54 protein-coding genes (2 of these 54 only partly in view) are annotated in these 55,078 nt (G+C 68.1%); 21 read left to right on the forward strand and 33 right to left on the reverse strand.

Annotated elements, in window-relative coordinates; all coding sequences use genetic code 11:
• A protein-coding gene (locus tag FO470_RS09515) for a lytic murein transglycosylase (protein WP_144342680.1) crosses the window boundary here: on the forward strand, positions 1 to 886 show its 3' portion. Its footprint begins 368 nt before the window's first position; 886 of the gene's 1,254 nt are visible here — the last part of the coding sequence; its start codon lies beyond the left edge, outside the window; its stop codon occupies positions 884 to 886.
• A gap of 216 nt (positions 887 to 1,102) precedes the next feature.
• The gene (gene rpsD, locus FO470_RS09520; protein ID WP_144342681.1) at positions 1,103 to 1,720 is read left to right on the forward strand and encodes a 30S ribosomal protein S4; all 618 of its coding nucleotides are present in this window, start codon (positions 1,103 to 1,105) and stop codon (positions 1,718 to 1,720) included.
• A gap of 155 nt (positions 1,721 to 1,875) precedes the next feature.
• Here the strand turns inward: rpsD and grxD are convergent, their stop codons facing one another.
• The 6 genes from grxD to purC form a co-directional block, all read right to left on the reverse strand.
• Positions 1,876 to 2,214: a Grx4 family monothiol glutaredoxin gene (gene grxD / locus FO470_RS09525; RefSeq protein ID WP_144342682.1), complete on the reverse strand. Its 339-nt coding sequence runs from the start codon at positions 2,212 to 2,214 to the stop codon at positions 1,876 to 1,878.
• 57 nt (positions 2,215 to 2,271) lie between these two features.
• Positions 2,272 to 2,505 carry a BolA family protein gene (locus FO470_RS09530; protein ID WP_144342683.1) on the reverse strand — a complete coding sequence of 78 codons (234 nt, stop codon included), beginning with the start codon at positions 2,503 to 2,505 and terminating at the stop codon, positions 2,272 to 2,274.
• 18 nt (positions 2,506 to 2,523) lie between these two features.
• Positions 2,524 to 4,734 carry a phosphoribosylformylglycinamidine synthase subunit PurL gene (gene purL, locus FO470_RS09535; protein ID WP_144342684.1) on the reverse strand — a complete coding sequence of 737 codons (2,211 nt, stop codon included), beginning with the start codon at positions 4,732 to 4,734 and terminating at the stop codon, positions 2,524 to 2,526.
• A gap of 55 nt (positions 4,735 to 4,789) precedes the next feature.
• Complete coding sequence (purQ, locus tag FO470_RS09540) at positions 4,790 to 5,488, reverse strand: phosphoribosylformylglycinamidine synthase subunit PurQ (protein WP_144342685.1); 699 nt, start codon at positions 5,486 to 5,488, stop codon at positions 4,790 to 4,792.
• Between the two features lie 5 nt (positions 5,489 to 5,493).
• On the reverse strand, positions 5,494 to 5,736 hold the full coding sequence (gene purS, locus FO470_RS09545) for a phosphoribosylformylglycinamidine synthase subunit PurS (protein ID WP_144342686.1): 243 nt from the start codon (positions 5,734 to 5,736) through the stop codon (positions 5,494 to 5,496).
• 140 nt (positions 5,737 to 5,876) lie between these two features.
• Positions 5,877 to 6,686, reverse strand: a complete 810-nt coding sequence (gene purC, locus FO470_RS09550; RefSeq protein WP_144342687.1) for a phosphoribosylaminoimidazolesuccinocarboxamide synthase — start codon at positions 6,684 to 6,686, stop codon at positions 5,877 to 5,879.
• Between the two features lie 301 nt (positions 6,687 to 6,987).
• Here purC and FO470_RS09555 point away from each other — a divergent pair, with 301 nt between their 5' ends.
• The 3 genes from FO470_RS09555 to FO470_RS09575 all read left to right on the forward strand — a co-directional run bounded on the left by FO470_RS09555 (position 6,988) and on the right by FO470_RS09575 (position 10,376).
• Entirely contained in the window at positions 6,988 to 7,311 is a 324-nt protein-coding gene (locus FO470_RS09555) for a DUF1476 domain-containing protein (RefSeq protein WP_144342688.1), read from the forward strand.
• 181 nt (positions 7,312 to 7,492) lie between these two features.
• A complete protein-coding gene (locus FO470_RS19850; protein ID WP_246659534.1) occupies positions 7,493 to 9,568 on the forward strand; it encodes an SH3 domain-containing protein in 2,076 nt (691 codons plus the stop codon).
• 133 nt (positions 9,569 to 9,701) lie between these two features.
• A complete protein-coding gene (locus FO470_RS09575) occupies positions 9,702 to 10,376 on the forward strand; it encodes an SH3 domain-containing protein (protein WP_144342689.1) in 675 nt (224 codons plus the stop codon).
• A gap of 26 nt (positions 10,377 to 10,402) precedes the next feature.
• Here FO470_RS09575 and purB read toward each other — a convergent pair whose 3' ends face one another.
• Complete coding sequence (purB, locus tag FO470_RS09580) at positions 10,403 to 11,710, reverse strand: adenylosuccinate lyase (RefSeq protein ID WP_144342690.1); 1,308 nt, start codon at positions 11,708 to 11,710, stop codon at positions 10,403 to 10,405.
• Positions 11,711 to 11,855: 145 nt separating this feature from the next.
• Between purB and FO470_RS09585 the strand changes: the two genes are divergently transcribed.
• Entirely contained in the window at positions 11,856 to 12,464 is a 609-nt protein-coding gene (locus FO470_RS09585) for an N-acetylmuramoyl-L-alanine amidase (RefSeq protein ID WP_144342691.1), read from the forward strand.
• Positions 12,465 to 12,476: 12 nt separating this feature from the next.
• Here FO470_RS09585 and rpe read toward each other — a convergent pair whose 3' ends face one another.
• The 6 genes from rpe to FO470_RS09615 all read right to left on the reverse strand — a co-directional run bounded on the left by rpe (position 12,477) and on the right by FO470_RS09615 (position 19,911).
• Positions 12,477 to 13,163 (reverse strand): ribulose-phosphate 3-epimerase, encoded by a 687-nt coding sequence (gene rpe, locus FO470_RS09590; protein ID WP_144342692.1) that lies wholly within the window; start codon positions 13,161 to 13,163, stop codon positions 12,477 to 12,479.
• A gap of 80 nt (positions 13,164 to 13,243) precedes the next feature.
• The gene (locus tag FO470_RS09595) at positions 13,244 to 15,409 is read right to left on the reverse strand and encodes an inverse autotransporter beta domain-containing protein (protein WP_144342693.1); all 2,166 of its coding nucleotides are present in this window, start codon (positions 15,407 to 15,409) and stop codon (positions 13,244 to 13,246) included.
• 396 nt (positions 15,410 to 15,805) lie between these two features.
• On the reverse strand, positions 15,806 to 16,660 hold the full coding sequence (locus FO470_RS09600) for a glycine betaine ABC transporter substrate-binding protein (protein WP_144342694.1): 855 nt from the start codon (positions 16,658 to 16,660) through the stop codon (positions 15,806 to 15,808).
• Positions 16,661 to 16,726: 66 nt separating this feature from the next.
• Positions 16,727 to 17,581 (reverse strand): ABC transporter permease, encoded by an 855-nt coding sequence (locus tag FO470_RS09605; RefSeq protein WP_144342695.1) that lies wholly within the window; start codon positions 17,579 to 17,581, stop codon positions 16,727 to 16,729.
• A gap of 13 nt (positions 17,582 to 17,594) precedes the next feature.
• Positions 17,595 to 18,794, reverse strand: coding sequence for a quaternary amine ABC transporter ATP-binding protein (locus FO470_RS09610; RefSeq protein ID WP_144342696.1), 1,200 nt, complete (start codon positions 18,792 to 18,794; stop codon positions 17,595 to 17,597).
• 127 nt (positions 18,795 to 18,921) lie between these two features.
• Positions 18,922 to 19,911 (reverse strand): P1 family peptidase, encoded by a 990-nt coding sequence (locus FO470_RS09615; RefSeq protein WP_144342844.1) that lies wholly within the window; start codon positions 19,909 to 19,911, stop codon positions 18,922 to 18,924.
• 113 nt (positions 19,912 to 20,024) lie between these two features.
• Between FO470_RS09615 and FO470_RS09620 the strand changes: the two genes are divergently transcribed.
• Complete coding sequence (locus FO470_RS09620; RefSeq protein WP_144342697.1) at positions 20,025 to 20,756, forward strand: cytochrome c biogenesis CcdA family protein; 732 nt, start codon at positions 20,025 to 20,027, stop codon at positions 20,754 to 20,756.
• Between the two features lie 176 nt (positions 20,757 to 20,932).
• On the opposite strand, the gene FO470_RS09625 is transcribed toward FO470_RS09620, so the two are convergent.
• From FO470_RS09625 to FO470_RS09650, 6 genes are all read right to left on the reverse strand, one after another.
• Positions 20,933 to 22,033 (reverse strand): branched-chain amino acid ABC transporter substrate-binding protein, encoded by a 1,101-nt coding sequence (locus FO470_RS09625; protein ID WP_144342698.1) that lies wholly within the window; start codon positions 22,031 to 22,033, stop codon positions 20,933 to 20,935.
• Between the two features lie 130 nt (positions 22,034 to 22,163).
• On the reverse strand, positions 22,164 to 22,526 hold the full coding sequence (locus FO470_RS09630; protein WP_186291912.1) for a DUF6867 family protein: 363 nt from the start codon (positions 22,524 to 22,526) through the stop codon (positions 22,164 to 22,166).
• Between the two features lie 113 nt (positions 22,527 to 22,639).
• On the reverse strand, positions 22,640 to 23,353 hold the full coding sequence (locus tag FO470_RS09635; RefSeq protein ID WP_186291913.1) for an ABC transporter ATP-binding protein: 714 nt from the start codon (positions 23,351 to 23,353) through the stop codon (positions 22,640 to 22,642).
• A 62-nt stretch (positions 23,354 to 23,415) separates the two neighbouring features.
• Positions 23,416 to 24,378: an ABC transporter ATP-binding protein gene (locus FO470_RS09640; protein WP_144342701.1), complete on the reverse strand. Its 963-nt coding sequence runs from the start codon at positions 24,376 to 24,378 to the stop codon at positions 23,416 to 23,418.
• Positions 24,378 to 25,823 carry a high-affinity branched-chain amino acid ABC transporter permease LivM gene (gene livM / locus FO470_RS09645; RefSeq protein ID WP_144342702.1) on the reverse strand — a complete coding sequence of 482 codons (1,446 nt, stop codon included), beginning with the start codon at positions 25,821 to 25,823 and terminating at the stop codon, positions 24,378 to 24,380. Before livM ends, FO470_RS09640 begins: the two co-directional genes overlap by 1 nt.
• A gap of 11 nt (positions 25,824 to 25,834) precedes the next feature.
• Positions 25,835 to 26,752 carry a branched-chain amino acid ABC transporter permease gene (locus FO470_RS09650; protein WP_144342703.1) on the reverse strand — a complete coding sequence of 306 codons (918 nt, stop codon included), beginning with the start codon at positions 26,750 to 26,752 and terminating at the stop codon, positions 25,835 to 25,837.
• A 410-nt stretch (positions 26,753 to 27,162) separates the two neighbouring features.
• Between FO470_RS09650 and FO470_RS09655 the strand changes: the two genes are divergently transcribed.
• Complete coding sequence (locus tag FO470_RS09655; protein ID WP_244616904.1) at positions 27,163 to 27,666, forward strand: flavin reductase; 504 nt, start codon at positions 27,163 to 27,165, stop codon at positions 27,664 to 27,666.
• Positions 27,667 to 27,673: 7 nt separating this feature from the next.
• Here the strand turns inward: FO470_RS09655 and FO470_RS09660 are convergent, their stop codons facing one another.
• The gene (locus tag FO470_RS09660) at positions 27,674 to 28,861 is read right to left on the reverse strand and encodes a BaiN/RdsA family NAD(P)/FAD-dependent oxidoreductase (RefSeq protein WP_144342704.1); all 1,188 of its coding nucleotides are present in this window, start codon (positions 28,859 to 28,861) and stop codon (positions 27,674 to 27,676) included.
• Positions 28,858 to 29,934 carry a lysine-2,3-aminomutase-like protein gene (locus FO470_RS09665; protein ID WP_144342705.1) on the reverse strand — a complete coding sequence of 359 codons (1,077 nt, stop codon included), beginning with the start codon at positions 29,932 to 29,934 and terminating at the stop codon, positions 28,858 to 28,860. Before FO470_RS09665 ends, FO470_RS09660 begins: the two co-directional genes overlap by 4 nt.
• Before the next feature lie 88 nt (positions 29,935 to 30,022).
• Between FO470_RS09665 and FO470_RS09670 the strand changes: the two genes are divergently transcribed.
• From FO470_RS09670 to FO470_RS09680, 3 genes are read left to right on the forward strand one after another with little or no spacing between them, the layout of a single operon-like run.
• A complete protein-coding gene (locus tag FO470_RS09670) occupies positions 30,023 to 30,346 on the forward strand; it encodes an XdhC family protein (protein WP_144342706.1) in 324 nt (107 codons plus the stop codon).
• Positions 30,346 to 31,047, forward strand: a complete 702-nt coding sequence (locus FO470_RS09675) for an XdhC family protein (protein WP_144342707.1) — start codon at positions 30,346 to 30,348, stop codon at positions 31,045 to 31,047. Before FO470_RS09670 ends, FO470_RS09675 begins: the two co-directional genes overlap by 1 nt.
• The gene (locus FO470_RS09680; RefSeq protein ID WP_144342708.1) at positions 31,044 to 32,708 is read left to right on the forward strand and encodes an NTP transferase domain-containing protein; all 1,665 of its coding nucleotides are present in this window, start codon (positions 31,044 to 31,046) and stop codon (positions 32,706 to 32,708) included. Before FO470_RS09675 ends, FO470_RS09680 begins: the two co-directional genes overlap by 4 nt.
• Positions 32,709 to 32,739: 31 nt before the next feature.
• Here FO470_RS09680 and bcsS read toward each other — a convergent pair whose 3' ends face one another.
• Both bcsS and FO470_RS09690 read right to left on the reverse strand, forming a co-directional pair.
• Positions 32,740 to 33,483: a cellulose biosynthesis protein BcsS gene (gene bcsS, locus FO470_RS09685; protein WP_144342709.1), complete on the reverse strand. Its 744-nt coding sequence runs from the start codon at positions 33,481 to 33,483 to the stop codon at positions 32,740 to 32,742.
• A gap of 152 nt (positions 33,484 to 33,635) precedes the next feature.
• Entirely contained in the window at positions 33,636 to 34,097 is a 462-nt protein-coding gene (locus FO470_RS09690; RefSeq protein WP_144342846.1) for a DUF488 domain-containing protein, read from the reverse strand.
• A gap of 152 nt (positions 34,098 to 34,249) precedes the next feature.
• On the opposite strand from FO470_RS09690, the gene FO470_RS09695 reads away from it, so the two are divergent.
• Complete coding sequence (locus FO470_RS09695) at positions 34,250 to 35,725, forward strand: ATP-binding protein (protein ID WP_144342710.1); 1,476 nt, start codon at positions 34,250 to 34,252, stop codon at positions 35,723 to 35,725.
• Positions 35,726 to 35,807: 82 nt separating this feature from the next.
• On the opposite strand, the gene FO470_RS09700 is transcribed toward FO470_RS09695, so the two are convergent.
• The 3 genes from FO470_RS09700 to FO470_RS09710 all read right to left on the reverse strand — a co-directional run bounded on the left by FO470_RS09700 (position 35,808) and on the right by FO470_RS09710 (position 39,084).
• The gene (locus tag FO470_RS09700) at positions 35,808 to 37,136 is read right to left on the reverse strand and encodes a TRAP transporter large permease (protein ID WP_144342847.1); all 1,329 of its coding nucleotides are present in this window, start codon (positions 37,134 to 37,136) and stop codon (positions 35,808 to 35,810) included.
• Positions 37,136 to 37,762 carry a TRAP transporter small permease subunit gene (locus FO470_RS09705; protein ID WP_144342711.1) on the reverse strand — a complete coding sequence of 209 codons (627 nt, stop codon included), beginning with the start codon at positions 37,760 to 37,762 and terminating at the stop codon, positions 37,136 to 37,138. Before FO470_RS09705 ends, FO470_RS09700 begins: the two co-directional genes overlap by 1 nt.
• A 182-nt stretch (positions 37,763 to 37,944) precedes the next feature.
• The gene (locus FO470_RS09710; protein ID WP_144342712.1) at positions 37,945 to 39,084 is read right to left on the reverse strand and encodes a TRAP transporter substrate-binding protein; all 1,140 of its coding nucleotides are present in this window, start codon (positions 39,082 to 39,084) and stop codon (positions 37,945 to 37,947) included.
• A gap of 267 nt (positions 39,085 to 39,351) precedes the next feature.
• Between FO470_RS09710 and FO470_RS09715 the strand changes: the two genes are divergently transcribed.
• Positions 39,352 to 41,568, forward strand: a complete 2,217-nt coding sequence (locus tag FO470_RS09715; protein WP_144342713.1) for an esterase-like activity of phytase family protein — start codon at positions 39,352 to 39,354, stop codon at positions 41,566 to 41,568.
• A gap of 63 nt (positions 41,569 to 41,631) precedes the next feature.
• Here the strand turns inward: FO470_RS09715 and FO470_RS09720 are convergent, their stop codons facing one another.
• A complete protein-coding gene (locus tag FO470_RS09720; protein WP_144342714.1) occupies positions 41,632 to 42,252 on the reverse strand; it encodes a helix-turn-helix domain-containing protein in 621 nt (206 codons plus the stop codon).
• A 145-nt stretch (positions 42,253 to 42,397) separates the two neighbouring features.
• Between FO470_RS09720 and FO470_RS09725 the strand changes: the two genes are divergently transcribed.
• Positions 42,398 to 43,387, forward strand: coding sequence for a threonine ammonia-lyase (locus FO470_RS09725; RefSeq protein WP_144342715.1), 990 nt, complete (start codon positions 42,398 to 42,400; stop codon positions 43,385 to 43,387).
• 22 nt (positions 43,388 to 43,409) lie between these two features.
• On the opposite strand, the gene FO470_RS09730 is transcribed toward FO470_RS09725, so the two are convergent.
• From FO470_RS09730 to FO470_RS09745, 4 genes are all read right to left on the reverse strand, one after another.
• Positions 43,410 to 44,474, reverse strand: coding sequence for a glycosyltransferase family 4 protein (locus tag FO470_RS09730; RefSeq protein WP_144342716.1), 1,065 nt, complete (start codon positions 44,472 to 44,474; stop codon positions 43,410 to 43,412).
• Positions 44,474 to 45,292, reverse strand: coding sequence for a UDP-2,3-diacylglucosamine diphosphatase (locus tag FO470_RS09735; protein ID WP_186291914.1), 819 nt, complete (start codon positions 45,290 to 45,292; stop codon positions 44,474 to 44,476). The genes FO470_RS09730 and FO470_RS09735 overlap by 1 nt, the downstream gene beginning before the upstream one ends.
• Positions 45,293 to 45,414: 122 nt before the next feature.
• Positions 45,415 to 46,011 (reverse strand): LysE family translocator, encoded by a 597-nt coding sequence (locus FO470_RS09740; RefSeq protein WP_144342718.1) that lies wholly within the window; start codon positions 46,009 to 46,011, stop codon positions 45,415 to 45,417.
• Between the two features lie 172 nt (positions 46,012 to 46,183).
• Positions 46,184 to 46,999 (reverse strand): universal stress protein, encoded by an 816-nt coding sequence (locus FO470_RS09745; RefSeq protein ID WP_144342719.1) that lies wholly within the window; start codon positions 46,997 to 46,999, stop codon positions 46,184 to 46,186.
• A 259-nt stretch (positions 47,000 to 47,258) separates the two neighbouring features.
• Between FO470_RS09745 and FO470_RS09750 the strand changes: the two genes are divergently transcribed.
• The 3 genes from FO470_RS09750 to FO470_RS09760 are packed head-to-tail and all read left to right on the forward strand — an operon-like array spanning position 47,259 to position 49,392.
• A complete protein-coding gene (locus FO470_RS09750; protein WP_144342720.1) occupies positions 47,259 to 47,705 on the forward strand; it encodes a cytochrome c in 447 nt (148 codons plus the stop codon).
• A gap of 1 nt (position 47,706) precedes the next feature.
• Positions 47,707 to 48,408, forward strand: coding sequence for a cytochrome b/b6 domain-containing protein (locus FO470_RS09755; RefSeq protein WP_246659535.1), 702 nt, complete (start codon positions 47,707 to 47,709; stop codon positions 48,406 to 48,408).
• 57 nt (positions 48,409 to 48,465) lie between these two features.
• Positions 48,466 to 49,392 (forward strand): DMT family transporter, encoded by a 927-nt coding sequence (locus tag FO470_RS09760; protein WP_144342722.1) that lies wholly within the window; start codon positions 48,466 to 48,468, stop codon positions 49,390 to 49,392.
• 4 nt (positions 49,393 to 49,396) lie between these two features.
• Here FO470_RS09760 and FO470_RS09765 read toward each other — a convergent pair whose 3' ends face one another.
• Positions 49,397 to 49,633, reverse strand: a complete 237-nt coding sequence (locus FO470_RS09765; RefSeq protein ID WP_144342723.1) for an Lrp/AsnC ligand binding domain-containing protein — start codon at positions 49,631 to 49,633, stop codon at positions 49,397 to 49,399.
• 294 nt (positions 49,634 to 49,927) lie between these two features.
• On the opposite strand from FO470_RS09765, the gene thiD reads away from it, so the two are divergent.
• Both thiD and FO470_RS09775 read left to right on the forward strand, forming a co-directional pair.
• Positions 49,928 to 50,734: a bifunctional hydroxymethylpyrimidine kinase/phosphomethylpyrimidine kinase gene (thiD, locus tag FO470_RS09770; RefSeq protein WP_144342724.1), complete on the forward strand. Its 807-nt coding sequence runs from the start codon at positions 49,928 to 49,930 to the stop codon at positions 50,732 to 50,734.
• A gap of 66 nt (positions 50,735 to 50,800) precedes the next feature.
• Positions 50,801 to 51,988, forward strand: a complete 1,188-nt coding sequence (locus tag FO470_RS09775; RefSeq protein ID WP_246659536.1) for an MFS transporter — start codon at positions 50,801 to 50,803, stop codon at positions 51,986 to 51,988.
• Here the strand turns inward: FO470_RS09775 and dgcA are convergent.
• The gene (gene dgcA / locus FO470_RS09780) at positions 51,985 to 52,962 is read right to left on the reverse strand and encodes an N-acetyl-D-Glu racemase DgcA (protein WP_144342726.1); all 978 of its coding nucleotides are present in this window, start codon (positions 52,960 to 52,962) and stop codon (positions 51,985 to 51,987) included. The genes FO470_RS09775 and dgcA overlap by 4 nt on opposite strands.
• A 246-nt stretch (positions 52,963 to 53,208) precedes the next feature.
• On the opposite strand from dgcA, the gene FO470_RS09785 reads away from it, so the two are divergent.
• Together FO470_RS09785 and FO470_RS09790 are read left to right on the forward strand one after the other, a co-directional pair.
• Positions 53,209 to 54,357, forward strand: coding sequence for an ABC transporter permease (locus tag FO470_RS09785; protein WP_144342727.1), 1,149 nt, complete (start codon positions 53,209 to 53,211; stop codon positions 54,355 to 54,357).
• Between the two features lie 59 nt (positions 54,358 to 54,416).
• Positions 54,417 to 55,078 carry the 5' portion of an ABC transporter ATP-binding protein gene (locus FO470_RS09790; RefSeq protein ID WP_144342848.1) on the forward strand. The gene runs 121 nt beyond the window's last position, so 662 of the gene's 783 nt are visible here — the first part of the coding sequence; the start codon lies at positions 54,417 to 54,419; its stop codon lies beyond the right edge, outside the window.

Genomic DNA, 55,078 nt, shown 5'->3' on the forward strand with positions numbered 1-55,078 from the left:
TTTCGGCGTGGAGCTGGACGTCCTGCTCGGCCTTTGGGGCATGGAGAGCGCCTTCGGCGAACTGGTCGAGGACGAGGACCACATGAAGCCGGTGTTCCCTTCGCTGGGCGCGCTGGCCTGGGGCGAGCCGCGCCGCCGCAAATATTGGGAGACCGAGTTCCTCAACGCGCTGGCCGTGGTTCAGCGCGGCTGGGGCGAGCCGGAGGGGATGCGTGGCTCTTGGGCCGGCGCGATGGGGCATACGCAGTGGATGCCGGAGGTCTGGCTGAATCTCGGCGTCGACTATGACGGCGACGGCCATCCCTCGCCCTACAGCGTACCCGACGCATTGGCTGGCAGCGCGCGCTACCTCATCAAGCGCGGCAATTACCAGCGCGGCCTGCCCTGGGGTTTCGAGGTGACGATGGCGGGCGTGCCGGAGAAGTATGCCGACGCTCGGTCCTGGCGCACCGTCGAGGATTGGGCGGGGCTGGGCGTGAAGCCGGCCGGCGGCGGCCGCTTCCAGTTTCCCAAGGCGCGGGCGCGGCTGTGGGCTCCGGTCGGGACGGAGGGGCCGTGCTTTCTGTTGACGCAGAATTTCTATGCGGTGCGCAGCTACAACCCGTCGATGAACTACGCGCTCGCCGTCTGCCATCTGGGCGACCGGGTGCTCGGCGGCGATCCGTTCATCACGCCCTTCCCGGGCGGCGAGCGGGTGCTGACGCTGGCGGAGATCCAGGAAGTGCAGCGCCGGCTGACCAAGGCGGGATTCGACACCGGCGGCGTCGACGGGCGCGTCGGCAACATGACGATGCGCGCCGTCGCGGGCTTCCAGCGTAAGGTCGGGCTGGAGCCGGACGGCTATGCCAGCCTCGACGTGCTGGCGGCGCTGCGTAAGGGGCGATGACCCCGTTCCGCGTGACGATCGGGTGACGGTCGCGCTTGACCTTCCGTGCGTTTCCGCCTATCCACCCACGCACACGCGGGGCCGGCAACGGTCCCGCGTGGTGTTTCACGCACCCGTGGGTCTGTCCGGCGCGTTCGGACTGGTCCTGTCGGCTCCCGCAAGGGAGTAGAGGAGGGGGCGCGATCCAAACCGCAACAATGCGAGAAGGACCTGCGCATGAGCAAGCGCGTTTCGGCCAAGCACAAGCTTGACCGCCGTATGGGCGAGAACATCTGGGGCCGCCCGAAGAGCCCCATCAACAAGCGTGAGTACGGCCCCGGCCAGCACGGCCAGCGCCGCAAGGGCAAGCTCTCCGACTTCGGCGTGCAGCTGCGCGCCAAGCAGAAGCTCAAGGGCTACTACGCCTCGATCGGCGAGAAGCAGTTCTATTCGATCTATGTGGAAGCCGCGCGCCTCAAGGGCGACACCGGCGCCAACCTGATCGGCCTTCTGGAGCGCCGCCTCGACGCCGTCGTCTACCGCGCCAAGTTTGTTCCGACCGTGTTCGCCGCCCGCCAGTTCGTGAGCCATGGCCACATCAAGGTGAACGGCCGCCGCGTCAACGTCCCGTCCTACCAGGTGAAGGTCGGCGACGTGGTCGAGGTGAAGGACGCCTCCAAGCAGCTCGTGCTGGTTCTGGAAGCCGTTGCTTCGGGCGAGCGCGATGTGCCGGACTATCTCGAGGTCGACCACTCCAAGCTCACCGCGAAGTTCGCTCGCGTGCCCGAGCTCAACGAGGTGCCCTATCCGGTCGTGATGGAGCCGAACCTCGTGGTCGAGTTCTATTCGCGCTGATCCATCACCGGATCATCCGCTACGGAAAAGCCGCCCGCGAGGGCGGCTTTTTGTTGGGCTGTGCCGGAGCGGCGAGAGGGGCTGGGCGAGGCCGCGCAAAAGAAAAGCCGCCCGGAGGGCGGCTTTGTCGTCCCGGCCGGTGAACGCGCGTCCGCTCAGGCGGTGGCGCGGCCCATCACTACGACGCCCTTCTCTTCGAGCAGGGTCTGGAGCTCGCCGGACTGGTACATCTCGCGCACGATGTCGCAGCCGCCGACGAACTCGCCCTTCACGAAGACCTGCGGGATGGTCGGCCAGTTCGTGTATTCCTTGATGCCCTGACGGATCTCGTCGGAATCGAGGACGTTGATGCCCTTATAGTCGACGCCGAGCAGGTTGAAGATGTGCGCCACCTGCCCGGAGAAGCCGCACATGGGGAACTGCGGCGTGCCCTTCATGAAGACAACGACGTCGTTGCTCTTCACCTGGCTGTCGATGAAATCGTGAATGCTCATGGCATTGCCTTTCGCCCGTGGGGGCCTCGCGAGAGGTTGTGGCGACGTGAGCCGCCTTCAGTCCGGTACATTGGTCTGAAGCGCCAGGGCATGCAATATGCCGCCCATCTGGCCCTTCAGCGCCGCGTAGACCATCTGATGCTGCTGCACACGGCTCTTGCCGCGGAAGCTCTCGGAAACCACGGTCGCGGCATAGTGATTGCCGTCCCCGGCCAGATCACGAATCTCGACCGTCGCGTCCGGCAGCCCGTCCCTGATCAGCCGTTCGATCTCGGTCGCTTCCATCGCCATCGACTGTGTTCCCTCACATCACAGGCCCGCGCCCATATAGATGGGCAGCCAGGCTTCGTTACGCTCGCGCAGCGCGTCCACCACAATTGGGCGCTCGCCGGGGATATTCAACCGGTCGCCGCCCGTCGTGCCGAGCTTGGCGATCGTCACGCCGGCGAGTTCGGCGCGGCGCAGCAGCAGGGCCTTGGAGCCGCTTTCGACCGTGACGATGTAGCGGGCCTGATCCTCGCCGAACCAGAAGGCGTGCGGGTTGATCTCGGCCGGCGGGGCGACGAGGTTGGCGCCGATGCCGGAGGCCATCGCCATCTCGGAAAGCGCGACAAGCAGGCCGCCATCGGAGACGTCGTGCACCGCGGTGACGAGGCCTTCCTCGATGAGGGCGCGCACGAAGTCGCCGTTCTTGCGCTCCAGCGCGAGGTCGACCGGCGGCGGGGCGCCGTCCTCGCGGTCGAGAATCTCCGACAGGAAGGCGGACTGGCCGAGCCAGCCGCCGGTCTCACCGACGACGAAAACAATCTCGCCGCTCTCCTTGAAGTCGAGCGTCGCCATCTTCTCGATGTCGTCGAGCACGCCGACGCCGCCAATGGTCGGGGTCGGCAGGATGCCGCGGCCGTGGGTCTCGTTGTAGAGGCTGACATTGCCGGAGACGACCGGGAACTCCAGCTCGCGCGCCGCTTCGCCGATGCCGCGCAGGCAGCCGACGAGCTGGCCCATGATCTCGGGCTTCTCGGGATTGCCGAAGTTCAGGTTGTCGGTCAGCGCCAGCGGCTTGCCGCCGACGGCGGTGATGTTGCGCCACACCTCGGCCACCGCCTGCTTGCCGCCCTCGAACGGGTCGGCCTCGCAGTAGCGCGGGGTGACGTCGCAAGCCATGGCCAGCCCCTTGGGGCCGTCCTCGACGCGCACGACCGCCGCGTCGCCGCCGGGGCGCTGCACGGTGTTGTTGAGGATCAGGTGGTCGTACTGCTCCCAGATCCAGCGCTTGGAGGCGAAGTCGGGCGAGCCGATCAGCCGTTCCAGCGCACCGGGAATGGTGGCGGTGATGTCCAGCGAGGCGGGATCGATGCGCTGCTGCTTGGGAGTCTCGACCCACGGCCGGTCATAGAGCGGGGCTTCGTCGCCCAGCTCCTTGATCGGCAGGTCGGCCTTGACCTCGCCCTTGTGCCGCACGACGAAGCGCAGATTGTCGGTGGTGTGGCCGACGATCGCGAAGTCGAGGCCCCATTTGCGGAAGATCGCCTCGGCCTGTTCTTCCTTGCCCGGCGCGATGACCATGAGCATGCGCTCCTGGCTCTCGGAGAGCATCATCTCGTAGGCGCTCATGCCTTCTTCGCGGCAGGGCACATTGTCGAGGTCGAGCTCGATGCCGAGATCGCCCTTGGCGCCCATCTCGACCGCCGAGCAGGTCAGTCCCGCCGCGCCCATGTCCTGGATCGCGACCACGCAGCCCGCTTCCATGATCTCGAGGCAGGCTTCGAGCAGCAGCTTCTCGGCGAAGGGGTCGCCGACCTGCACGGTCGGGCGCTTCTCCTCGGCGCCGTCGCCGAACTCGGCGGAGGCCATGGTGGCGCCGTGGATGCCGTCGCGGCCGGTCTTGGAGCCGAGATAGACCACCGGCAGGCCGACGCCGGTCGCCTTGGCGTAGAAGATCTTGTCGGCGTCGGCGAGGCCGACCGCCATCGCGTTGACGAGGTTGTTGCCGTCATAGCGGGTGTGGAAGCCGACGAGCCCGCCCACCGTCGGCACGCCGAAGGAGTTGCCGTAGGAGCCGATGCCGCTGACCACGCCGGCCACCAGATGGCGGGTGCGCGGGTGCTTGGGATCGCCGAAGCGCAGCGCGTTCAGCGCCGCGATGGGGCGCGCGCCCATGGTGAACACGTCGCGCAGGATGCCGCCCACGCCCGTCGCCGCGCCCTGATGAGGCTCGATGTAGGACGGGTGGTTGTGGCTCTCCATCTTGAACACGGCAGCCTTGCCGTCACCGATGTCGATGACGCCGGCGTTCTCGCCCGGCCCCTGGATGACCCACGGCGCCTTGGTCGGCAGCCCCTTCAGGTGCAGGCGCGAGGACTTGTACGAGCAGTGCTCGTTCCACATGGCGGAAAAGATGCCGAGCTCGGTGAAGCTCGGCTCGCGGCCGATCAGCTTCAGGATGCGCTCATACTCGTCGGGCTTGAGGCCGTGGTCAGCGACGAGTTCCGGGGTGATCTTCGGTTCGGCGGAGGTCATGCGAAGGCCGTCATTCCGTTACGCGGGCGGGCAGGGGCGGGAGCAGGCACGCGGCTCAGGCCCGCTCCAGCGCTCCGACGATGCTCTCGAACAGGGCGCGCCCGTCGGTCGGGCCGACGAGCGGGTCGACATGGTTCTCGGGGTGCGGCATCAGGCCGAGGACGTTGAGCTTCTCGGAGACGATGCCGGCGATGGAGTTGGCGGCGCCGTTGAGCACCTGCGTGTCATCGCGCCGACCATCCGCCATCACGTAGCGGAAGACGACGCGGCCGTCGTCCTCCAGCCGCTTCAGCGTGTCGGCGTCGGCGGTGTAGTTGCCCTCGCCATGCGCCACCGGGTAGCGGACGACGGCACCCTTGGCGTAGCGCCGGGTGAAGGGGGTGTCGTTGCGCTCGACCTTCAGCAGCGCCTCGCGGCAGATGAAGCGCAGGCGGGCGTTGCGCACCAGCACGCCCGGAAGCAGTCCGCTCTCGCAGAGGATCTGGAAGCCGTTGCAGATGCCGAGCACCAGCCCGCCGCGCGCGGCGTGGGCCCGCACGGCGTCCATGATGGCGGCGCGCGCGGCGATGGCGCCGCAGCGCAGATAGTCGCCATAGGAGAAGCCGCCGGGCAGCACCACGAGATCGGTGCCGGCGGGCAGGGACGTATCGGCGTGCCAGACCAGCGTGGGCTTGACGCCCGTCACCAGTTCAAGGGCGCGCGCGACGTCGCCCTCGCGGTTGGAGCCGGGAAAGACGAGGACGGCGGATTTCATGGTCGTCAGCCCACGAACTCGATGCGGTAGGTCTCGATCACCGTATTGGCGAGCAGCTTCTCGCAGGCGTCCTTCAGCGTCGCCTCGGCCTTGGCCGCGTCGGTGGTATCCAGCTCGACGTCGAACACCTTGCCCTGCCGCACGCTGGCGACGCCCGGGACGCCGAGAGAGCGCAGGGCGCCCTCGATGGCCTTGCCCTGCGGATCGAGCACGGCGGACTTCAGGGTGACGAGGACGCGCGCCTTCATGGATTCACTCTCAAGGACGTTCTTGCGGAAAACAGAAACGGGGGCTTTCGGGCCCCCGCCTATCATCTGGCCGCGAACGGCTCAATGCTTGAGTGCGGAATGGCTGACCCGAGGACAACGCATCCACGGGTCTTGCCCCCTCACTCCTCGGGTTCGGATTTCACCAGAACCGGGCCGCCGCTCTGAAGGCGCTCGTTCTCGGACATGATGCCGAGACGGCGGGCGACTTCCGAGTAGGCCTCGACGAGGCCGCCCATGTCGCGGCGGAAACGGTCCTTGTCGAGCTTGTCGTTCGACTTGATGTCCCACAGGCGACAGGAATCCGGGCTGATCTCGTCAGCGACGACGATCCGCATCATGTCGTTTTCCCACAGGCGGCCGCATTCCATCTTGAAGTCGACGAGGCGGATGCCGACGCCGAGGAACAGGCCGGAGAGGAAGTCGTTCACGCGGATGGCCAGCGCGATGATGTCGTCGATTTCCTGCGTGGTCGCCCAGCCGAAGGCCGTGATGTGCTCTTCCGAGACCATCGGGTCGTTGAGCTGGTCGTTCTTGTAATAGAACTCGATGATCGACCGCGGGAGCTGGGTGCCTTCCTCGATACCGAGGCGGCTCGACAGCGAACCGGCGGCGACGTTGCGCACGACGACTTCGAGAGGAATGATCTCGACTTCGCGGATGAGCTGCTCGCGCATGTTCAGCCGCTTGATGAAATGCGTGGGGACGCCGATCTCGTTCAACTTCTGGAAGATGTATTCCGAGATGCGGTTGTTCAGCACGCCCTTGCCGTCGATGACATCGTGCTTCTTGTTGTTGAAGGCGGTGGCGTCGTCCTTGAAGTGCTGGATCAGCGTGCCTGGCTCAGGGCCCTCATAGAGGACCTTCGCCTTACCTTCATAAATGCGGCGGCGGCGGCTCATGGGTGGGTACCGTCGGTTGAGGAAGTCCATTAGGATGCCGGGGCTCCGGTTCCGGGTTCACGGCTAGGGCGCCGCACTTTTGCGCGATCCGCTCGCGCTTGACGATTCGTCTCGCATCGGCACCAGCGCCCACGCGCGGACACTAGCCCATCGGGGGGGCGGATACAAACGTGTCCACGTGCCCTTTACACGCATGGGCGCCATGTTCTCGCGTTATACGAGGGTGAGCGTCACATTGACGTAGGGGCCGTTGAGGCATGTCGACGGCGTTGATTTGGTGGCGGGGGCGCGATAATCAAGCCCGCCATTTACCAGGATACAGGGCGAGCAAATGAGCACGTTCGACGACCGCGAAGACGCGTTCGAAGCCAAATACGCCCACGATCAGAGCCTGCGCTTCAAGGCTCTGGCCCGCCGCAACAAGGCGCTCGGCCTCTGGGCGGCCGAGAAGCTCGGTCTCGCGGGCGCCGAGGCGGAGGCCTATGCCCGCTCGGTGGTCGAGGCCGACCTCGAGGAGGCCGGCGACGAGGACGTCTATCGCAAGCTGAAGACCGACTTCGACGCCAAGGGGCTCGACGTCTCCGAGCACCGCATCCGTCGCACGATGGAAGAGCTGCTCTCTGCGGCCATCGAGACGCTGAAGAAGGAAGGCTGAGCCTTCCGGATTTCGACGCCTCCGCAAGCGACCGAATCGGCTGCTTGCGGGGCCGTCAACCATGACGGTTGCAGCTTAGCAACCATTTTCCTCTTATTTTGTTGCGAACCGACCATAATCGCGGCATCCCTGAGCACCGTCGTACCCTCCGTGAGGGAAGGCGACGTCCGGGGAGGAGCCGATGCGGTTTACCACGTCCTTCGCGTTGGCTTCCGGCCTGATCGTCGGAGGCACGCTGAGCGCCGGCGCCTGGCCGGCGGTGACGACGACCAACACGAATCTGCGCGGCGGCCCGGGCGTTCACTACGGCGTGCTCGGCACGCTTCCCGCCGGTTCTGCCGTCGAGGTCGTGGCCTGCACGGGCAGTTGGTGTCAGACCCAATATGGCTATGTGAGCGCGCGGCTGCTGTCGCAGAGCGGCGGTTATGCGCCGGCGGCCGGCTATGCGGCTTCGAGCGGCTATGCGCCTGCCTACGCCAACAGCGGCACCAATTATCGCCTGCCGTACAATACGATGGCGACCCCTGCGGCGCCCGTCTACGCGCCGCCCGCTTCCAGTGTGACGGCCGGGGCGGCGGTTCTGGGCTATGGCGCGCCACCCGTCTCGACCCCGGCGCCCGTCGCGAACCGCGTCGTGGCCACCAATATGGGAGTGACGGGTGGAACGGCGGCGAACGGCGTCGATCCCGTCCATCCCGGTTCCAACACCACCATGGCCGGCCCCCGCACCACCATCGGCACGACCAATGTGCGCAGCGGTCCCGGTGTCGAGTACGACATCATCAAGACGCTGCCCGACTTCACCAAGGTGGAGGTGACGGGCTGCGCCAATAGCTGGTGCCAGACCAATGAGGGCTACATCAGCATCTATCTGCTGTCGCGTGGGCCGGTTCAGCAGGTGCTGAGCGCGCAGGCGCAGCCGCGCGTGCCGGGCTCGCAGACGCGCGACTCCCTCGCGTGGAATGCTGCCACCCAGGCCGCCATGGGCTATGGAGCGCCCGGCGCCGCGGTGCAGGGCTACGCCGCGCCGGCGGGCGTCGGCACCTACCCGTCGGCCGGTGCCTCCGCTCTCGGTTATGCCCCCGCCCGGACCTATCCGGCGCCGGGCCGTGCCTATGCGCCGTCCAACGTTGCCGGAGCCTATGCGGCGACTGGTACGGCGACGACCCGAACCAATGTCAATGTGCGCAGCGGTCCGGGCGTGCGTTACGCCCTGCTCGGTACGCTGCCGGCCGGCTCGCCCGTGAATGTGGTCGGCTGCACCGGAAGCTGGTGCCAGACGCAATACGGCTATGTCAGCGCTCGCCATATCAACCAGGGCGGCTACGGCTACACGCAGCCGGCGTATCCGGCCGCCTATCGCGCCGCGCCGACGGCGCGCGGCTACTACCCGGTCGGCACCAATATCGGCACCGTTCCCGTCGCCCCCGTGCAGGCACCGCGCTATCTCGGGGCACCCGGCGCCGCGCTGAATCCGGCGCCGACCGCGCCCGGCTTCGCCACCTCGGGTGCCTATACGGCGACCACTTCCACGGACGTCAACGTCCGCAGCGGTCCCGGCACTGGCTATCAGGTGCTTGGCGCCCTGCCGGCCGGCGCGCCGGTCAGCGTGGTCGGGTGCTCGGGAAGCTGGTGCGAGACCCAGTACGGCTATGTCAGCGCGCGCTATCTCTCTTCCGGGCGTACCGATGCGGGAAGCCTTCTGGCGCGCCCGGCCGTGGTCTCGGGCGCCGAATATTCGAGCGCGGATTATGTCGATCCGGCGATGCTCGCCGCGTCGCCGTCCTATGCGCCCGCGTCGTCCTATGACGACCTCGGCTATGTCGAACCGGTCTATCCGCAGGGTGGTTACGTGACGGCGGCGAGCCTGCCGGTGCAGGACACCCTGGGCGGGCTCGACAGCTCATTGGGCGGGTACGGCCGCGGCATCGGCTGGACCAACTGGCGCACGAGCTGGGGCCCCGGCTACTGGGGGCCTGCCCTGTCTGGTCGCAACATGACCTCCAACTGGGGTGCGCGTCCGAGCTATTGGGGCGGCCGCACCAGCTTCTGGAACATTCATCCCGGCTATCCGACGCGGGCACGCTTCGGAGATCGCCGGGGCAATATGTACTGGTCGAAGCGCGGCGAGGGCCGGCTGCCGCAGTCGGCGGCCTGGTATCTCGGCATGGGGCCACGCTGGCAGGGACCTTACGCAGAGGGGCCGGAATACCGCGGACGCCCGGTCGTGTGGCGGCCGCGTGCCGGCATTTGGTGAGGTTGCTCCCTCAGAACCGCATTACATAGGTAATGCAACCAATTCCGTCGGACGGGGTTGCTATCGACGATGACCGGAACTCCGCGCATGCCGCGAGGGGCCGCGCGCGGCGCGTACCTCGAGGGAGGACAAAATGAGTCTTGTGAAGTCGTTGGCGTTGGCGGCCGGTTTGCTGGTCGCGGGCAGCGTCATGAGTGCGGCCTCGGCGGCCGTGGTGACCGGCAATGTGAATGTGCGCAGCGGTCCCGGAACGAACTATCGGGTCATCGGCTCGCTGCCGGCGGGTGCCCGCGTGGATGTGGGCGGCTGCCGCGGCAACTGGTGCCGCGTGGCCGGTGGCTGGGTCAGCGCCAGCTTCCTGTCGGGCGGGGGCACCAGTGTGGTGGTCAGCCCCGATTATTCGGGGGTGGACGATGTGGCCCTCGGCGTCGGAGCCTTCGCTCTCGGCGCGGCGGTCGGCTCGGCCTGGGACGGCGGCTGGGGCTATTACGGCCCGGGCTGGGGCTACGGCGGCCCGTGGTGGGGGCCGCGCTACGGCTATTGGCGTGGCGGTCCCGGCTGGCGCGGCCCAGCCTACTGGCGTGGGCGGCCGGCCTATTGGCGCGGCGCTCCCGGCTGGCGTGGTCGCCCGGCGTATTGGCGCGGCGCTCCGGGCTGGCGCGGCGCGCCGGCGTGGCGCGGCCGTCCGGCCTACTGGGGCGGTCGTCCCGCCTTCCGCGGCGCTCCGGCCTTCCGTGGCCGCCCGGTCTATATGCGGGGCGGTGGGATGGGCTTCGGCCGGGGCTTTGGCGGTCGCGGCTTCCGCTGAGCCCTGACGACGGGCGCGGCCGGAGTTCAGCTCCGGCCGAACACCCGCTTGAAGATCGTATCGACGTGCTTGAGGTGATAGCCGAGGTCGAACTTCTCGGCGATCTCCTCGGCCGTCAGGTACTTGCGGACTTCGGCATCGTTGGTCAGCAGCGTCTGGAAATCGCCCTCGCCACGCCAGACCGGCATGGCGTTGCGCTGCACCAACCGATAGGCGTCCTCGCGGGAGGCGCCCTTCTGGGTGAGGGCCAGCAGCACGCGCTGGGAATGGACCAGACCGCCGAGGCGGTCCAGGTTCTTCTGCATGTTCTCGGGATAGATGACGAGCTTCTCGACGACGCCGGCGAGGCGCGCCAGCGCGAAGTCGAGCGTCACCGTCGCGTCGGGGCCGATCATCCGCTCCACCGAGGAGTGCGAGATGTCTCGCTCGTGCCAGAGCGCGACGTTTTCCAGAGCGGGGGTCACCATGCCGCGCACGAGGCGGGCGAGGCCGGTGATGTTTTCGGTCAGCACCGGGTTGCGCTTGTGCGGCATGGCCGAGGAGCCCTTCTGGCCGGCGGAGAAGAACTCCTCCGCCTCCAGCACCTCGGTACGCTGCAGGTGGCGGATCTCCACCGCGACGCGCTCCATGGAGGAGGCGACCACGCCGAGCGCGGCGAAATAGGCGGCGTGCCGGTCGCGCGGGATGACCTGCGTGGACACCGGCTCCACCGCGAGGCCCATCTTCTCGGCAACGTATTCCTCAACCCGCGGGTCGATCTGCGCGAAGGTGCCGACCGCGCCGGAAATGACGCAGGTCGCCACCTCGTGGCGCGCGGCGACGAGGCGAGCGCGGTTGCGCTGGAACTCGGCATGCGCCTGGGCGAGCTTGAGTCCGAAGGTGGTCGGCTCGGCATGAATGCCGTGCGAGCGTCCGATGGTCGGCGTCAGCTTGTGCTCGAAGGCACGTGCCTCCAGCGCGGCGAGCAGCCGGTCGACATCCTTGATCAGCAGGTCGGCGGCACGCACGAGTTGCACCGACAGACAAGTATCGAGCACATCGGACGACGTCATGCCCTGATGGACGAAGCGCGCCTCGGGACCGACGATCTCCGCGAGATGGGTCAGGAAGGCGATGACGTCGTGCTTCACCTCCGCCTCGATCTCGTCGATGCGGGCGACGTCGAAGGTCGCGTCCTTTGCCTTTTCCCAGACCTTCGCGGCAGCCTCCTTCGGCACGACGCCGAGTTCGGCCAGAGCATCGGTGGCGTGCGCCTCGATCTCGAACCAGATGCGGAAGCGGGTCTGCGGCTCCCAGATGGAAGCCATTTCGGGACGGGTATAGCGCGGGATCACGGGCGGCCCTTCGGGAAAGACGGGGATGGCGTCGTTGCCGGGCGCTCTAGCAGGGCGGGGCCGGCGACGCAACCGACGGCTTTTGCCTCGCTCATACAATCAATGCGTGTATAACTAATCATGAACAACTGGTGGGAATTGGTTCATGTCGTTTTCTGTGCGTAACCACACATTGGAGCTTAACGGGGATGCGGTCGAGTTCGTGCCGACGACCAATCAGGGAGGGGCCTTCCGTCCGCAGTATCTGGTGCTGCATTACACGGCCGGCATGACCGGCGCCGGCGCCGTGGCATGGCTGGCGCAGCCGGCGTCGCAGGCCTCGGCGCATCTCGTGATCGACCGCAACGGCAACGTCACCCAGATGGTCCGCTTCAACCGCATCGCCTGGCATGCCGGCCGTTCGGAATGGGCCGGGCTGGAAGGTATGAACCGCCATTCCATCGGCATCGAGCTGGTGAACGCGGGCAGGCTGATAAAGGTCGGGGACACCTGGCAGAACTGGGCCGGCAACGTCATCCCGGCCGATCAGGTGGTGGAGGCCCCCCACAAGCACGGGAATGTCGTAGCCGGCTGGCACGCCTATCCGGCCGCCCAGATCAAGGTGGCGCTGGAAGTGGCGCTCGCGCTTCACAGCGCCTATGGCTTCTACGACGTCGTCGGCCACGAGGACGTGTCGCGGGGCCGGCGGGTCGATCCCGGTCCGGCCTTTCCGATGCTCAGCTTCGCGGCAAGAGTGCTGGGCCGCGGCGACTAGCCGGCGTTCGGCTCACACCAGCGCGCCGCGTTCACGCAGCGCGGCGTCGCGGATGGCGGCGATGTTGCCGGCATACGCTCCGGCGCCGCCCTTGAACACGGCCGAGCCGGCCACCAGCGCGTTGGCGCCGGCCGCGATGCAGGCGCTCGCGGTGTCCCTGGTCACGCCGCCGTCGATCTCGATATGGATGGGGCGCTCGCCGATCATCGCCGAGAGCTGGTGCACCTTGTCCATCACCGAGGGAATGAAGGCCTGACCGCCGAAGCCGGGGTTCACGGTCATCACGATGATCACGTCGACGAGGTCGAGCACGTGCTCGACGGCGTTGGCGGGGGTCGCCGGGTTGATGGCGATGCCGGCCTTCTTGCCGAGCGCACGGATGGCCTGCAGCGAGCGGTGCAGATGCGGGCCGGCCTCGGCGTGGACGGTGATGTGATCCGCGCCGGCCTTCGCGAAGGCCTCCAGATAGGGATCGGCCGGCGCGATCATCAGATGCACGTCGAACGGCTTGGAGGTCAGCGGGCGGATCGCCTTCACCACGTCCGGACCGAAGGAGATGTTGGGCACGAAATGCCCGTCCATCACGTCGATATGGATCCAGTCCGCCCCGGCCGCGTCGACCGCGCGCACTTCCTCGCCGAAGCGGGCGAAGTCGCAGGCGAGGATGGAGGGGGCGATGATCAGCGGGCGGGTGGTCATGGATCGAGGCTCCGGCTGTTTGCCGGGGGCGTAGCACCAAGGGACCGGGGCGGCAATGCCGTCCCGGCCGTCCATTGGTGTCAAAGCCCGCAGGTGGCGCTCAGCGTGCCGGGCGAAACCGGCGTGCCGCCGATCGAGAAGACCTCGCCGCCGGTCTGGATCAGTTCCGTTCCCGACCACGCACCGGCATCGGCGCTGCATCGCGCCGGCACGTCCGTCACGGCGATGTCGCCCGAGATGTCCTGGATCGGACCCGAGACATAGACCGCCGAGGCGCCGCTGCGCGCGACCGCCACATCGGTGAAGCTGATGCCGGTGACGGGGCCGCCCGAGAAGCCCCAGGCGTCGCCGTAGAAATAGACGCCGTAGCTGCCGGGATCGACAATGGTGACGTTCTCGAAGCGGATGTCGCTCGACGGATTGATGAAGATGCCGGCGCGATAGGTGGATTCGATCCACGCATTCGACACCGAGATGTCGGTCGTCTCACCCGGGAGGTTGAAGGACGAGGCGAACATCAGCCCGTTGATACCGCCCTTCAGCGTCAGATCGTCCAGCATCGCGTGCGCCGTCTTCTGCAGCACGATCAGGTCCATCGAGCGCTCCATGGCGGAGTTGTCGATGGTGACGGAGCGCAACGCCGCGTCCTCGACGCCGACCATGAGGATGCCCTCGCGGCGGCTGTTGGTGATCGACAGGTTGTCGATGACAATGTCGCGGCTCTGGCCGGTGACGACGTTCTCCCAGTCGATCTCCTCGTACTGGCTGCCGACGAAGAGGCCGTAGGTGACGTTTTCCATCGTCACGCCGCTGACCCGCAGGTCTTTGACCGCGAGTGCCGCGATGCCGGCGTTATGGACGACGTTCGGGTCGAAGATCGACCATTCGCAGGCGGTATTGTCCTCGCAGGGCGCGAGGTCGTGAATGCGGGTGGCGCGGATGAGCGCGCCCGAGACGTCCGTCAGCGCAATGCCGTGGCTGCTGGCATCGGCAATGTCGAGATCGCGCATGATGATGTCGTCCACGCCTTCCGCCACGACGCCGGAGCGTCCGCCGCGAACGGCGAGGGAGGCGACGGCGCTCCGGTCGCCGGCCAGCGCCACGACATCGGCGAGCGGATCGCTGCCGGTGATGGTCGCCGCCGGAAGGCTGTTGCGGAAGACTGCCGTGCCGCCGCTCAGCGCGCCGCGAACCGTGAGCGCGCCTCCACCGCCCAGCAGGAACTGGCCGGCGCCGAGCGAGACGACGGAATCGACATCGATGGCGCCGGAGGCCAGCACGAGCGCGCCGTTGCCGGCATTCTCCAGACGCTCGTTGATGGCGGATGCGGTGTCGCCCGATCCGATGTTGACGACCCGGCCCGCCGCCTGTCCGGTTTCCGTGTAGATCGCGGTCTCGGCCTTGCCGGTGGCGCCGGCGAGGGTGCGGATCGCGTCCTGCCGGTCGACGCGGCGGTAGAGCGGGTCGTAGGGAGCCTGGCCGGAAGTGTCGCCCAGCGGAACGCGCAGGCGCGCGAGGAAGATGCCTTGCGTGTCTCGCTGGTCGTCATGGGTCAGGCCGGCGATGAGCGTGAAGCGCGAGCCGTTGCCGAAGGCGGGAAGGCCGGCGCGCGACAGCTCGATGCGGGCGGATACGCCCGGTACGTCTTCGAGATCGTCGCCGGTGTAGTAGTAGCCGCCGGCGAAGAGCTTGATCTGGGTGAGGTCGTCCGGCGAGAGGAAGGGCAGGCGATAGCCGATCTCGGCATCGAACCCGTCCATGGCGGTTTCCTCGCCGGCCCGGAAGACGAGGCGGTTGGCCTCGATCAGCGCGGCATTTGCGATGGCCAGCGAGCTTTCGATGTCGCCCACCGGCAGGTAGGCATTGGCGCGGATCTCCCAATCCTGGCTGAGGGCTTCGAGGCCGACGCCGATCTGGGTGAAGCTGTTGTCATACTGGCTGTTCAGATAGTCAAAATAGCCATTGATCCCGTAGACCCAGCCATTGTCGTGGCGGAAGCGGTAGCCGATGCCGAGCGAGCCCTGCTCGATTTCCTGCTCGCTGCCGAAGCTGGCGCGAGCGTCGAGGAACAGTAGGCGGTTCCCGTCACCCGTCATCGGCAGGAACAGGTCGAAGCTGCCGAAGGCTTCGTCTCCAACCGTGCCCAGCGTGGCTTCCAGCGAGGCGGGGGCGCCTCCCGGCGGTTCGGCCATCGCCGGCAGGCTCACCGCGGTCGCGAGGAGCGCGGGAATAACGGCGCGTCTCATGTGCACTCTCCTGGGGAAGGTTTCGGAGGGTTTCCGAACCTCAATCCCGGCGCACTGCGTTAGCACCGCCATTCACCAAAAAGAACGAAAAATGACTCTAAGTTGTTGATATAAAAGTCATTTTATAATTATTCGTAGACAAATTAAATATCGAACATCGCGTCAAGGAAGCGATGGCAACACGAACGAGCTCCTTGCGGGAACTGCCGTCGCCACGCTGGTCCGGCGTGTCTGGCCGGACTCCCTCCGAGGGAATGAAAAGAAAAAGCGGCCGGAAATGATCCGGCCGCAGGGGAGGTCGCCACCCGAGCCGGCCAGGGCCGGGCGCAGGTGGACGGAGGTTCTGCCGGCGCACATCCGGGCGCGCCCGACGGTCGGCGATTCCGCCGGACCGGTTCACTTGGTCCAGGTGTCGACCTTGTCCTTGTTCGCCGCGACCCACGCCTTGGCGGTGGCTGCCGGATCGGCGCCGGGCTTGTTGTTCTCGACCATCACCTTCTGCTCGTCGTCGAGCGAGAGGCTGAAATTATCGAGGATCTTGTAAGCCTCCGGCGCTTCTTCCTTCAGCTTGGTCGAGACCACGGTGTTGACCGTCTCCTCGCCGCCGAACACGCCCTTGGGGTCGGCGAGATACTTCAGGTCCCACTCGGCGAACATCCAGTGCGGCGTCCAGGTGGTGACGACAATCGGCTCCTTCTTGGCGTAGGCGTCCTTCAGCGCCGCGACCATGGTGGCGTCGGAGCCCTCGACCAGCTTCACCGGCAGGCCGTAGTCCTTGACCGCCTTTTCCGAGGCCTTCATCAGGCCGGCGCCGGGATCGATGCCGATCACCTTGCCGCCGAACTTCGCTGGGTCCTTCTTGATGTCCTCGATCGTGGTGATGTCGACATAGGTCGGCACCGCCCAGCCGATCTTGGCGCCGGTCACATTGGGGCCGAGATCGACCACCTTGTCCTTGAGCTTGGCGTTGTAGGCGGCGTGAGTGGCCGGCAGCCAAGCCGCGACCATCGCGTCCGCCTCGCCGGTCGCCACCGCCTGCCACATGGCGGCGCCGGAAAGCGGCACGATCTTCACCTTGTAGCCCTTGTCCTCCAGCACGGTCTTGATGATGTTGGTGGCGACCACGGCGTCGGACCATTCCACATAGGCGATGGTCAGGTCCTTCTTCTCCGCCTGCGCAGCCCCGACGGCGAGGCCGAGGGCGGTGGCGGCGATGGCGGCCGTCTTCACGTACTTTCCGAATAGCGACATGTCGGTTGCTCCGCGTTGGAAGGTGAGGGGTCGGAAGTCGTTGCGCTGCTTCCGTTGTAGGAATGGTCAGCCGCCCTGGCGGTCGCGCCGCATGTGGCGGGCGACGTACTGGGTGATGCGGTCGAGGATGACGGCGAGCACCACGATGGCGATGCCGGCCTGGAAACCCTGTCCGGCTTCGAGCCGCTGGATCGCCTTCCACACCTCGCCGCCCAGCCCGCCGGCACCGATCATCGCCGCGATCACCACCATGGAGAGCGCGAGCATGATGGTCTGGTTGATGCCGGCCATGATGGTCGGGATGGCGAGGGGGAGCTGCACCTTGAACAGCTTCTGCCAGCGGCTGGAGCCGAAAGCGTCGGCGGCCTCGACCAGTTCCGGCGGTGTCTGGAGGATGCCGAGGGCGGTCAGGCGGATGGTCGGCGGCATGGCGAAGACGATGGTCGCGAAGCAGGCCGACACCGCCCCGAGGCCGAAGAACGGGATGGCGGGGATCAGATAGACGAAGCTCGGCATGGTCTGCATCATGTCGAGCGCCGGAGCGACGACGCGCCAGAAGCGCTTGCTGAGCGCGGCGCCGACGCCGATCGGAATGCCGATGGCGAGCGCGAACAGCGTCGAGACCAGCACCAGCACGAGCGACTGCAGGGTCGCCCGCCAGAGCTCGAGGTTCCACAGGAAGGCGAAGCCGAGCATCGAGAAGATCGCGATGCGCGCGGTGGTCAGCCGCCAGATCAGCAGTCCGAAGAGGATGATGACCAGCCAGGGCGGCAGGCCGACGAGGAAATCGGTAGTGGCTTCGATGCCGGTACCGATGACCGCGCTGAGCGCGCGGGTGACGCCCGAGAAGTGTTCCGTCGCCCAGTCGAGGGCGATGTCGCACCATTCGGCGAGGGGAATGCGGGGGATCTCGAAGGCCATCGTCCGTCCTCCCTCAGTGCGTCGTTTCGGAGCGCCGCCGCGCCAGCGCCGCCACGAGGTCGGCATTGGCGATCACGCCCTTGAGCTCGCGGTCCGGCCCGATGACAGCGATCTCGCCGCGGCCGGAGGCGAGCTTGGCGACGGCGTCGTTCAGCGTCGCCGTGCCGGGCACGCAGGCCTCGCGGTCGCTGAGCAGCAGGCGCAGTTCCGTATCGCCTGCCTGCTTCAGGGTTTCGGCATCGACGGTGCCCTGGAAACGTCCCTCGTGGCAGACGACGGTGACGACCGGCTCACCCGACTGGGTGAGGATCGCCAGCGCCTCGGCGGCGGTGCTCTGCCAGGGCTTCACGGCGGCCGGCTGGCGCATGGCGTCGCCGGCGGTGACGACGCCGAGCACGTCGATATGCTCGACGAAGCGGCGCACATAGTCGTCGGCCGGGTTGGCGAGGAAGTCGGCCGCCGTGCCCTGCTGGACGACACGGCCGTCCTTCATCAGCACGATGCGCCCGCCGAGCGCGATGGCCTCGTCGAGGTCGTGGCTGACGAAGACGATGGTCTTCTTCAGGCGCCTTTGCAGCGCCACGAGTTCCTGCTGCATGTCCCGGCGGATCAGCGGGTCGAGCGCGCTGAAGGCCTCGTCCATCAGCAGCACGTCCGGGTCCAGCGCCAGCGCGCGGGCGAGGCCGGCGCGCTGCTGCATGCCGCCGGAAAGCTGCGAGGGATAGTGCTGGTCCCAGCCTTTCAGCCCGACCGTCTCGATCGCCGTGAGCGCCCGGTCGCGCCGCAGATCGGGCGCGACGCCCTGGACTTCGAGACCGTATTCGACGTTGCGCAGGATGGTACGGTGGGGAAACAGGGCGAATTGCTGGAACACCATGCCGAAGCGGGTGCGGCGGAATTCCATCAGTTCGCGTTCGTTGAGCGCGGTGACGTCGGTGTCATCGACGAGCACCGAGCCGGAGGTCGGCTCGATCAGCCGGTTGATGCAGCGCAGGCAGGTCGACTTGCCCGAGCCCGACAGGCCCATGACGACGAGGATTTCGCCTTCGTCGACGTCGAAGCTTACATCCTGCAGGCCGATGACGGCGCCCGTGGCCTTCTGCACTTCGGCGCGGCTCTGCCCGGCCTTGAGCAGCGGCAACGCCGCGCCGGCCTCGTCGCCGAATATTTTCGTCAGTCCCCGGACCTGAACCCGCGGTCGCTTTGCGTTCATGCGCTCCCCTCATTATTGAGGGAAGTGTCCGGCGCATGGCTGCCATGCCGATTGGACAGATGCGACAAGCCGGGCTGCAAAGACGACAATAGCCCGGTCTTATTGCGTCCCCGTCAATAAGCCGGGCTCAACCCCACAAATCCCGCCAGGCGGGCAGGGTGCCGGGCTGCGGCAGCGCGGTCGCCTCATGGACGGCGCGGGCGCAGGCACGGGCGAGGGTGCGCACCACTGCGTCGCCGATCAGGGCAAGGTCGAATACCGGATCGACGAGCGGCCGCCGGCCGGTGGCGGCGGCGAAGATGGTGTCGCCGTCGAGCGGCGTGTGCACCGGCCAGATGGCATGGGCGTAGCCGTCGTGCGCCATCACCGCGAGGCGCTTGCACTGCGCTTTGGTCAGCACCGCATCGGTGGCGACGAGGGCGATGGTGGTGTTGGCCCCGGGAGGCAGGCCCTTCAACGGCGGACGTTCCGGCAGGACCGGCAGCGGGGAGGGCAGGCCGAGCCCGCCGAATTCGCCGTACTGCTCGAAAGGCGCGGCCCAGAAATGCGGCGCGTCCGGCAGGTTCGTCGCGCCGCAGGCATTGACCGCCACCAGCGCCCCCACCGTATGGCCGGATGCCGCCACCATCGAGGCGGAGCCGAGGCCGCCCTTGAGGTTCACCGTGGTGGCGCCGGTGCCCGCGCCGACCGTACCCAGCGGCATGTCGAGGCCGGCCGCGTTGGCGGCGGCATAGCCGAGGTCGCGATAGGGGGCGAAGCGGCCCCAGTCCTTGTTGCCGCCGTTGATGAGGTCGAACAGCACCGCGCCGGGGACGATAGGCACCAGCGCCGTGCCGACGGGATAGCCGATCCCCTGCTCGGCCAGCGCGGCCATCACCCCGGCGGCAGCGTCGAGACCGAAGGCGGAGCCGCCGGAGAGAGTCACCGCGTGGATGGCGCCCACCGTTTCGTCGGGTGCCAGCAGATCGGTCTCGCGTGTGCCCGGCCCGCCGCCGCGCACGTCGACCGAGGCGACGGCCGGCTCATCGAAGAGGATGGCGGTGACACCGGAAGCGAGGTCGAGGTCGGTGGCATGGCCGACCTTCAGGCCGGCGACGTCGGTGATCAGGTTACGCATCGGTTCCTCGCTCACGCGCATCACATCCCGGCGAGAGGCCAAGCCGCCGCATTGCGTAAGCCGGTGCGGGCGTGCATTGGGAAGCTCTCGGAACGGCTAAGGTTGCCTATTTCATGGCCGACGTCACTCTTCCGGCCGCCTTCGTGGCCGGTATCGCCAGCTTCGCCTCGCCCTGCGTCCTGCCGCTGGTGCCGCCCTATCTGTGCTACCTCGCCGGGACGAGCCTCGACCAGATCACGCACAAGGCCCCGACCGACGTTGCCGCCTGGCGCACGCTCGGCGCGGCGATGGTGTTCGTCGCCGGCTTTTCCACGGTCTTCGTGGCGCTCGGGGCGGGCGCGTCGGTCGCCGGCAGCTATCTGCGGCTCTATTCGCAGGAACTGGCTATCGTCGCGGGTGTCGCCATCCTGCTGATGGGGCTGCACTTTCTCGGTGTGCTTCGGCTCGGCTGGCTGACGCGCAGCAAGCGCGTGCATGTCGATGCGCCGTCGACGCTGGCGGGCGCCTATGTGATGGGGCTCGCCTTCGCCTTCGGCTGGACGCCCTGCATCGGCCCGGTGCTGGCGGCCATCCTCGCCGTGGCGGCGAGCGAGCAGACGCTGACGCGCGGGGCGGGGCTGCTCGCCACCTATTCCGCCGGCCTCGGCGTGCCCTTCCTCGCGGTGGCCGCCATGGCGCGGCCGGCGCTCGGCCTGCTCGGCCACGCCCGGCGCTACCTGCCGGTGGTCGAGAAGGTGATGGGTGGGCTGCTGGTGCTCACCGGCATCGGCTTCCTCTCCGGCTGGATGGCGCAGATGAGCTTCTGGCTGCTGGAAACCTTCCCGGCGCTGTCGAGTTTCGGCTGAGATCGTGACCACGGGCAGAGCCGTTCTGCCCGTTTTCCCTCCGATTCGTTTTCTCCTTCGGTTCGCACCCTTCTGCCGCAACCGGATGTGGAGCCTCTGAACGACGAAACCCGCCGGATCGCTCCGGCGGGTTCCTGAAGGATGCTGCTTCCCGGAAGGAAGCGCGGCCTTTCGGCTCACATCTGGGTGTAGCCGCCGTCCTTCCAGACGTACAGCACGTAGTCGAGGCTGGTGCGGTCGCCCTTCTTGTCGAAGGTCAGGTCGCCCAGAACGGTCGAGAACTTGGCGCCGGAGTGGATGTAGTCGGCGACCTTCTTGGGATCGGTCGACTTGATGGCCTCGGCGGCCTGCTGGAAGATCTGGCCGGCGGCGTAGGTGTAGAGGACGTAGCCTTCCGGATCGATGCCCTTGGCCTTGAACGCGGCGACGGCGTCCTTGGCGGCGGGGTTGTTGCGCGGATCGGGACCGAAGGTCATGAGGGTGCCCGCGGCGCCCGGACCGGCGATGGTCCAGTATTCCTTGTCGGTGATGCCGTCACCCGAGAAGAGCACGGTCTGCATGCCCTGGTCGCGCATCTGGCGGACCAGCAGGCCGGCTTCCGTGTGCAGGCCGCCGTAGTAGAGCAGGTCGACGCCCGCGGCCTTCAGCTTGGAGACGAGGGCCGAATAGTCCTTCTCGCCCGGGTTGATGCCTTCGTACGCCACTTCCTTGATGCCGGCGGCGTTCATCGCCTTCTGCGTCTCGTCGGCGAGACCCTTGCCGTAGGGGGTCTTGTCGTGGACGATCGCAACCTTCTTGTCCTTGAAGTTCTTGGCGATGTAGTTGCCCGCCACCGTGCCCTGCTGGTCATCGCGACCGCAGACGCGGAAGGTGTTCCACATCTTACGCTCGGTGAAGGTCGGGTTGGTCGAGGCCGGGGTCAGCTGGAGAACGCCGGCTTCTTCATACTGCTCGGAGGCCGGGATCGACACGCCGGAGTTGAAGTGGCCGAGGACCACCTTCACGCCGTCGGACACGAACTTGTTGGCCACCGAGACGCCCTGCTCGGGCTTGGAGGCGTCGTCGCCGACGATCAGCTCGACCTTCTCGCCGAGAATGCCGCCCTTGGCGTTGACGTCGGCGGCCCACTGCTCGGCGCCGTTCTTCAGCTGGGCGCCGAAGGTCGCGTTGGCGCCGGTGATCGGGCCGCCCACACCGACCTTGACCTGCGCGGACGCCGGGACGGCGAGCGCCGCCATGGCGCCGAGCGCGATGCCGGCAAACAGAAGCTTCTTCATGAACTTCTCTCCTGGTTCTGGAAGGGTAGTTTTCTCGCCGCCTCGACGACACGGTAACACGCGCCGCGTGCCGGTATCATGCCCCTTTTCGCGGGCATGTCGATGACGGAGCGAAAGCCTGCGAAGGCGCTCACGGAGCTTCTCCCGGGGCGCCCGACGGGGCGGACTCGGACCAGCCGACGGGGCCGGACTGACGGTAGAGCCAGCCGTAGCGCGTGCCCATCTGCGCGGCGCGCTCGGCGCGGAAGCCGAGCGTGGTGATCGCGGTCAGAAAGGCAGTGTCGCTGATGAAATGCTGCAGGGAGAGCAGCGTGCCCTCGAACAGCGCGTAGTGGAAGAAGCGAACCACGCAGCCGAGCAGGACGGCGTAGATCACCGCCTGCCGGTAGCTGCGCCAGGTGCGGGCGATGGAGCGTCCGGTCAGCCAGGCGGCGCCGCCGCCGAGGAAGACGGTGACGAGCAGGAAGTCGCCGCGCGAGACCTCCACAACCAGCTCCGGCGCGAAGACGGCGGCGGCGAGCACCGCCACGACGACGAGCGCGGGAATGACGACGGCGAGGCTGCTGGGGCTGCCCTGGGCGATGAGGGTTCCAGTGCGTTCCGACATCAGTGCGCCCCTCCTTCGAGATAGGCGGCCCGCACCTCGGGGCGTTCCAGCAGTTCCTTGCCCTGGCCCGACAGGGTGACGAGGCCGTTCACCAGCACGTAGCCGCGATGGGCGAGCTTGAGCGCGTGGAAGGCGTTCTGCTCGACGAGGAAGACGGTCAGCCCCTCCGTGCGGTTGAGCTCGCGGATGGCGTCGAAGATCTGCCGCACGATCAGCGGGGCGAGGCCGAGCGAGGGCTCGTCCAGCATCAAGAGGCGGGGCCGGCTCATCAGCGCGCGGCCGATGGCGAGCATCTGCTGCTCGCCGCCGGACAGCGTGCCGCCGCGCTGGGTGATGCGCTCCTTGAGGCGGGGGAACAGCGTGAAGACCTTCTGCAAATCCTCGTCGAAATGGGCAAAACCATCGACGGCCGCGCCCATCTGCAGGTTCTCGAACACGGTCATGCGCGGGAAGATGCGCCGGCCCTCGGGGGACTGGGCGATCTTCAGCTGCGCGATCTCGTGGGTCGGCACCTTGGTGATGTCGCGCCCCTCATAGACGATCGTCCCCTCGCGCGGACGCGGCTGGCCGAAGATCGTCATCATCAGGGTCGACTTGCCGGCGCCATTGGAGCCGATCAGGGTGACGATCTCGCCCTTGTAGACGTCCACGTCGACGCCCTTCAGCGCCATGATGTTCCCGTAGAACGTCTTGACGCCGCGTACCGACAGCATGGGCTCGTCGCTGCGCGGGGCGAGGGGGGCGGTGGCGGGCGGGGTTACGGTGAGAGTGTCGCTCACGAGCTGGTCCCCGTCGCATGCGTGTCGGCGTTGATGGCGGCCTCGACCTCTTCCACCGCGTCCTCGTCGACGCCGAGATAGGCGGCGATGACGCGCGGATCGTTCTTCACCGCTTCCGGCGTGCCGTCCGAGATCTTGGTGCCGTAGTCGAGCACGACCACGTGGTCGGAGATCTCCATCACCACGCTCATGTCGTGCTCGATCAGCAGGATCGAGGTCCCGTGCTCGGCGCGGATGGCGCGCAGCAGCGTGTTGAGCTCGAGGCTCTCGCGCGGATTGAGGCCGGCGGCCGGTTCGTCGAGGCAGAGCAGGATCGGGTCCGAGCACATGGCGCGGGCGATCTCCAGCCTACGCTGGGCGCCGTAGGGTAGGTCGCCGGCTGGATCGTCGGCGCGGTCGATCAGGTTGACCTTCTCCAGCCAGTACGTCGCCTTCTCGGTGGCGGCGCGCTGGGCGCTCGCCCAGCCCGGCAGGCCGAGCAGGCCCTTGATGGAGAAGCCCGAGGCGGCCATCAGCGCATTGTGCTGGGCGACCATCAGGTTCTCCAGCACGGTCATGCCGGTGAACAGGCGGATGTTCTGGAAGGTACGCGCCACCTTGGCCTGGCCGGAGACGGCGTAGTCGGGCATGCGCTCCAGCAGGTACACGCCGGATTGCGGGCCGGTGAGCGCGCGCTCGCCGACGCGGGTCACCTCGGCGACCTCGTCCGGGGTCGGCGCGCGTCCATGCGCCAGCACCAGACGTCCCTCGCTCGGCTTGTAGAAGCCGGTGATGCAGTTGAACACCGTGGTCTTGCCGGCACCGTTGGGCCCGATCAGCGCGGTGATGTCGCCGCGCCCGACCTTGAAGCTGAGGTCGTTCACCGCGATCAGACCGCCGAAGCGCATGAACAGGTGCTCGACGGAAAGGATGGGGTCGACGTCCCAGCGGTGGGCGCCGTTTTCGGGTGACGTCGCCATCAGCCGTGGCCCTCCTTCACGAGATCGCCGGAGACCGCCTTGCGTTCCTTCAGGAAGATCGTGGGGTCGCGCGTCGAGACGAGGCCGCGCGGCTTCCACACCATGATCGCGACCATGGCGAAGCCGAAGATCAGCATGCGGTAGAGGCTCGGGTCGAAATCGTTGCCGAAGACCTGCTTGAGGAAGCCGAGATTGCGCAGCATCTCCATGCCGCCCATCATCACCGCCGCCGCTACGGCGACGCCGACCTGCGAGCCCATGCCGCCCAGCACGACGATAGCGAGGATCATCGCCGAGACGTCGAAGGTGAAGCTTTCCGGGCTGACGAAGCCGGCGCGCACGGCGAAGAAGCAGCCGGCGAAGCCGCCGAACATGGCGCCGGTGGCAAAGGCCGACAGCTTCACGTTGGTGGTGTTGATGCCGAGCGAGCGGCAGGCGATCTCGTCCTCGCGCAGGGCTTCCCAGGCCCGCCCGACCGGCAGCTTGCGCAGCCGCACCGTCGCGAAGGCGGTGATCAGCGCCAGTGCCAGGATGACGAAATAGAGGAAGACGATGCGGTGCATCGGGTTGAATTCGAGCCCGAACAGCGCCGCGAAGCCGTTCTCGTCACGGGTGAACGGGACGCCGAAGAAGGTGGCGCGCGGGATCGAGGCGATGCCGGCGCCGCCGCCGGTGAAGTCGACCCAGTTGATGAGCACCAGGCGGATGATCTCGCCGAAAGCCAGGGTGACGATGGCGAGATAGTCGCCGCGCAGGCGCAGCACCGGGAAGCCGAGGATCATGCCCCAGAGGCCCGCGAAGAGGCCGGCGACCGGCAGGCAGATCCAGAACGCCCAGTTGGCCCAGAAGGTTTCGCCGAGCAGGCCGGCGAAGAAGCCGTTCACCGGCGCCGAGGTGGCGAGCAGCGCGTAGGTGTAGGCGCCCACCGCGTAGAAGGCGACGTAGCCGAGGTCGAGCAGGCCGGCGAGGCCCACCACGATGTTCAGGCCCCAGCCCAGCATCACATAGGTGAGGATGAGGATACCGAGGTCGATCAGGTAGCGGCTCTCGTTCCAGCCGCCCAATGTGTAGGAGGCGATGAACGGGAACGTCGCCGCGAAGGCCAGCAGGGCCGGCTTCACGACCGGGCCGACCGCGACGCCGGCGCGGTCGAACACCGTGGGGCCGGTGCGCGTCCGGGGGCGCCGGTTCGGCGACCATATGGTGAGGTTCAGCAGCAGCCGGCCGGCGAAGATGATGCCCACCATGATGGCGAGCAGCGAGGGCCGGTAGCCAAGCCCGAGCGCGCCGTCGATGATGATGGTCTCGAAGCCGATCAGAGGCCCGAGCAGGCCGAGGGCGATGAGGCCGGTGACGAACGCATCCTTGAAGGCGTGCGCCACCGCGGAGCCGGCATCGGCGGCCTGGGCCGCGGACGGGGCGGTTTCGGCGGTCTGGACAGCCATGATGTGTGACCTCAGACCTTTTCGACCTCAGGCCGGCCCAGCAGGCCCTGCGGCATGAAGATCAGCGTGATGGCGAGGATCGAGAACGCCGCCACGTCCTTGTATTCGATGGAGAAATAGGCCGACCAGAAGGTCTCGATGAGCCCGATCAGCAGCCCGCCAAGCACGGCGCCCGGCAGCGAGCCGATGCCGCCCAGCACGGCCGCGGTGAAGGCCTTCACGCCCGGCACGAAACCATCCGCGAAGTTCGCGACGCCGTAGTACATCAGGTACATCACGCCGGCGACGGCCGCGAGCGCGGCGCCGATGACGAAGGTGAGCGAGATGGTGTGGTCGACGTTGATACCGAGCAGCGCCGCCATCTTGCGGTCCTGTTCCACGGCGCGCTGGGCGCGGCCGAGCGAGGTCTTCTGCACGAGGTACCAGAACCCGCCGAGCAGCAGCGCCGTCACCACCATGATGATGACCTGCTTCCAGGCCAGCGTGACCTGATAGCCGCCGGAATCCATCAGCACGATCACGTCGGTGATCATCGGCGGCACCGGCTTGTTGCGCGGGCCCTGCGTGACCTGGACGAAATTGGCGAGGAAGATCGACATGCCGATCGCCGAGATCATCGGCGCGAGGCGGAACGAGCCTCGCAGCGGCCGGTAGGCCACCCGTTCGATCGCCCAGCTGACCAGCGAGGTGAAGAACATCGCCACGACCAGCACGATGGCCAGCGCCAGGAAGATCGAGGTGATGCCGAGAACCGTGGTGAGCAGCAGGAAACAGATCAGGGCGATGAAGGCCGAGACCATGAACACGTCGCCATGGGCGAAGTTCACCATGCCGATGATGCCGAAGACCATCGTGTAGCCGATGGCGATCAGCCCGTAGATCGAGCCGAGCGTCAGCCCGTTGATGAGCTGCTGAACGAAAACATCCATATTTTTTTCCGGCTCCCCTCAGCCGTTATGCGGAAGACGCGCGCGCCGGGCTTTTGCATATATTCTGTTCGTGCCCGTAACGTGTGCGTCTCTGACTCTTAGCCTGCACCGCGCTCCGATACAATTCGATCGAAAGACGAAATGCAATCGATCGAAAGGAGTGATGCAACGGTGCAAAAATACCGTTTTTCTGAAATCCTTTGCCGTTCAATCGGTTGCGAAGGGCGTTGTGTGCAACGTATCCGTCTGGCGCCTTCACCTTTTCGTCACGTTTCTGCCAAGTTGGGCTTTGTATGCGAGCGGTTTTCAAAATTCCCCGCGGGGAGTTATGCACAGCGCGGGTCTGTTCGACGCCGGCGGGCCGCGTAGGATCGCAGCGTGCGTGACAGGGTGAGGACGCTTTGGACGAAGTGAGGGGTCATGGCGTGGAGCGGCTGGTCGAGCCGGGTCTCTATCGGGAGGCGATGAGCCGCCTCGTTGCGGCGGTCCACGTGATCACGACGCATGGCGAGGAGGGGCGCGCCGGTTTCACCGCCACCGCGGTCGCCTCCGTGTCGGATAGCCCGCCGACATTGCTGGTCTGCCTCAACCGCCGCATCCGCTCGGCCTCCGCCTTCCGGCAGGCGGGCCGATTCGCCGTCAATATGCTGGCCGGCGAGCACCAGGCCGTCGCCGAGAGCTTCGGCGGGCGCACCGCCGCGTCCGGCGAGCCGCGTTTTTCCGTCGGCCACTGGCGTGAAGGCGCGCTCGGCGTACCCTGTTTGCAAGGGGCTATCGCGGTGTTCGAGTGCCGGCTGGTCGAGGCGCGCACCATCGCCACGCATGACGTGCTGGTCGGGCGGGTCGAGGCGGTCACGCTCGGTCCCGACGGCGGCAAGCTCGCTTATCTCGGGCGCAGCTATCGTGTGATCTGACGACGGTTCACGCGCATTGCCCGGCGACCCAGCCGGATGACCACGCCCACTGGAAATTGTAGCCGCCAAGCCAGCCGGTGACGTCCACCACCTCGCCGATGAAATAGAGGCCCGGGACGTCGCGTGCCTGCATGGTGCGCGAATCCAGCCCGTCGGTATCGACCCCGCCGAGCGTCACCTCGGCGGTGCGGTAGCCTTCCGATCCGGTTGGCTTCAGCTTCCAGCCGTTCACCGCCCCGTCGATGCGTTGCAGCACCTTGTCGGAGAGATCCGCGAGATTACGTGCGCCGGCTTCGCGGTCGGCGATCATCTGCGCCAGGCGCTTCGGCAGCAGCCCGGCGAGCACCGTGGCCGGCGCCTGCCGGCCATTTGCCGCCCGTGCCGTCCGCAGATGCGTGAAGACATCCTTGCTTGGGGCGAGCGCGACCTCGATCTCGTCGCCCTCGCGCCAGTAGGAGGAAATCTGCAGCACAGCCGGGCCGGAAAGGCCGCGATGGGTGAACAGCAGGCCCTCGTCGAACCGGGTCTTGCCGTGCCGCAGGCGGGCCTCGACGCCGACGCCGGCGAGCGGGGCCAGGCGTTCCAGCAGAGCCGGATCGAGTGTCAGCGGCACGAGGCCGGGGCGGGTGGACTGCACCTTGAGGCCGAAGCGTTCGGCAACCTCGTAGCCGAAGCCGGTTGCGCCCATCTTCGGTATCGACTTGCCGCCGGTGGCGATCACCAGCGAGCGGCAGGTGAGGGCGCCTTCCGTGGTGGCGAGCGTGAAGCCGTCGCCCGTCCGCTCATAACCCGTCACCGAGGTCGACAGCTTCAACTCGGCACCGGCGGCACGCAGTTCGTCGGTGAGCATGTCCACGATCTGCCGCGAGGAGCCGTCACAGAAGAGCTGGCCCAGCGTCTTCTCATGATAGGCGATGCCGCGCGCCTCCACCCGCCTGACGAAATCGTGCTGGGTGAAGCGCTTCAACGCCGAGATGCAGAAGCCGGCATTGGCGGAGAGATAGTTGCGCGGCGCGGCGTCGAGGTTGGTGAAGTTGCATCGCCCGCCGCCGGAGATGCGGATCTTCTCGCCGGGCGCGCGTGCGTGATCGATGAGGACGACCCGCCGCCCGCGCCGTCCCGCCTCGATGGCGCACATCATCCCGGCCGCGCCGGCGCCGATCACCACCACGTCGGCCGCGAACGGTCGGTTCACACGGCCTCTCCATAGGCGTGCACGCCGCCGCAATAATCGGTGACGCGCCAGCCCTCGGGCGCCGGCTCCAGCCAGCCGGGGCCGATCGGAACCTTGCCGTGGCCGCCGGGTATGTCGAGCACATAGGTCGGCAAGGCGAGGCCGGAGACGCGCCCGCGCAGGGCTCGCATCAGTTCCTGTCCCCGCGCGATGCTCAGGCGGAAGTGGGCGGTACCGGGCGCGAGGTCGGGATGGTGAAGGTAGTAGGGCTTCACCCGGCACTCCACGAGGGCGCGGAACAGGGCGGCGAGCGTCGCCTCATGGTCGTTGACGCCGGCGAGCAGCACGCTCTGGCCGACCAGCGCGACGCCGGCATCCGCCAGCCGGGCGAGGGCGGCGCGGGCCTCGTCGGCCAGCTCGCTTGCATGGTTGGCGTGGACGGCGACATAGGTCGTCACGCCCGGCGCGCGGATCGCCTCGACGAGGGCGGCCGTGACGCGCTCCGGCGCGGCGACCGGCACGCGGGTGTGGAAGCGCACGATCTTCACATGCCCGATGGCCGCGAGGCGTTCCATCAGCAGGGCGAGACGGCGCGGGGCGACGACGAAGGGGTCGCCGCCGGTCAGCACGACCTCCCAGATCTCGGGATGGCCGGCGATATAGGAGATGGCGTCTTCCAGCGCGTCCTCGGAAAGGCTGGTCTCCGCCCCCGGCCCGACCATCTCGCGGCGGAAGCAGAAGCGGCAGTAGACGGCGCAGACGCCGACCAGCTTCAGCAGCACCCGGTCGGGATAGCGGTGCACGATGCCGGGCACCGGGCTGTGCGCATGGTCGCCGATGGGGTCCTCGCGCTCCTCCGGCCGGGTTTCCAGTTCGCGCGCGTCGGGGATGAACTGGCGGGCGATCGGATCGGCAGGGTCGTCGCGGTCGATAAGGCCCGCCAGCGTCGGCGTCACCGCGACGGCATAGCGGCCGGCGACCTTCTCGAGCCCGGCATCGGGCGCCAGCAGGCCGACATCGGCAAGCTCGTCCAGGCTGCGCAGGGTGCGCGCCGGCAGCGCCGAGACGGAAGGAGATGAAAGCGGGCGGTTCATGCGCGGCTTTGTGATCCTTTCCGTGAATATCGGCAAGGCGGCTGCGAGAGGCTGCGTTATATTCCGCCGTACATGATGAGGAGGCGCCATGTTCGCGCGTGAGGAAGACGTGCTCGAGGCGGCCGCCGGCTGGCGGCGCCAGGGGCGCGGCGTGGCGCTGGCCACGGTCGTGGAGACCTGGGGCTCGGCACCCCGTCCGGTGGGCAGTCACCTCGCCATCGACGAGGCCGGCAATTTCCTCGGTTCGGTATCCGGCGGCTGCGTCGAGGGCGCGGTCGTCGCGGAGGCCGCCCAGGTGATCGCCGACGGCGCGCCGCGCCTTCTGGAGTTCGGCGTCGCCGACGAGACCGCCTGGCAGGTCGGTCTTTCCTGTGGCGGGCGCATCGCCGTCTATGTCGAGAAGGTCGCCTGATGGAGCTTGCCGTTCTTGAGGCTCTCAATGCGGAGCGGGCGGCGCGGCGTGCCAGCATTCTGGTCACCGAGCTCACCAGCGGCCGGCAGCGGCTGGTCACGCCTTCCGGCATCGCGGGCGATCCGCTCGCGGAAGTGCTGGGCGAGGCGCTGCGCAGCGGCCGCAGCCGGCTGGTCGAGGCCGGAAACCAACGCCTCTTCCTGACCGTTCAGGTACCGTCGCCGCGCCTCGTCATCACCGGAGCGGTGCATATCTCGCAGGCGCTGGCGCCGATGGCGTCCATGGCGGGGCTCGACGTCACCGTCATCGACCCCCGCACCGCCTTCGCCACATCCGAGCGTTTTCCCGGCGTCGATCTCAGGGCGGAATGGCCGGACGTCGTGCTGCCGCGCATCGGCCTCGATCCGTTCACCGCCGTGGCCGCGTTGACGCACGATCCCAAGATCGACGATCCCGCGCTGACCGAGGCGCTGGCGGCCGGGTGCTTCTATGTGGGGGCCCTCGGCTCACGCAAGACACATGGCGCCCGGCTGGAGCGGTTGGCGGCGCGTGGCGTTTCGCGCGAGGCGCTGGCGACGATCCATGCCCCCATCGGGCTCGACATCGGCGCCGCGAGCCCGGCGGAGATCGCGGTCTCCGTCCTTGCCGAGATCATCGGCGAACTGCGCCGTCGGCCAGCCATGCGGGGACAGGCTGCGTGAAGTTCGGCCGGGTTCCGCTCGATGAGGCGCTTGGGGCTCTGGCGGTGCACTCGCTGCGCCTGCCGGACCTCGAACTGCGAAAGGGCACTGTCCTCGACGCCGCGCTCATCGCCCGGCTGCGCGCGGCCGGCGTCGAGGAGATCACGGCCGCCCGGCTGGAGCCGGGAGATGTCGCCGAAGATAAGGCCGCCGCCGGCATCGCGGCCGCCGTCTCCGGCAGCAATGTCCGCGCCGACGCCGCCTTTACCGGCCGCGTGAACCTGCGGGCGGCGGTGCCGGGCGTGATGACGGTCGAGCGAGCCGGCATCGATGCCCTCAACCGCATCGACGAGGCGGTGACGTTGGCGACGCTGCCGGCCTTCGCGGCGGTCGACGCTGGGCAGATGGTGGCGACGGTGAAGGTCATTCCCTTCGCCGTGCCGGGCTCCACGATGGACGCGCTGGCGCGCGCCGCCGCACCGCTGATCTCGGTCGCGCCGTATAGGCTTACGCGCGTCGCGGTCGTCTCGACCCTGCTGCCGGGGCTGACGGAAAAGGTCATCGCCAAGACGCTGCGCGTCACCGCCGCCCGGTTGGCGGCCGCGGGCGCCTCCATCATCTTCGAGCAGCGCGTGCGGCATGATGAACACGAGGTTGCGGTCGCTTTGTCTCAGGCCGCCGGGCAGGGCGCGGAGATCGCCCTCGTCTTCGGCGCCTCCGCCATCGCCGACCGGCGTGATGTGATTCCGGCCGGCATCGAGGCGGCCGGCGGGCGGATCGACCATTTCGGTATGCCCGTCGATCCCGGCAACCTTCTGCTGGTCGGGCGCGTTGGGGCGATGCCGGTGCTCGGCGCGCCGGGTTGCGCGCGCAGCCCGAAGGAGAACGGTTTCGACTGGGTGCTCCGGCGCCTGCTGGCTGGCCTGGAGGTGTCGCGCGACGACATCATGATGATGGGCGTCGGAGGATTGCTGATGGAGATTCCCACCCGTCCGCAGCCGCGCGAGAGCGCTGCGTCCGTGACCGGTCGCGCCGCCGCCATCGTCCTCGCCGCCGGGCGCGGCACGCGCATGCCGCACGCCCACAAGCTCTCTGCGCCGCTGTACGGCGAGCCGCTGGTGCGCCGGGCGGTGACGGCGGCGCTGGCCTCGAAGGCTCGGCCGGTCGTGGTGGTCACCGGCCATGAGGCGGAGAGGGTGCGCACGGCGCTGGCCGGGCTCGATGTCGTCTTCGTCGACAATCCCGCCTTCGCCGACGGGCTGTCGACATCGCTGCGGGCCGGCCTCGCCGCCCTGCCGGAGGAGGTCGACCGCGCGGTGGTGATGCTCGGCGACATGCCGAAGGTGGATCCGGCGCTCGTCGACCGCCTCGCCGGGGCGATCGATCCGCAGGAGGGGCGCCTCATCGCGGTTCCGGTGGCGGATGGGCGACGGGGCAACCCGGTCGCCTGGGCGCGCCGCCTGTTCCCGGCCCTGATGGCGCTGGAGGGCGATGTCGGCGCCCGCCACGTCATCGCCGAGAACGCCGATCTGGTGGTCGATGTGCCGGCGGAAGGCGATGGCGTCTTTCTCGACATCGACACGCGCGACGAGCTTGAGGCGCTGGAGATCCACGAGATCGCCGAAAATGCCGACGTCGATGCCCGCGCCGCGCTGGAGGGGATGAAGGCGGAAGACGCCTGAGACCTTTCCGATGGCGGAGCGCACCTGTTTCCTAGAACGGCATGTAGACGGACAGAGTCCCGTACATGCCGTCGTCGCTGTCGCTGCTCCACCGCCATCCCCCGGCGGCGCGCAGCTCGCGGCCGGAGAACGGGACGGCGAGGAAGGCGCCGACGCGGACGCTCTCGTCCAGCCAGTCGGTGGTCGCGCCGGTCTCGACGCCGATATCCAGCCATTCCATTGCCCGCCAGCCGGCAGTCGCGCGGCCGGAGACGGTCTCGTCGGCGGTGGAGCCGCCGAGCGCGGCCGTCAGGGTCCAGCGCTCGTCCAGCCGGTAGAACCATTCGGCCACGAATTTCGCGCCGACCTGGGTGCCCTGGTCGCGGTTGCCGGGGTCGGGTTTGTCGAGCTGGTTGTCGACGACGTTCACGCCGCCATAGAGGGCGAGAGCATGGGCCCCGCGAAGGAACTGCCAGCCGACGAGCAGTTCGGCCTCCAGCTTGTTGCCGATGTTCCAGCCGCCCGCCACGGCCTGTGTGCGGTAGCGATAGCGCCCGCCGCCGGTCTGGGTGCGCAGGCGCAGCCCTTCCTTGTCCATCGGCGCGAAGGGTGCCCACGCCATGCCGCCCCAGCCATAGGCATTGTCGCGGGCGACATCCATGCCGGAGTAGAAGTACAGCCGGTCTTCGAGCGACGGCTCGGCCGGCTCGTCGGCGTCTGCGCCCGAACCGAGGCAGGTGACGACGGCCGTCGCGGCCAGAAGGCGCACGCGGATAGGCACTGGCGAAGGAAACATCGCCGCGCTCGCGAAGGTGTGGATCGGTCAGGTTGTAACGACCTATGCGAGCACTGCACCGAAATACCTTCAATCAATCTCTGATTGCTGGTCTCGTATTGTGCTCGCGTCGGTATGGCGCGTTTTGTCGCAGGTGCGCTCGGCTGTGCGGCTCAGACCGGCGGGGCCGCCAGATGTTCCACCTTCACGTCCACCCGCTCGCAGATCAGGTCGGCGATCATCTGGCGGTGGCAGTGCTCGGGATGCCGTTCGAAGCAGAGCAGGCAGACCTTCCTGCCGGCCTTCACCAGTTCGGTCAGCTCGTCGAGCTGTTCCTGCGCGGTCGGGGTCGCGAGGTGGGCATCGTAGATGCGGCGCAACTCGTCGTAATGCCCGCTTCGCGCGGCCTGGCGGCCTTCGGCCGGCGTGCCGAGGCCGCGCAGGTGCAGATAGCCGATGTCCCGGCTCGCCACGCCGGCCGCCAGCAGGCTCTTCGAAAAGCCGGCACGGCGCGAGGCCGCGACCGCACGCACATCCACCAGCAGCTCGACGCCGGCCGCGCTCAGCGTGTCGAGGACGGCGGAGGACGAGACCTGTTCGTAGCCGATGGTGAAAAGGGGAGGACGGGTGGCCATGGCGGGAACATGAACCCGCCGCGTGCCCTTGTCGAGCGGCGCCGAATCTGTGGACTTCTCCATGTCAGGGCTCGCATGCGCGCCCTGCGTGCTAGGACCACACCTTCAGGCGGCGCCCATGGGGACGGTCGATCAGGGACACGTCATCGCAGATGAAGATCGGTATCGAGCTCGGGAGCAGCAACGCGGGCCAGCCGGTGCGGCTCGATCTGGAAGAGCTCCTGTCCACGCGCCTTCTGGTGCAGGGCAATTCCGGCTCCGGCAAGTCGCATCTCCTGCGCCGGCTGCTGGAGCAGAGTGCTGGCCATGTGCAGCAGGCGATCATCGACCCGGAAGGCGATTTCGTCGGGCTGGCCGAGCGTTTCGGCCATGTCGTGATCGACGCCGAGCGCACGGCCGGCGAGATCCAGCGCATCGCCAGCCGCATCCGGCGCCATCGCGCCTCGGTGGTGTTCAACCTCGAAGGGCTCGATGCGGACGCGCAGATGCGCTCGGCCGCCGCCTTCCTGAACGGCCTGTTCGACGCCGAGCGCGAATATTGGTTCCCCATGCTGGTCATCGTCGACGAGGCGCAGCTCTTCGCGCCGTCCGGTGCCGGCGAGATTTCCGACGAGGCGCGGCGCGTCTCCCTGTCGGCCATGACCAATCTCATGTGCCGCGGCCGCAAGCGCGGCCTTGCCGGCGTCATCGCCACGCAGCGTCTGGCGAAGCTCGCCAAGAACGTCGCGGCGGAGGCGTCCAACTTTCTCATGGGCCGCACCTTCCTCGACATCGATATGGCGCGCGCCGCCGATCTGCTCGGCATGGAGAAGCGGCAGGCGGAGAGCTTCCGCGACCTCAACACCGGTTCCTTCGTGGCGCTGGGCCCGGCGCTGTCGCGTCGGCCGCTGCCGGTGAAGATCGGCGTGGTGGAGACCGCCAGCCGCAACGGCCGGCCGGAGCTGATGCCGCCGCCCGAGCTCGGCATCGCTGAGCTGCAGGACCTCATCTTCGACGACATCGGCAATGAGCCGCTGCCCGCCCCGCCGCTCCGCGCCGAGCCGCGCCCGACCGAGGCCATCATCGAGACGCTGGAGGACGCCCCGCCGCCCGAGCCGGTTCCGGTCGATCCCGAGGCGGCGGCCGCCTTCGATGCGGAGCGCGAGGCGCTGATCGAGGAGATCGTGCGCCAGTTCGTGGCCGATCCGGACGCTCCGTTCCGCTCGGCCGCTTCGCTCTACCCGGATTTCCTCGTGCACTGCCGGGTGCGTCGGGTCGGCTCCAAGGTGCCGGATCTCGCCGAGTTCACCCGTCGCCTTGCCATCGCCCGCGCCGGCCTCGATGCGCGGACGGAGGATGAGGGCTGGCAGCGCGCCGTCGAGCAGGCGTCAGGCCTGCCGGAGGAAATGCAGGGCGTGTTCCTGCTCCTCGCCCGCGCGGGCATGGACGGGGCGCCGTCGCCCGCCGACGAGGCGCTGGCACGGGCCTATGGCAGCCGGTCGCCCTCGCGCGGGCGCTGGCTGCTGACCTATATGGAGGAGCGCGGCCACCTCGTCTGCGAGGCCGATTTCCGCGGGCGCCGCGTGGTGCGCTTCCCCTCGCTGGGCTGGAAGACAGCACCGGGCGATCCCAGGGCGCTGTCGGCTTAACCTGTCTGGCCCTGGCGTAGCGCATGTGAAAACGGGCCCGTCGCCGGGCCCGTTTCCTTTCCTGCGCCCTTAGCGCGCGTCGTCAACCGCCGTACAGATAGTTCGGCAGCCAGAGCGCGAAGTCCGGCACCGTGTAGAGCAGCACCATCGCCAGAACGACGATGAAGATGAAGGGCATCACGCCGGAGAAAATCTCGTCGATGGAGACATGCTTCGGTGCCACGCCTTTCAAGTAGAAAGGTGCCATCGCCACGGGTGGCGACAGGAACGAGGTCTGCAGGTTCAGCGCTACCAGCACCCCGAAGAAGATCGGGTCGATGCCGAAATGGTCGAGCAGCGGCAGGAAGATGGGCAGGAAGATCACGATGATCTCCGTCCATTCCAGCGGCCAGCCCAGCACGAAGATGATCACCTGGGTGAGGATCAGGAAGCCGATCGGCCCCAGATTCAGCCCCATGATGAACTCTTCGACCACGCGCTGGCCGCCGAGCAGGGCGAAGACGGCGGAGAACACCGCCGAGCCCACGAACAGCCAGCACACCATCGCCGAGGCGCGCGCGGTGAGGAACACCGAGTCCTTCAGCTTTTCGAGGCTGAAGGTGCGGTAGGCCAGCGCCAGGATGATGGCGCCGAAGGCGCCGATGGCGGCCGCCTCCGAAGGCGTCGCGAGGCCGAAGATGATGCAGCCGAGCACCGCGACGATCAGCGCCACCAGAGGCAGGAACGAGGTCAGCAGCGCCCAGGCGATGGTCAGGGCCGGGACGTTGCGCTCCGCCGCCGGAAGCTTGGGCGCCAGCGCCGGGTTAATCATCACCCGGATGATCACGTACGCGATGTACATGCCCGCCAATGCGATGCCCGGGATGAAGGCGGCGGCATAGAGCTTCACCACCGAGACGCCGGCCGTGGCACCGTAGAGGATGAGCATCACGCTGGGGGGGATGAGGATGCCCAGGCAGCCGCCGGCGCAGACGACGCCCGAGGCGATACGCGTGTCGTAGCCGGCGCGCAGCATGGCCGGGAAGGCGAGCAGCCCCATCAGCGTGACCACCGCGCCGACGATGCCGGTCGCCGTGGCGAACAGGGCGCAGGTGATCAGCGTCGCGACGGCGAGCGAGCCGGGGATCCAGCCCGCGGCGAGCTGGATGGAGCGGAACAGCCGGTCGAGGATGTTCGCGCGCTCGATCACATATCCCATGAACAGGAACAGCGGGATCGAGATCAGCACGTCGTTGGCCATCACCGAATAGGTGCGCTGGACGAAAAGCTGGAAGATGCTGTCGCCTTGCGTGAAGTAGCCGAAGCCGACACCCAGAGCCATCAGCGTGAAGGCGATGGGGAAGCCGAGCATCAGGAAGATCAGGAACAGCACCAGCATCAGGATGCCGAGGGCGGGATCGGAGAGAAACATCACAGGGACCCTCGGGTGGTGGAGTCACGCTCGATCACGTTGAGCGCTTCTTCGGGATTGTCCTTGGTGGCCGCCTCCTCGAGGATGATCTTCTCCATCTCCTCGACGTCGTGCAGGCGCTGTGGCCAATCGCCGGTGCGGATGCAGATGAGGCAGCGCACGACCTCGACCACGCCTTGCAGCAGCAGCATCACGCCGGTGATCGGGATGAGCGCCTTGAAGGGCCAGATCACCGGTCCCTCGGGGCTGAAGGAGGAGTGCTCGTTGAGCAGATAGGAGAGGTAGAAGTAGTTCCACCCCGAATAGATCAGCGCCAGGATGCCCGGGAAAAAGAAGAGGAAATAAAGAACCAGATCGATCTTCGCCTGGGTGGCGGGCGCCCATTTCCGGTAGATGAAGTCACCCCGTACATGGCCGTTGCGCGACAGCGTGTAGGCGCCGGCCATCATGAACAGCCCGCCATACAGCATCAGGCTGACGTCGTAGGCCCAGGTGGTGGGGTCGTGCAGGACGTAGCGGCGGAACACCTCGTAGGTGATCGCCAGCATAAGAAGGACGATGCACCAGGCGAACAGCTTGCCGATGAAAGCGTTCAGCCGGTCAACGCCGAGAAGGATGGATTGCATGGGGTGGCCTCGTGGCGACGGCCTTCGACGGCTCTCGCAAGGGCCGTCTCCTGGCGCAGGCGCATGCCGGCAGGGCACCCTGCGACGCGGCGCGCGCGTCCTCCGATGCGAAGCCGATGATGACGCGATGAAAGCCCGAACGCCCCCCTCCGGGTTCGGAGAGGGGCGCGCCGCATGGCGGGTCAGGCCGTCTTGAAGAAGTGGTCGTAGGCGAACTTGGAGTCCGGCTCATATTCGAGCCGGAAGCCGACGATGCGCTTCGCCCAGTCCTTCTGGCTGTCGATGACCTTCTTGAAGACCGGGTCGGCCGAGAGGTTGGCGATTACGGCATCCCAGGCCTTGAGCTGAGTTTCGAGCACCGGCTTGGGGGTCGGCATCACCTTCACGCCGCGCGCCTTGATCGCTTCGAGGTCCTTCGAATAGCGGTCCTGCGCCTTCCACATCATGGTGGAGGAGGTGGCGTCGGCCGCGCCGCGCAGGATTTCCTGCACATCCTTCGGCAGGCCCTCGAACTTGGTCTTGTTGAACAGGATCTCGAAGCATTCGAGCGCCTGATGGTAGCTCTGGATCATGTAGACCTTGGCCACGTCCGGGAAGCCGAGCACGAGGTCGGAGGACGGGTTGTTGAACTCGGCGCCGTCCAGCAGGCCGCGGTCGATGGCGGGCACGATCTCGCCGCCGGGCACGATGGTCACGGCCGCGCCGATCTCCTTGAAGAGGTCCGCTCCGAGGCCGACGGTGCGGTACTTCATGCCCTTCATGTCGTCGGCGGTGGTGATTTCCTTCTTGAACCAGCCGAGCGGCTGGCTGGGCATCGGCCCTGTCAGCATGCCCACGACGTTGAGCTTCAGCGTGTTCTGGACGAGGTCGTCATAGAGCTCCTGGCCGCCGCCATAGCGGATCCAGCCGAGCAGCTCGTCGGCGTCCCAGCCGAAGGCCGGCGCGGTGCCGAACAGCGAGAACGCCTTGTTCTTGCCGTACCAATAGGCGGCGACGCCGTGGCCGCCGTCGAGGATGCCCGAGGATACCGCGTCGAGCATCTGGAAGGCGGGCACCACCGAGCCGGCCGGCAGAAGCTCGAGCTCGACGCGCCCGCCGGTCATGGAGTTGACGCGCTTCACATAGTCGCCGGCGAATTCGTGGAAGATGTCCTTGTTCGGCCAGGTCGACTGGAATTTCAGCTTGATGGGTGCCTGTGCGTGCACGGCCGGAGCGGCGACGACGGTCGCGCCGGCGGCGGCAGCAGCGGTGGCGATGAAGCGGCGTCGGCTGGTGCGGACGTCGTGACGCGCGTCCACACTCTTCCCTGACGTTTCGGTCATGGGCGGTTCCTCCTATGGCGTTTCCTCTGCGGGTCATGCCCGCCGGGCGGCGATTGATCGCCTTGTCCCGATGACGCAAGGAGACGATGCCGAAACGTCAAGCGCAAGCCCAAATTCGCGCCTTTACGGCAAAATGCATCCTACCAAAGTCGAAAGGAATGACACATCTGCGGCACGCGCCGGTGATTTTGTCATCCGCCTGTCATTCAGGCGGATTTGAACGGCGTCGATGCGGGCCTCCGCCCGTTGCCCAGAGAGGGATCTTCCATGCGTGCGACTCTTCTTGCCGGCGTGTCGGCGGCGGTCTTCGGTCTTGCTGTCTCCACGGCCTCGGCCGAGGCCCCTGACGCGGCCTTCAACCGCATCTCGACTTTCAACGTGGTGGCGAACCTGCCCGCCGGCGCCGACCCGGCCAAGTCGACCGCCGCTGAGATCATCACCTTCACCGAGGACGGCCGGACGCTGATCTACAGCGACAGCCCCGGCAAGCGCATCGGCTTCATCGACATCACCGATCCGGCGATGCCGAAGCCGGCGGGCGTCGTCGCCCTCGACGGCGAGCCGACCACCACCGTGGTGATCGGCAGCAAGGCCTATGTCGGGGTGAATACCTCGGAATCGAAAGCCAATCCTTCTGGCCATCTCGCCGTGGTCGACATCGCCTCCCGCAAGGTCGAGGACAAGATCGATCTGGGCGGCCAGCCCGATTCCGTGACCAAGAGCCCGGACGGCAGCTATCTCGCCATCGCTATCGAGAACGAGCGCGACGAGGAAGTGAACGACGGCGCCATTCCGCAGTCTCCGCCGGGTAACCTGACCTATTTCGAGGTGAAGAACGGCCGCGTCGTCGACGAGTCCAAGAAGGTGGTGGACCTGACCGGCCTCGCTGCCGTCGCGCCGGAGGATCCGGAGCCGGAATATGTCGACATCAACGCCCGCAACGAGGTGGTCGTTACGCTTCAGGAGAACAACCACGTCGTGGTGGTCGATCTGCCGACCGGCAAGGTGACCTCGCATTTCTCCGCCGGCACCGTGGACCTCGACAAGATCGACACCAAGAAGGACAAGGTGATCGACCTGTCCGGCTCGCTGAAGGCGGTGCCCCGCGAGCCCGATACCGTGCAGTGGCTCGACGAGGACCGCTTCGTCATCGCCAATGAGGGCGACTGGAAGGGCGGCTCGCGCGGCTTCAGCATCTTCGACAAGACCGGCAAGCTGCTGTTCGAGAGCGGCGCGGCGCCCGAGCATCTCGCCGTCCGGCTCGGCCACTATCCCGACAAGCGCAACAAGAAGGGCATCGAGATGGAGGGCGCGGAAGTCGCGACCTTCGCCGGTGAGCGCCTGATCTTCGTCGCCTCGGAGCGCGGTTCGCTGGTCTTCGTCTATCGCGACAAGGGCGGTGCCGAGGCGCCGGAGTTCCTGCAGGTACTGCCGGGCGGCGTGGGACCTGAGGGCCTGATCGCCATTCCGGCCCGCGACCTGTTTGTCACCGCCTCGGAGACCGATCTGCGCGAGGATGGCGGCATCGGTTCGGTCGTCACCGTCTATCAGCGTCAACCCGGCGCGAAGCCGGCCTATCCGACGATCCTTTCCGCCGACGGGGCGGACGGGCTGCCGATCTGGTGGTCGGCCCTGTCGGGCTTCGCCGCCGATCCGAAGACGCCGGGCAAGCTCTACGCCGTCACCGACAGCGCTTATGCCCAGGCGCGCATCCTGACCGTCGACGCCACGGCGCTGCCGGCGAAGATCGTCGCCGCGACCGTGCTCACCAAGGGTGGCGAGCCGGCCAAGGACCTCGATCTCGAAGGGATTGCCGTGCGTCCGGAAGGCGGCTTCTGGGTGGTGTCGGAAGGCAACCCCGAGAAGAAGGAGAAGCCCACGCAGAACCTGCTGCTGCGTGTCGACGCCGACGGGACGGTCGCGGAGGAGATTACTCTCCCGGAAGCGCTGGCCGGGCAGGCGACCCGCTTCGGCTTCGAGGGCGTGGCGGTGACCGGTTCGGGCGCCGACGAGACCGTATGGATCGCCGTCCAGCGCGAGTGGAAGGACGATCCCAAGGGCTTCGTGAAGCTTCTCGCCTACAAGCCGGCGGCGAAGAGCTGGAGCTACGTGCGCTACCCGCTCGACACAGTTGCCAAGGGCTGGGTCGGCCTGTCCGAGCTCACGCCCTACAAGGACGGCTTCATTGCTATCGAGCGCGACAACCAGATCGGAGTGGACGCGAAGATCAAGAAGTTGACTTTCGTCTCGCTGAAGGGCGTGACGCCGGCGCCGCTGGGCAGCGAGGCGCAGCCGCCGGTCCTTTCCAAGAGCAAGGTGAAGGACCTGCTGCCGCTGCTTCAGGCGCCGAAGGGCTATGTGCTCGACAAGGTGGAGAGCTTCGCCATCGACGCCGCCGGCAACGCCTTCATCGTCACCGACAATGACGGTGTGGACGGCTCCTCCGGCGAGACGCAGTTCATCCCGCTCGGCAAGCTGGACTGAGTAGCGCAACAAGTGAAGCGGGCGTTTCAGGGCGCTCGCTTACGCTTTGAAATTACTAGGTTTTCAATCGAGTACGGCGGCTTTGAGCAGGCATACCATGGTAGCATGTGCGTGCTCGCTACCGAGGTTGCGGATGATGTGGCGGCGGTCGCAGCGGTAGCGTAGCGTCTCGCCCGCCCGCGCGGTCTCGATGATGTCGCCGCACTCCACCTGGAGCTCGCCGGAGAGCACCGACAGGCACTCCACCGAGCCGCGCTGGTGGCCGTCGGAGACCAGCTCGCCGCCCGGTTCGGCAACGAAATCAAACCATTGCAGCCATTCGACCGTCTTGATCCAGCCGGTGATGGTGAGGCGGCACTTGCCGTCCTCGGAGACCAGGATCGGCGTGTCGCCACGGGTCAGGTGCTCGACGAAGGGCTCGTCGTCCGTCGCCGCCATGAAGCGATCGATCGATACATCAAGGGCTTGCGAGAGACGCCAGACGGTTGCGAGCGTCGGGTTGGTCTCGTTGCGCTCGATCTGGCTGATGATCGACTTGGCGACGCCGGACTGCTCGGAAAGCTCGGAAAGCGAGAGATTGTAGGCCTTGCGCAGGCGCTGGATGGTGCGGCCGAGCTGGCCCGTGATGGCCTGTGCCCCGGCATCCATGCCGCCTCGATCAAGACTGCGCGTGCGGCCCGACATGCCCGCTCCTGGTTTGCGTTATGGGACATACATTTAGGTCGCCCCGGCAAGGCGGTGCAAGCGTGGTGCGGCGAGTAGCGGAATCCGTAGCGCAACAGTGCCGAAATCGGGTGCGTGCTACCTGCTACCGGATTAAGCTCGTCGCATGATGCAGAGCAACGCACTCCCCACCATCGACGACGTGGCCTCCGCCGCCGAGCGCCTTTCCGGCGTGGCGGTGCGCACGCCGCTGATCTCCTCGCCGCGCCTCGACGAGATGGTCGGGGGCCGCGTGTTCCTCAAGCCCGAGCCGCTGCAGCGCACCGGCTCGTTCAAGTTCCGCGGCGCCTATAACCGCATTTCCCGCATCCCCGAGGACCAGCGCGCCGGCGGCGTGGTGGCCTGCTCGTCCGGCAACCACGCGCAGGGCGTGGCGGCCGCCGCGACGCTGATGGGCATGCCTTCGGTCATCGTGATGCCGAAGGATGCGCCGGCGATGAAGCGGGCGCGCACCATCGCCTTCGGCGGCGAGGTGGTGGAGTACGACCGCGAGCATGACGACCGCGACGCCATCGCCGGCGAGATCGCGCGCGAGCGCGGCGCGGTGTTCGTGCCGCCCTATGACGATTTCCACATCATCGCCGGGCAGGGCACGGTGGGGCTGGAGATCGCGGAAGACCTCGCCGCGCGCGGCCTCGTGCCGGACGTCGTGGTGGCCAACGCCTCGGGCGGCGGCCTGATCTCGGGCATCGCGCTGGCGGTGAAGCATCACTTTCCCGAGGCGCGGGTGATGACCGCCGAGCCGGCCGGCTTCGACGATCATGCGCGCTCCTTCCGCTCCGGCGGGCGCGAGCGCAACAACCGGGTCACGGGCTCGATCTGCGACGCGCTGCTGGCGGCGACGCCGGGCAAGCTGACCTTCGAGATTTCCTCGCGCATCGTCGGTGAGGGCGTGTCCGCCACCGACGAGGAAGTGGCGCGGGCGGTGGCCTTCGCTTTCGAGGAACTGAAGATCGTGGTGGAGCCCGGTGGGGCGGTGGCGCTGGCCGCCGTGCTGGCCGGCAAGCTGGACCTGAAGGGCAAGGTCGCCGCCATCGTGCTGTCCGGCGGCAATGTCGACGGCGCTCTCTTCGCCCGCTGCCTCGCCGCGGCCTGAAAGCGGGCCTGAGGACGGGAGCTCAGCTCACCGCGGCCTGCTGCCGGGCGGCGTTCGCGCGGGCGTGGGCGGTCTCGATATTGCCCAGGAACTGCTCGGTGCAGGCCCGCCAGGTGAAGCGCAGCGCATAGGCGCGCGCGGCGGCGCGGTCGAGTTCGAGCGCGCCGAGGGCCGACTGCCGCAGATCGTCCGTGAGGATGCCGACCGGCGTGTCCGAAGCGGCCTCGCCGATCACGTCGCGCGGGCCGGTGACGGGGAAGGCCGCGACGGGCAGGCCGCTCGCCAGCGCTTCCAGCAGCACGATGCCGAAGGTGTCGGTGAGGCTCGGAAAGACGAAGACATCGGCCGCCGCGTAGATGCGGGCCAGCGCCTCGCCTTCCTTCAGCCCGAGGAAATGCACGTTGGGGTGCCGCGCCTGAAGCTCGGCGCGGGCCGGACCCTCGCCGACCACCACCTTGCTGCCGGGCAGGTCGAGATCGAGGAAGGCGGAGATGTTCTTCTCCACCGCCACCCGGCCCACCGAGAGGAAGATGGGGCGCGGCAGGTCGCGCACGAGGGCGTCGAGTTCCTCATAGGGGCGTGGGCGGAACAGCTCCGCATCGACGCCGCGCGACCAGCGCATGATGTTGCGGAAGCCGCGCCCGCGCAGTTCGGCCTCCAGCGTGGGGGTGGAGACCATCACCCCGGCGCCGGCATTGTGGAAGCGCCGCAGCCACGCATAGGACAGTGCCTCCGGCACCGGCGCGCGGGCCGAGAGATATTCCGGGAAGCGCGTGTGGTAGCTGGTGGTGAAGCTCTGCCCGCGCCCGAGGCAGACGCGCCGCGCCATCAGGCCGATGGGGCCTTCGGTGGCGATGTGCACGAAATCGGCGCCGATCTCGTCCATGCGGCGCGCCACGCGGCCGGGCGTGGCGAGGGCGAGGCGGATCTCGCGATAGGTCGGCATCGGCACGGTGCGGAAATCCAGCGGGGTGAGGAAGTCGATGCGCGCACCCAGCGTCGCGGCCTCGCGCGCCGTGTTCTGCAGCGAGCGGACGACCCCGTTCACCTGCGGGAGCCAGGCATCCGTCGCGATGAGAATGTGCATCAGGCAGCGACCTTCGGCCGTTCGAGCAGCAATGGCGCGTTCACCCGCGCCCGGGTGTGGCGGGCCCAATCGATCAGCTCGAAGCGGCCATCCTCGTGCTCGACGATCGCCGTGCAGCTTTCGACCCAGTCGCCGCAGTTAAGATACTGGACGCCGAAGCCGTCGTGAATGACGGCGTGATGGATGTGGCCGCAGATCACGCCGTCCACCTTGTGGCGGCGGGCCTCGGTCGCCACGGCTTCCTCGAAGCGGCCGATGAAGTTGACCGCGTTCTTCACCTTCAGCTTGGCCCACTGGCTCAGAGACCAATAGGGAAAGCCGAGCTTGCGCCGTATCCAATTGAGATAGGTGTTGATGCCGAGCGCGGCGGTGTAGGCGCCATCGCCGAGGAAGGCGAGCCATTTGGCGTGGCGGACCACGACGTCGAACACGTCGCCGTGGATGACGAGGTAGCGCTTGCCGTCGGCGGCTTCGTGGACCGCCGTGTCGACCACCTCGATGCCGCCGAAATGATTGCCGTAATAGTCGCGAAGGAATTCATCGTGGTTCCCCGGGAGGTAGACGATGCGCGCGCCCTTGCGGCCCTTTCGCAGCAGCTTCTGCACCACGTCGTTGTGGGCCTGCGGCCAGTACCAGCCGGAGCGCAGACGCCAGCCATCCACGATGTCGCCGACGAGGTAGATGCTGTCCGCGTCGTGGTAGCGCAGGAAATCCAGCAGCAGATCGGCCTGGCACCCCTTGGTGCCGAGATGGATGTCGGACAGGAAGAGGCTGCGGTACCGGCGCGCCTCGGGTGCGTCGTTCACCTCGGAAGCCATCTCGGTCATGCCCTCCAGCGGGCCCGGCGATGCGTTCATGAGCGGACATAAGCCCGACTCGCATCACGCTTTTATGACGGATGCTGCGCCGCAGCGCCGTTGAGTCCGCGAGGGCAGGAGGCTCACACGAAGAGCATCGCCACACTGGCGGCGACGAGCGCGGCCATCACGTAGTTGACGATGCGCTGCTGGCCGGGCGTCGCGAGCAGGCGGGCGAGCAGGGCGCCGAAGCCGGCCCACAGGCACAGGCTCGGGAAGGTGACGATGCCGGAGACGGCGGCGATCATCGCCACCTCGGCGAACAGGCGCTCCCCGCCCACGGTGGTGAAGGCCGGGACCATACTGAGCGCGAGGGTCCATGCCTTCGGGTTGACCCACTGGAACAGCGCCGATTGCAGCAGTGTCATCGGCTGCTCCATGGCGGTGCCGCCGCCGGGTCCGCCGGCATTGGCGATCTTCCAGGCGAGATAGAGCAGATAGAGCGAGCCGACGACCTTGAGCGTCTGGTGCATGTAGGGGATCGCCATGAACAGCGTTCCCAGCCCCATGCCGATGGCGACGATCATGACCGTGAAGCCGACGGTGACGCCCCAGATCTGCGGCAGGGTGCGCCGGAAGCCGAAGGCGGCGCCCGAGCCGGCCGAGATCATGTTGTTGGGGCCCGGCGTGAGCGCGCCCGCGAGGGCGAACAGGAACAGGGGCAGGAACGGGCTCGGCACGGGAGACTCCTCGGCCCGCCGGCGGCGCCGGCTCGGGCCGCGCAGAGCTAGAGCGCCGGTTCGCCGGGCGCAACCCGAAACGGCGCGGCCTCGCCGGCAAAAGAAAGACGCCGCCGGCAGGGAGCCGGCGGCGCGTGTCGTGGGCGGGCGCGCGATGCGCCGGGCGATGTCGTCAGTGGGCGACGAGCAGCGGCACCGGCGGCTCGGTGAGCAGGGAGGCGGTGACGCCGCCGAGCACCATCTCGGCAAGGCGGGAGCGGCTGTAGACGCCCATCACCAGCAGATCGGCCTTGAACTTCTGCGCCTCGTTGGCGATGGCGGTGCCGACCGGGCTCTCGACCGCGTGGCGGTGGCGGGCGTTCACGCCATGGGTGGCGAGATAGGCGGCGAGGCGGGCACCGGATTCGGCGACCGAGGCGTCGCCTTCCTCGATGGTGAGCACTTCCACCTCTTCGGCGGTGGCGAGCAGGGGCAGGGCGAAGCGCACCGCATGGCCGGCCTCGCGCGAGGGCTTCCAGGCCACGAGCACGCGCCCGATGCGGGCCGGCACCGGCTTGCCGGTCGGCACCACCGCCACCGGGCCGTTGCAGGCGAGGGCGAGGTGCTCGGGCAGGGTGGCCGCGAGCTGGTCGTCCACCGTGCCGTAGGGCGTCTCGCTGACCACGGTGACGTCGGCGAAGGTCACTTCATTGCGGAGCGCGGAGGTGACCTCGCCCTCGACCGTCTGCCAGGTGGTGGCCACGCCGGCCGCGGCGGCGGCCTGCTCGAAGTGGGCCTTGAGGCCGGCTTCCTTCTGCCTGGCCTCGTGCACCAGCTCATTGACGTAGATGGAGAGGGCACGGCCGACGCGCGGCACGCCGGCGGGATAGAGCGTGTAGATCGCCTTCAGCGCGGCGCCGGACTGGCGGGCCAGGGCGACGGCAAAGGCGAGGCGATCATCGAACCCCGAGTCGGGCGCGGCGTGCAGGAGGACGGTACGGATGGACATGGGCGCTTCTCTCCGATGGCGGGAAGTTCTTGGTTTTGACGTAAGGTCACAACGGCGGTGATGAGAATTCGGAAAACCACGATCCGCAAGAGGCATTAGGTATTTTCGATACCGTATCGCGGCGAGGACCGCCATGCCTTCGCGCGCGCACTTCACGACCTCGCGAACGCGACCTCCGGCCGATTGCGATTGTTTTGAGCACCAATAAGGTGGCGCCCGGGACGTGCTGCGTCGCAGCACGGCAGTGAGGGAGCATTCCATGGTTCGTCGCCTGACGGCTGCCACCGCAGTCGCCATGTTCGCCGTCGTCGCCGCCACCGCGGTGGTCGCGCAGTCCGATGTCGTCAAGCAGCGCCAGGCGGTGCTGAAGGAGTTCGGCACCCTGACCCGCCCGGTGGGCGGCATGCTGCGCGGAAGCGCCGCGTTCGACCTCGCGGCGGTGCAGGCCGCGCTCGACGCCTACATCAAGGGCGCCAAGGCGCTGCCGGGCCTCTTCCCCGAGGGCTCGGGCCCCGGCCCGGACACCGATGCGCTGGCGGCGGTGTGGAAGGACAAGGCCGATTTCGACGCCCGCTTCGCCAGGTTCGAGGCCGACGCCACCGCCGCGCGGGCGGCGATCACCGACGAGGCGAGCTTCAAGGCCAACATGCCCGGCGTGCTGCGCAGCTGCGGCGGCTGCCACGATGTCTATCGCCAGAAGAGCTGACGTGACCGCCTCCGCCGAATCGCCGGCGCGCGTGCTGGCGTGGGACCTGCCGACGCGGCTGGCCAAATGGCTGCTGGCCGCGCTGGTGGGGCTCGCCTTCGCCAGCAAGTATTACGGCGATATCGGGCTCGTCTGGCACCAGTGGAACGGGCTCGCCATCCTCGTGCTGGTGGTGTTCCGGCTGTTCTGGGGAATCGTCGGCGGCTCGACGGCACGCTTTGCCGGCTTCCTGCGCGGGCCGGGCGCGGTGGCCGCCTATGCGGCGAGCCTGCTACGCGGGCGCCCGCAGCATTTCCTCGGCCACAGTCCCGCCGGGGGATGGATGGTCGCGGCGCTGCTGGCGCTGGTGGCGGCGCAGGGGCTGACGGGGTTGTTCACCAGCGACGACATCGTGGTCTACGGGCCGATGACGGCGGTGGCGAGCGACGCCACCATCGCCAGCGCCTCGGCATGGCACCAGCGGCTCTACCCGTTCCTGCTGGCCCTGATCGGCCTGCACGTGGCGGTGAACCTCGCCTATTCGCTGTTCGGGCGGGACAATCTGATCGCCGCCATGATCACCGGCCGCAAGCCGGCCGGGAGCTTCGTCGACCGTGCGCCGGCGACGCCGGGGGCGATCGGCAGGGCGCTGGCGTGCCTCGCGGCGGCGATTGCCGTCGTGTTCGGCGGCATCGCGCTGGCGGGGGGCGATCCCTTCCCGTGAAATATAGGAGTCCGACCCGCTTGCGGGCGGGCCGGACTCGTGCTCCATGGCGCCACCATGCACGCGCTCAAGGGCATCGCGCTTCAGATCTGCGCGACGTTCCTTTTCACCATCATGTCGGCCCTTGTCCGCATCGTCTCGGATCGCGTTCCGACCGGCGAAGTGGTCTTCTCGCGCTCGTTCTTCGCCCTGTTCCCGCTGATGGCGCTGCTGGCGTGGCGCGGCGAGATCAGCGCGGCGATACGCACCGCCCATCCTCTCGGCCACATCGTGCGCGGCACCATCGGCGTCTGCGCCATGGGGCTCGGCTTCGCGGCGCTGGCGCGGCTTCCGCTCGCCGACGTGACGGCGATCGGCTTCACCGCGCCGCTTCTCACCGTGGTGCTGGCGGCGATCTTCCTGCGCGAGCGGGTGCAGATCTATCGCTGGGCGGCGGTGACGGTAGGCCTCGGCGGCGTGGTGGTGATGCTGTGGCCGCATATGTCGGGTGCGCTCGACAGCGTCGAGCAGGTGCTCGGGGCGACCTTCGCGCTGGTCGCCGCCGGCTGCACGGCAGGTGCGATGATCCAGGTGCGCCGGCTGACGCGGACCGAGACCACGCCCGCCATCGTGTTCTATTTCCAGGCGCTGGCGGCGGTGGCGGGGCTGGCCACGGCCGGATGGGGCTGGGTGGTGCCAAGCGTGAGCGAGGCCGTGCTGCTGGTGACCATCGGCGTGCTCGGCGGCATCGGCCAGATCCTGCTCACCGAGAGCTACCGCTACGCGCCGGCTTCGGTCGTCGCGCCCTTCGCCTATTCGGCCATGCTGTGGTCGCTGCTGCTCGGCTTCATCCTGTTCGCCGAGATTCCGCCGCTGCTCGTGGTTATCGGCGCGGCCATCGTGATCGGCGCCGGCCTCTTCGTCATCTGGCGCGAACGCCAGCTCGGCATCGAGCGGCGCCGGGAGGAAGAGGCCGCGACGCCGCCTTCGGGGCCGGCGGCCTGACGCCTCAGAACGCCTTGAAGGTGATGATGGTCCGGGTGTCGAGGATGCCCGGGAACTGCTGCACCTTGGCGTTGACGAAATGCCCGATGTCCGTGTCCTCGGGAACGTAGAACTTCACCAGCAGGTCGAACTCGCCGGCGGTCGAGTAGATCTCCGAGGCGATCTCGGCGTCGGCGATGGCGTTCGCTACCTCATAGGAGCGGCCGAGGTGGCATTTGATCTGCATGAAGAAAGGGACCATCGCGACCTTCCGGCTTCGGGGCGGGAGGCCGATAAGGAACAGAAGCCCGGTTCGCGCGCAACCCCTCCGCCGTTCGGCGCGCGCTTGCGCCGGGGGACGGCTTCGCCTATCTCGCGAGAACGATCACGTTGGGGTGCCCATCCGCCGCAAGGCGCGCGGGCTGAGAGGCGTCTTGCCAACCCACGAACCTGATCCGGGTCATGCCGGCGGAGGAAACGGATCGCGCACGCCCGGGGCGGAGGACCGTCCGGGCGGAGACGCTCCCGGCCTTCACGCGGCGAGGGAGGCGTTGAGATGGGCGGTTCCACACCGATCGCGGTAACGATAGCGGGTTCCGATTCCGGCGGCGGTGCCGGCATCCAGGCGGACCTCAAGACCTTCTCCGCGCTCGGCGTCTACGGCGCCAGCGTCATCACCGCGCTGACGGCGCAGAACACGCTCGGCGTGACCGGCATCCACGATGTTCCGCCCGGCTTCATCGCCGCGCAGATCGATGCCGTGTTCTCCGACCTCGCGGTCGACGCGGTGAAGATCGGCATGCTCTCCCGGCCCGAGGCCATCGAGGCGGTGGCGGCGGGTCTCGCGCGGCACGGCCAGTCCACGGTCGTGCTCGACCCGGTGATGATCGCCGCGTCCGGCGACCGGCTGCTGGTGCCGGAGGCGGTGGAATCGCTGCGGTCGCTGCTGCTGCCCCGCGCGCTGCTGATCACCCCCAACCTGCCGGAGGCGGCGGCGCTGCTCGACGAGGCCCCGGCCGAAAACCTCGCTCAGGTGCGCGGGCAGGCCGAGCGGCTCAAGGCGCTGGGGCCGCGCGCGGTGCTGATCAAGGGCGGCCACGGCGAGGGGCCGGAGAGCACCGACGTGCTGCTCGACGAGGGTGGATTCTTCGAGCTGAGCGCACCGCGCGTCTCGACCCGCAACACGCACGGCACGGGCTGCACGCTTTCCTCGGCGATCGCCGCCGGCCTTGCCAAGGGCCTGCCGCTGCGGGCGGCGGTGGAGGGGGCGAAGGACTACCTGACCCGCGCACTCGCCCGCTCCGAGGAGCTGGAGATCGGGCGGGGCCACGGGCCGGTGCACCACTTCCACGCCTGGTGGTGAGCGCTTCGCGCTCGTAAGCGGGGAGCGGGACTGCTATCGAGGCGGCGATTTTTCGCGAGTCGTCTCGTGCCCCTCATCGCCCCGCGCCACGCCATCGCCTCCGTCTATGCCGGGCTGTTCTTCGGCATCGGCGTCTTCATGCCGTTCTTCCCGATCTGGCTGGAGGGGCGGGGCTTCGACGCGGCGATGATCGCGCTGGCGCTCGCCGTGCCGCAGACGGTGCGCCTGCTCACCATGCCGCTGGGCGGCGTGCTGGCCGACCGCAGCGGCCGGCCGCGCGCCACGCTGATCGGCTACGCGCTGGCGACGGCGCTGTGCTTTGCCGGCATCGCGATCGCCCCGAATGCCGCGTTCATCCTCATCGGGCTCGGTCTCACCGCCATCTTCTGGCAGCCGAGCCTGCCGGTTCTCGATGCCTATGCGGTGGCGCGGCGGCGCGAGGGAATTCTGGACTACGGGCGGGTGCGGCTGTGGGGCTCCATGGCCTTCATCGGCGGCAACCTCGTCGCCGGCGCGCTGCTGGGCGGGGTGGTCTTCGGGCAGGTGCCGCGCGACGCGGTGATCTGGCTCATCGTCGGGGCGAGCGGCGCGGCGGCGCTGGCGGCGGCGACGCTGGAGGAGGTGAAGGCGCCGCCGCGGCAGGAGGAAGGCCCGCCGGGCGGCGGGCTGGCGGGCCTCGCGCCGGTGCTGCTGGTCGGCATGGCGGCGGCGGCGCTGGCGCAGGGAGCGCATGCGGTGCTCTACGCCTTCGCCTCGATCCACTGGCACGCCAGGGGGCTCTCCGACACCGTCATCGGCCTCCTGTGGTCGCTCGGCGTCATCGCCGAGGTGGTGCTGTTCCATTTCGGCACGCGGGTGACGCGCCGGCTCGGGGCGGAGCGCCTGCTGCTGCTGGGCGGGGCGACCGGCGTGCTGCGCTTCGGCGCCATGGCCTTCGATCCGCCGACCGCCCTGCTGCTGCTGTTGCAGCCGCTGCACGCGGTGACGTTCGGCTGCACCTATCTCGGCACGGTGGAACTGGTGGCGCGCCATGCGCCGCCGGGGCGCGGGGCGAGCGTGCAGGCGATGGCGGCCTGGGCGACGGCCATTGCCATGGCCGGGGCGACGCTGGCCTCCGGTCCGCTCTGGCAGGCCTTCGGAACGCGCGCCTTCCTCGCCTCGGCGGCCTTCGGCGCGCTGGGGGCGCTGCTCGCCCTCGTCGCCGGCCGGATGCGGGACGACGGGGCCGTCGCCGGCCGGACGGGGGCCGGCTAGCCCCAGAGCGCGGGTTCGGGCGGATGGACCACGCTGCCCTCATAGCGCAGGGACGGCGTGCGGTCGGCGGCCAGCAGCAGCGGACCGTCGAGATCGACCACCCGGGCGAGCGGCGTGAGCAGCAGCGCCGGAGCCATGGCGAGCGAGGTTGCCACCATGCAGCCGACCATGATGTCGAGGCCGGCCGCCCGTGCGGCGCGGGCGAGCGCCACCGCCTCGGTGAGGCCGCCCGTCTTGTCCAGCTTGATGTTGAGCGCGTCGTAGCGGCCGATCAGGCTCGGCAGGCTGTCGAGGCCGTGCGCGCTCTCATCGGCGCAGACCGGGACCGGGCGGGCGATCCGGTCGAGAAGCGCGTCGTCGTCGGCCGGCAGGGGCTGCTCGACCAGCTCGACGCCGGCCTTCTCGCAAGCCGCGAGGTTGGCCACGAGGTTGGCGGCGGTCCAGCCCTCATTGGCGTCGACGATCAGCCGCACGCCGGGCACCGCCGCGCGGATGGCGGCGAGGCGCTCGGGATCGCCCTCCGCGCCGAGCTTGAGCTTGAGCAGCTCGTGCCCGCACGCGGCGGCGGCGTCCGCCATGCCCTGCGGCGTGCCGAGGCTGATCGTGTAGGCCGTGACCACCGGCTTCGGCGCCGGCAGGCCGGCGAGCTCGTGCACGCGGACGCCGGCACGCTTGGCCTCGAGGTTCCACATGGCGCAGTCGAGCGCGTTGCGCGCCGCGCCGGCCGGCAGCACGGCCTGCAGCGCCTCGCGGGTGAGGCCGGCGGCGACGGCGCCCTCGAGGGCGGTCAAAGCGGCCGTCACACCTTCTACGCTCTCGCCATAGCGCGCATAGGGCACGCATTCGCCGCGGCCGACGAAGGTGCCGTCACGCAGGGTCGTGGTGACGACGGCGGCTTCGGTCTTCGAGCCGCGGGCGATGGTGAAGCTGCCGCGGATGGGGAAGCGTTCCGGGGTGACGAGGAGCTCGGTCATGGCCAAGAAGGGGTGGGAGGAGCCGCGAATCGACGATGGGTTTGGAGCATAATGCCGCCCGCCCGCCGGCAGGCGTCGCCGCGAAAGCACAGTGGCGGGCATTAAGCGGCCGATCCGCCATCATAAATTCGTTTCGAGGGCCGGACGGCTCGACGACCCGGACCCTCACCGCTATGAAACACATAGGGAATCTGGCGATTGGCGGCTTCGTTCCGTTGAAGGTGCCGTCAGGGAAGGAAACCGATCTTGGGAGCCGCTGAAGCGCCGCTTCTGGCCACCGCCCGCAATGGCCGCGAACTCGTGTTCGTGGGCAATGGCCGCTGGGTGGCCGGGCAGGGCCGGGCGCTGGAGGGCAGCGTCGATTCGGCGCTCGGCGAGGTGACGGCGGCGCAGACCGAGACGGCGCGGCTCGACCTTTCCGGCGTGCGCCTGTTCGACACGCTCGGCGCGGTGGTGCTGGACCGGCTGCTGCGCGGGCTCGACGCGGCCGGGGTGCGCTACCAGATCGTCGGGCTGGAGCAGCGCTTCCGCCCGCTGCTCGACGAGATCATCAAGGGCTGCCACGAGGTTCCCCCGCGCAAGAAGCCGCTGAATCCGCTGGTCGGCGGCCTCTACGTCACCGGCCGCACGGTGGTCGCCACCGGCAAGGACGCGCTGGCGCTGCTGTCGTTCATCGGCGCGGTGATCACATCGTTCCTGCGCGTGATCGTGCGCCCGCACACCTTCCGCTGGACGTCGATGATCTATCACCTCGAACGCACCGGGCTGCGCGCGGTGCCGATCGTGGCGCTGATCACCTTCCTCATCGGCTGCATCATCGCGCAGCAGGGCATCTTCCATTTCCGCAAGTTCGGCGCGACGACCTATGTGGTCGACATGGTGGGCATCCTCACGCTGCGCGAGCTGGGCGTGCTGATCGTCTCCATCATGGTGGCGGGCCGTTCGGGCAGCGCCTTCACCGCGGAGCTCGGCTCCATGCGCATGCGCGAGGAGGTCGACGCGCTGCGGGTGATGGGCTTCGACCCCAACGAGGTGCTGGTGCTGCCGCGCCTCGTGGCGCTGATCATCGCCGTGCCGCTGCTGACCTTCATCGGCAATATGTGCGCGCTGTTCGGCGGCGGGCTGGTGGCCTGGCTCTATGGCGACATCTCGCCGGAGATCTTCATCAACCGGCTGCGGGAGGCCATCGCCCTCAACACCTTCGAGGTCGGCATGATCAAGGCGCCGTTCATGGCCGCCATCGTCGGCCTCATCGCCTGCATGGAAGGCATGCGGGTGGGCGGCAGCGCCGAATCGCTCGGCGCACACACCACCGCCTCGGTGGTGAAGGCGATCTTCCTCGTGATCGTGGTGGACGGCCTGTTCGCCATGTTCTTCGCCGCGATCGACATGTGAGGCGCGCGGTGCAGGCCGAAGGCGAAACCACACGGAACGGCAGCACGGCGGGGCGGGAGGTGGCACCCGGCGAGCCGATCATCCGCGTCCGCGACGTGGTGGTCGGCTTCGGCGACCGCATCATCCTCAACGGCCTGTCGCTCGACGTGATGCGCGGCGAGATTCTCGGCTTCGTCGGTGCCTCCGGCGGCGGCAAGTCGGTGCTGACGCGGACCATTCTCGGGCTGGTGCCGAAGCGCTCGGGCACCGTCGAGGTGTTCGGGCAGGACCTCGACACGCTCAGCTATGCCGAGCGCCGGCAGCTGGAGCGGCGCTGGGGCGTGCTGTTCCAGCAGGGGGCGCTGTTCTCCTCGCTGAGCGTGCGGCAGAACATCCAGTTTCCGATGCGCGAATATCTCGACCTTTCCCCGGCGCTGATGGACGAGCTGACCATCGCCAAGCTTGAAATGGTCGGCCTCGCGCCGGATGTCGCGGAGAAGGCGCCGTCGGAGCTTTCGGGCGGCATGATCAAGCGCGTGGCGCTCGCTCGCGCCCTCGCGCTCGACCCGGAAATCCTGTTCCTCGACGAGCCCACATCGGGTCTCGACCCCATCGGGGCCGGGGAGTTCGACGATCTGATCGCGACATTGCAGCAGACTTTGGGGCTGACGGTATTCATGGTAACCCACGATCTCGACAGCCTTCATACGGTCTGCGATCGCATTGCGGCGCTCGGCGAGGG

Source organism: Ancylobacter moscoviensis (genome assembly GCF_007559435.1).
Classification (GTDB): Bacteria; Pseudomonadota; Alphaproteobacteria; order Rhizobiales; family Xanthobacteraceae; genus Ancylobacter; species Ancylobacter moscoviensis.

What these genes read in the sequence shown, in the direction of transcription:
- purS (WP_144342686.1), bottom strand. Translation starts at nt 5,736, where the DNA reads ATGAAGGCGCGCGTCCTCGTCACCCTGAAGTCCGCCGTGCTCGATCCG.
- FO470_RS09600 (WP_144342694.1), bottom strand. Translation starts at nt 16,660, where the DNA reads ATGTCGCTATTCGGAAAGTACGTGAAGACGGCCGCCATCGCCGCCACC.
- purQ (WP_144342685.1), bottom strand. Translation starts at nt 5,488, where the DNA reads ATGAAATCCGCCGTCCTCGTCTTTCCCGGCTCCAACCGCGAGGGCGAC.
- FO470_RS09760 (WP_144342722.1), top strand. Translation starts at nt 48,466, where the DNA reads ATGCACGCGCTCAAGGGCATCGCGCTTCAGATCTGCGCGACGTTCCTT.
- FO470_RS09690 (WP_144342846.1), bottom strand. Translation starts at nt 34,097, where the DNA reads ATGGCCACCCGTCCTCCCCTTTTCACCATCGGCTACGAACAGGTCTCG.
- FO470_RS09715 (WP_144342713.1), top strand. Translation starts at nt 39,352, where the DNA reads ATGCGTGCGACTCTTCTTGCCGGCGTGTCGGCGGCGGTCTTCGGTCTT.
- FO470_RS09605 (WP_144342695.1), bottom strand. Translation starts at nt 17,581, where the DNA reads ATGGCCTTCGAGATCCCCCGCATTCCCCTCGCCGAATGGTGCGACATC.
- rpe (WP_144342692.1), bottom strand. Translation starts at nt 13,163, where the DNA reads ATGACCACCCGCCCGCTGATCATCGCCCCCTCCATCCTCGCCTGCGAC.
- FO470_RS09665 (WP_144342705.1), bottom strand. Translation starts at nt 29,934, where the DNA reads ATGAACCGCCCGCTTTCATCTCCTTCCGTCTCGGCGCTGCCGGCGCGC.
- purC (WP_144342687.1), bottom strand. Translation starts at nt 6,686, where the DNA reads ATGGACTTCCTCAACCGACGGTACCCACCCATGAGCCGCCGCCGCCGC.
- FO470_RS09700 (WP_144342847.1), bottom strand. Translation starts at nt 37,136, where the DNA reads ATGTTTCTCTCCGATCCCGCCCTCGGCATCCTGATGCTGGTGCTGTTC.
- FO470_RS09670 (WP_144342706.1), top strand. Translation starts at nt 30,023, where the DNA reads ATGTTCGCGCGTGAGGAAGACGTGCTCGAGGCGGCCGCCGGCTGGCGG.
- bcsS (WP_144342709.1), bottom strand. Translation starts at nt 33,483, where the DNA reads ATGTTTCCTTCGCCAGTGCCTATCCGCGTGCGCCTTCTGGCCGCGACG.
- FO470_RS09620 (WP_144342697.1), top strand. Translation starts at nt 20,025, where the DNA reads ATGGCCGACGTCACTCTTCCGGCCGCCTTCGTGGCCGGTATCGCCAGC.
- FO470_RS09530 (WP_144342683.1), bottom strand. Translation starts at nt 2,505, where the DNA reads ATGGCGATGGAAGCGACCGAGATCGAACGGCTGATCAGGGACGGGCTG.
- FO470_RS09675 (WP_144342707.1), top strand. Translation starts at nt 30,346, where the DNA reads ATGGAGCTTGCCGTTCTTGAGGCTCTCAATGCGGAGCGGGCGGCGCGG.
- rpsD (WP_144342681.1), top strand. Translation starts at nt 1,103, where the DNA reads ATGAGCAAGCGCGTTTCGGCCAAGCACAAGCTTGACCGCCGTATGGGC.
- FO470_RS09720 (WP_144342714.1), bottom strand. Translation starts at nt 42,252, where the DNA reads ATGTCGGGCCGCACGCGCAGTCTTGATCGAGGCGGCATGGATGCCGGG.
- FO470_RS09610 (WP_144342696.1), bottom strand. Translation starts at nt 18,794, where the DNA reads ATGAACGCAAAGCGACCGCGGGTTCAGGTCCGGGGACTGACGAAAATA.
- FO470_RS09615 (WP_144342844.1), bottom strand. Translation starts at nt 19,911, where the DNA reads ATGCGTAACCTGATCACCGACGTCGCCGGCCTGAAGGTCGGCCATGCC.
- FO470_RS09765 (WP_144342723.1), bottom strand. Translation starts at nt 49,633, where the DNA reads ATGGTCCCTTTCTTCATGCAGATCAAATGCCACCTCGGCCGCTCCTAT.
- thiD (WP_144342724.1), top strand. Translation starts at nt 49,928, where the DNA reads ATGGGCGGTTCCACACCGATCGCGGTAACGATAGCGGGTTCCGATTCC.
- FO470_RS09735 (WP_186291914.1), bottom strand. Translation starts at nt 45,292, where the DNA reads ATGGCTTCCGAGGTGAACGACGCACCCGAGGCGCGCCGGTACCGCAGC.
- FO470_RS09695 (WP_144342710.1), top strand. Translation starts at nt 34,250, where the DNA reads ATGAAGATCGGTATCGAGCTCGGGAGCAGCAACGCGGGCCAGCCGGTG.
- FO470_RS09625 (WP_144342698.1), bottom strand. Translation starts at nt 22,033, where the DNA reads ATGAAGAAGCTTCTGTTTGCCGGCATCGCGCTCGGCGCCATGGCGGCG.
- FO470_RS09575 (WP_144342689.1), top strand. Translation starts at nt 9,702, where the DNA reads ATGAGTCTTGTGAAGTCGTTGGCGTTGGCGGCCGGTTTGCTGGTCGCG.
- FO470_RS09650 (WP_144342703.1), bottom strand. Translation starts at nt 26,752, where the DNA reads ATGGATGTTTTCGTTCAGCAGCTCATCAACGGGCTGACGCTCGGCTCG.
- FO470_RS09585 (WP_144342691.1), top strand. Translation starts at nt 11,856, where the DNA reads ATGTCGTTTTCTGTGCGTAACCACACATTGGAGCTTAACGGGGATGCG.
- purL (WP_144342684.1), bottom strand. Translation starts at nt 4,734, where the DNA reads ATGACCTCCGCCGAACCGAAGATCACCCCGGAACTCGTCGCTGACCAC.
- FO470_RS09640 (WP_144342701.1), bottom strand. Translation starts at nt 24,378, where the DNA reads ATGGCGACGTCACCCGAAAACGGCGCCCACCGCTGGGACGTCGACCCC.
- FO470_RS09635 (WP_186291913.1), bottom strand. Translation starts at nt 23,353, where the DNA reads ATGCTGTCGGTACGCGGCGTCAAGACGTTCTACGGGAACATCATGGCG.
- FO470_RS09595 (WP_144342693.1), bottom strand. Translation starts at nt 15,409, where the DNA reads ATGAGACGCGCCGTTATTCCCGCGCTCCTCGCGACCGCGGTGAGCCTG.
- FO470_RS09555 (WP_144342688.1), top strand. Translation starts at nt 6,988, where the DNA reads ATGAGCACGTTCGACGACCGCGAAGACGCGTTCGAAGCCAAATACGCC.
- livM (WP_144342702.1), bottom strand. Translation starts at nt 25,823, where the DNA reads ATGGCTGTCCAGACCGCCGAAACCGCCCCGTCCGCGGCCCAGGCCGCC.
- FO470_RS09745 (WP_144342719.1), bottom strand. Translation starts at nt 46,999, where the DNA reads ATGTCCATCCGTACCGTCCTCCTGCACGCCGCGCCCGACTCGGGGTTC.
- FO470_RS09725 (WP_144342715.1), top strand. Translation starts at nt 42,398, where the DNA reads ATGATGCAGAGCAACGCACTCCCCACCATCGACGACGTGGCCTCCGCC.
- FO470_RS09705 (WP_144342711.1), bottom strand. Translation starts at nt 37,762, where the DNA reads ATGCAATCCATCCTTCTCGGCGTTGACCGGCTGAACGCTTTCATCGGC.
- FO470_RS09730 (WP_144342716.1), bottom strand. Translation starts at nt 44,474, where the DNA reads ATGCACATTCTCATCGCGACGGATGCCTGGCTCCCGCAGGTGAACGGG.
- FO470_RS09750 (WP_144342720.1), top strand. Translation starts at nt 47,259, where the DNA reads ATGGTTCGTCGCCTGACGGCTGCCACCGCAGTCGCCATGTTCGCCGTC.
- dgcA (WP_144342726.1), bottom strand. Translation starts at nt 52,962, where the DNA reads ATGACCGAGCTCCTCGTCACCCCGGAACGCTTCCCCATCCGCGGCAGC.
- FO470_RS09710 (WP_144342712.1), bottom strand. Translation starts at nt 39,084, where the DNA reads ATGACCGAAACGTCAGGGAAGAGTGTGGACGCGCGTCACGACGTCCGC.
- grxD (WP_144342682.1), bottom strand. Translation starts at nt 2,214, where the DNA reads ATGAGCATTCACGATTTCATCGACAGCCAGGTGAAGAGCAACGACGTC.
- FO470_RS19850 (WP_246659534.1), top strand. Translation starts at nt 7,493, where the DNA reads ATGCGGTTTACCACGTCCTTCGCGTTGGCTTCCGGCCTGATCGTCGGA.